Genomic DNA, 56,189 nt, shown 5'->3' on the forward strand with positions numbered 1-56,189 from the left:
CCGCCCGAAGGCGGCTTTGCATTCCGGGTCGAGCCGCGCAAGCGCAGCCGACGATCAGAAGTTGTGCTGGATGCCCAGATCGTAGCCGTTCTTGCTCTCCTGGCCAATCGTCGCGCTGCCACCGATCTTCGCCACGTCGGCAAAGATCTTGGTGCGCTTGGACAGGTTGTAGTGAGCACCGATGCCGGCCTTCTTGAGTTCGCCCAAGCCATCGACGTCGTTGGTGGCGTACATGGCCTTCAAGTCGAAGGCACCAACGGGAACCGTCACACCGACCAGCCAGCCCTTGGCATCCGCGTCGGTGTTGGTCGTGCCGCGGCCATAGCCTGCAGCCAGGGTCATGAAGCCGAAGTTGTAGCGGCCACCGATGTTCCAGACCTTGTCATCCGCGTCGGCGCCGTTTTCATAGCCAACACCCACCCAGATGGGGCCCGCAGCATAGTTGGCTGCCAGCGACACCGGCTTCTTCAGGTCGGCATCCGTCGGGATCGCGTTACCGGCGCCTTCGGCGATGGACGCGCCGAAATTGAAGCCGGCGATCGACAGGTCATAGCGGATCGAATCGGCGACGCGAACGCGCGAAGTCGTCACCGCGGTGGCACCGGAGCTGCGCGAGAAACGCATGCCGATGTCACGACCGGCCGCCACGGTGTCGCCACCGAACGGGTCGATCTGGTTCTGCATCATGATGAACGCGGGGGTGTACTGGCGACCCAGGTTGATCATGCCGAACTGGGTGACCAGACCAACGGTCGAGTAGCCGTTCCAGAAGTTCGGGTTCGCTTGCGTCCCGGTGTCCGGGTTGAAGCGGTGCTCGATACCGAACACGGCCTTCAGCCCGCCGCCCAGGTCTTCGACACCACGGAAGCCCAGACGGCTGCCGGTGTTGTCCATGACTTGCTTGTCTTCGGTAAGAACCGGCTTGCCGATGGCCAAGTCCAGCTTGCCGTAGATGGTGACCGACGATTGGGCCGACGCTGCGCCGGCGAAAGCGCCCAGCACGGCGAGGGCAATCAGAGATTTTTGCATTCAGAGATCTCCTAGGTTTGAACAAGAGGTCCCGATCGAGGGGGAACCCGGTCACCACGACGGGTGGGGCCGATCAGGCCAACCTCCTCAACGGAAGTTGACGCTATTGCACCAGACCCCCCTGGGGGGCGCAAAGAAAACGGACCCCACATCCGCGTTTTGTTGTCGTGCAACAACGAGTTACCCAGACGGTCGCGCACCAACATGGCGCATCGTCTTCGCAGAAGCGACGACGTCGACGCCACCGCAGGTATGCTCCGGCCATGGCTTTCGGGACCTCACTCGACAGGTGGCTGGTCGCTGCCGACAACGCATTGCGCACCGTGGCCGGGGTGGCCCACGCCGCCCGCCTCTCGCCGGCCGCCGACATCGGCCTGGACCTGCCGCCAGACCTCAGGCGCCGGTCTGCGCCGCTGATGCGTGTGAACCACGTTGGCGAAGTCTGCGCGCAGGCTCTCTACGAAGCACAAGCGTTGACGGCGCGTAGCGCCGCAGTTCGCAGCCAGATGCAGCAGGCAGCGCGTGAAGAAACAGACCACTTGGCCTGGACGGCAGAGCGTCTGCGAACACTGGGCGACCGACCCAGCCTGCTGAACCCGCTGTGGTATGCCGGGGCTTTCACGATCGGCTTGGTCGCAGGCCGGGCCGGGGACGCCTGGAGCCTGGGGTTTCTGGTCGAAACCGAGCGGCAGGTCGAAGAGCACCTCGCCGGCCACCTCGACCGGCTACCGGCCGAAGACCACGCTTCCCGCGCGATCGTGGCTCAAATGAAGCAGGACGAAGCGCAACATGCCGAGGCCGCGCTGGCCGCTGGTGGCGCGCCGCTGCCCGCGCCTGTACGCTGGCTGATGCGCGCGGCGTCCAAGGTGATGACCGGCACTGCGCACTACGTCTGAAGAGCGCGTGCCGGGGCGAACATCACGCCGCCTCGCGAACCTCGACGCTGGTGGTGATGCGCGCCGTGTGGCCGATCATCGCGGTGGCAGAGCAGTACTTCTCGTGGGACAGCGCCACAGCGCGCTCGACCGCCGCCAGCGGCAGGCCCTTGCCGCTGACAATGAAGTGCATGTTCAGCGTCGTGAAGACCTTCGGGTCGATGTCAGCGCGTTCGGCGATCAGCTTCACTTGGCAGCCGCTCACCGCATGGCGCCCGCGCTTGAGGATCAGCACCACGTCGTAGGCGGTGCAACCGCCGGCCCCGGCCAGCAGCGTCTCCATCGGCCGCGGCGCAAGGTTGCGGCCGCCGCCGTCTGGGGCGCCATCCATCGTCAGCAGATGGCCGCTGCCGGTCTCGGCCAGCATCGCCATCCCCGCATCCGCTACCCAGTTCACCGTGCATTCCATCGCGTTCGTCCTCGTTGCCGGGCGACGGCGATCGGCGCCCCATCTCGGCGCATTATCTGCATCTGGAGCCGGCTCTCTATGCCAAGGTTATTGCAGTGCAACAAAACCCAGGCTAGACTACTTTGCATGCAGCAAGCGCTTTCACTCGGCGCCGACTGCACCCCTTGTCTCCTCCACCCCTCAACGGTGGATTCAGCCCGGGCCCTCACGGTCCCGGGCTTTTTTCTGGCTCGTCCGCGCGCAGTGCATTCGCACTGGCCTCGCATATCATGCGGCGCTGCAGCACGGCCAGTCCGGCCGCGCTTGCTTTCACAAGCCAACCCAGCCGACGAGGAGAGACGCCCATGGCCGGCGCCGCCCGAAAGCCGCGCGCCACCGCTGCGCGCTCGCCCGCAACACCCGCCGCCAGCGCCGTCGACTACCTGCGTCGAATTCTGACCGCCAAGGTCTACGACGTCGCCAAGGAAACGCCGCTCGACCCGGCGAAGGCCCTGTCGCGCCGGCTGGGCAACAGCGTGCTGCTCAAGCGTGAGGATTGCCAGCCGGTGTTCAGCTTCAAGCTGCGCGGCGCCTACAACAAGATGGCCCGCTTGTCAGTTGAGGCACTGACCCGCGGCGTCATCTGCGCGTCGGCCGGCAACCATGCCCAAGGAGTGGCACTCGGCGCGCACCGGCTGAAATGCCGCGCCGTCATCGTGATGCCGACCACCACGCCGAAGGTCAAGGTCGACGCGGTCGCCGCACTGGGCGGTGAGGTCGTCCTGCATGGCGACAGCTACTCCGACGCCTACCTGCGCGCGCTTGAAATCGAGAAGGCCGAGGGCCTGACCTTCGTCCACCCATTCGACGATCCGGACGTGATCGCCGGCCAGGGCACCATCGCGATGGAGATCCTGCGTCAGCACCAGGGCCCCATCGACGCGGTCTTCGTCGCGATCGGCGGCGGCGGGCTGATTTCCGGCGTCGCGGCCTACATCAAGGCCGTCCGGCCCGAGATCAAGGTGATCGGCGTGCAGACCACCGACTCCGATGCGATGGTCCGCTCGGTCAGGGCCGGCAAGCGGGTTCAACTGGCCGACGTGGGGCTGTTCGCCGATGGCACCGCGGTCAAACTGGTCGGTGAAGAGACGTTCCGCCTGACGCGCGAACTGGTCGACGACTACGTGGTGGTCGACACCGACGCGGTCTGCGCGGCGATGAAGGATGTGTTCCAGGACACCCGCTCGATCGTCGAGCCCTCCGGGGCGCTCGGCGTCGCCGGGCTGAAGCAGTACGTCGAGACCCACAAGCCGAAAGGCAAGACCTTTGTCGCGGTGACCTGCGGCGCCAACATGAACTTCGACCGCCTGCGCTTCGTCGCCGAGCGGGCCGAATTCGGCGAACAACGCGAGGCCCTGTTCGCGGTCACGATCCCTGAAGAGCGTGGCAGCTTCAAGCGATTCTGCGAGCTGATCGGCACGCCCGGCCACCCGCGCTCGGTGACCGAATTCAACTACCGGATCTCCGACGCCCGTGTGGCGCATGTATTCGTCGGCATCTCGATCGCCAAGCGGGACGAGGCCGACAAGATTGAGCGCAACTTCATCCGCCACGGCTTTGCCACCGTCAACCTGACGGACGACGAGCTGGCCAAGGAGCATGTGCGCCACATGGTGGGCGGACGCAGTGAGCTGGCCAGGGACGAACGGCTGTACCGCTTCCAGTTCCCGGAGCGCCCCGGCGCGCTGATGCGTTTCCTGGCCGCGATGCACCCAAGCTGGAACATCAGCCTGTTCCACTACCGCAACCAGGGCGCCGACTACGGTCGCATCCTCGTCGGTATCCAGGTCCCCAAGGCCGACAAGAAGGCCTTCAAGGATTTCCTGGACACGCTCGCCTACCCCTGCGTCGACGAAACCGACAACCCGGTGTACCAACTTTTTCTGCGCTGACGCGGCTTTCGGATGGGCCCAGTGCAGTTGAGCCCCCAACCGTCCTAATATGGCGTAGCGGACAGCGTCGTCCGCCCGGCCCGCAGCGGTTCGCGGACCGATGGCACTGGAGATCTGCCATGTCATGCCGGACGATTGCCAAGATCCTGATCGTTGTACTCGCCTGCCTGGGGTTCGGCGGGTGTGCGCAGACCGCCCATGCGCCACCGGAGCCAGTGGCGCCGCTGTTGCAGGACCAAGCCTTCGGGCCGCCAGTCCAACCGGTCCGCCCGGAACTTGTCTTCGCATTGAGTCCGGCGATGGCACATTACATTGACGAGGAGATCTCTCGCCACATCCGCCGCAGTGGCCTCCGGCAGGGTCTTATCGACGCGCTGTACAACCGCAATATGCTGCAGCTTGACTACGACTCAGCCACCACGCGCACTGCCAGCGAGGCATTCGCGGCCCGTTCCGGCAACTGCCTGTCGCTGGTCATCATGACGGCAGCGCTGGCGCGCCATCTCGAACTCCCCGTCAATTTCCAGTCGGTTGAGGTCGAGGACAGCTGGAGCCGCGGACAGGCGCTGCTGTTGGCGGCGGGTCACGTCAACCTGACGCTCGGTCAGAGGGCAGTGGACAAGATCCGCGGCGTCTATACCGACATGCAGATGGTGGTCGACTTCCTGCCGCCACAGGATCTGCGCGGTCGCCGCGTCACCCCCATCAGCGAAGCACGTGTGCTGGCGATGTACCTGAACAACCGAGCCGCGGAAACGCTGGCCCAGGGCGACCTCAACCAGGCCTACGCCTGGGCGCGTGCTGCGTTGATTCAAGACCCGAGCTTCACCAGCGCCCCCATCACGCTTGGCGTGATCTACCACCGCCGCGGCCTGCTGGCGCCGGCGGAAGCCGCATTCCGACATGCATTGCGCTCCGAACCCCACAACACGCAGGCACTGGCCGACCTGTCGTCGGTGCTGGTCAGCCAGGGACGGACCGCCGAAGCGACCGACGTCAAGCAGACGCTGGCCAAGCTGGAGGCTTACCCACCCTTCCACTTCTTCGAGCTGGGCAAGGCGGCCGTGCAACGCGGCGACCATGAGGCCGGTCGGGTCTGGCTGCAGCGCGAACTGTCACGCGACCCCGACTACCACGAAGTGCATTTCTGGTTGGCCGTGGCCTACGGCGGACTGGGCGACGCGAAGGCCGCCCGCAAGCACCTGACGCGAGCATTGGCCAACAGCACGACGCGCGGCGAACACGACCTGTACGCCGCCAAGCTGGATCGCCTACAGGCCCGGGCCATCCCGTAGCGCCACGCAGGAAGACCACGATCGGGCCCATCACCCAAAGAGGTGGGGCCGGTCAGCGCTGCTGACCGGCCCGACACTCATTCCCTGAGCACATTTTCGTCACGGTGATGTCACGGCTCGACCCTCCGCCGAGCCGCTTTGCACACACCTGGGCTTGATCTATCCCATAGAACGGATTGCCGACGCCAAACCCGACATCGTCGAACAAAAAAAGTTTCGGTGCGAATCAGTCACGGCATCCGCCGTGCCTGCATTGCCGCCGGCACCGCTGCCGGCTAGAGTCGCCTGCTGGTGCGGCACCGCCGCGGCCGTCCCACCCAGCATGACCCATGACATCACGCTGCTGCTTCGCGATGCCGCTGACGGAAACCGTCAGGCGGCTGACCAAGTGGTCTCCCTGCTCTACGCGGATCTGCAGCGCCTCGCACGCAGCCGGTTGCGCCGGGCCGGCGAGGTCACGATGCTCGACACGACATCGCTGGTGCATGAGTCCTACCTGCGCCTGCTGCGTGGCGAAAGCCCCGAATTCGCCGACCGGCGTCACTTCTTGGCCTATGCCGCCCAGGTGATGCGAAGCATCGTGGTCGACCTGCTGCGTTCGCGTCAGGCCGACCGCCGCGGCGGTGGCGCCTGGCACGTGACGCTGAACACCGAAATCGGCGACTCGGCCGTCCGCCACGAGGACGAGGTCCTGCGCGTGCATGAAGCACTGGACGAACTCGCCGGCAGCGATGCGCGCGTGGCCCAGGTCGTACAGATGCGCTACTTCGGCGGCCTGTCGGAGGCCGAGATCGCCGACTGCCTGGGGGTCACCGAACGAACCGTACAGCGCGACTGGCAAAAGGCGCGGCTGTTCCTGTCGCTGGCGCTCAAATAGCCCATGGCCGAGCCGGACCTCAGCGCCCCAACGCCGGCCGAACCTCGCAAGATCGACAAATCGCGCTGGCCTGCACTCAGCCCGCACCTGGACGAACTGCTCGAGCTGGGCCCGGCCGAGCGAGCTGCGCGCCTGGCCGCGTTGCGCATGGCTGACCCGACACTGGCTGACGACCTGCAGGCCCTGCTCGCCAGCCTGGACACGCTGGATCGCAACGCTTTTCTCGAAACGCCGGCCCTGCTGCCCCCGGCCTCACTGGGCGGCGAAACCGTTGGCGCCTACACGATCGAGCGCGAACTGGGCCAGGGCGGCATGGGCAGCGTCTGGCTTGCACGGCGCACCGACGGCCGCTTCGAAGGCCAGGTCGCCATCAAGTTCCTGCATGCCGGCCTCGTGCCGCGCGCAGATGCTGAACGCTTCGCGCGCGAAGGCCGCATCCTGGCGCGCCTGGCGCATCCGCACATCGCGCGCCTGATCGACGCCGGCGTGCACAGCCCCGGTGCGGCCGGCCGCCGCGCTGGCGGTGCCCAGCCGTACCTGGTGCTTGAGTACGTCGACGGGCTGTCGATCGATCAACATTGCGCACACCATGGTCTGGGTCTGACGGCGAGGCTGATGCTTTTTCTCGACGTGCTGGCCGCCGTCGCTCATGCCCACACCCGCCTGATCCTGCACCGTGACATCAAGCCCAGCAACATCCTGGTCACCGCCGCGGGCGAGGTGAAGCTGCTGGATTTCGGCATTGCCAAGCTGATGCGTGATGCGCAAGGTGGGCCCACGACCGGTGCTCCCGTCGCGGCAACCGAGTTGACCCAGCGTGCGGGTCGCGCCTTCACGGTGCAATACGCCGCGCCGGAACAACTGCAGAACGGGGAGGTCACCACCGCCAGCGACGTCTATTCGCTCGGCGTCCTGCTTTACGTGCTGCTCGGCGGCACCCATCCGACGACCACCGCCACCGCCACGGCGGTCGACCAGATGCGTGCCACGTTGGAGCAGCAGCCCCGGCGTCTGTCTGACACGGTGATGCGTCGCGGCGGGCCGGACGCAGCGCGCCAGGCCCGCGCGCTGCGCGGCGACCTCGACACCATCGTTGCCAAGGCGCTGAAGAAGTCGCCGGGCGAACGCTACCCGAACGCGCAAGCCCTGGCCGACGACTTGCGCCGCCACCTGGCCCACGAGCCGATTGCCGCCCGACGCGACACCGCTGCCTACGTGCTGGCCAAGTTCGTGCAGCGTCACCGCGCCGGCGTCGCCGCCGGCGGCATCGTGCTGTTGGCCATCGTCGCCGGCGCCGGCATCGCACTGCACGAGGCACGAGAGGCGCGCCGCCAGCAGGTACAGGCCGAAGGCTTGATCGAGTTCATGCTCGGCGACTTGCGCAAGAAGCTGCAGCCGGTGGGGCGGCTGGATGCGCTGGACGCCGTTGGCGGCCGCGCCCTGGACTACTACGCAGCACAAGACGCCGGCCGGCTGGATGCCGAATCGCTGGGCCGCCGAGCCCGGGCATTGCATCTGATCGGCGAGATCGCCGACGAACGGGGCGACCTCGACGAAGCCAGCCGGGTGTTCCGGCAAGCTGCCGAAAGCACGGCCGCGTTGATGCAGCGCCATCCCGGCGACGGCCAACGCCTGTTCGACCATTCGCAAAGCTTGTACTGGGTCGGCTTCGTCGCGCGCCAGCGGCGACAAGTGGATGAGGCGGAGCACGCCTTTCGCGGCTACCTGGACTTGGCCGAGCGGCTGGTCCGGCTCGACCCGGCACGGCTGGACTGGCGCATCGAGCAGGCCTATGCGAACCAGAACCTGGGCGTGCTGCAGCTGGAGCGGGCACGCCCGGCGCAGGCCCTGAAAGCCTTCACCGCGGCACGCGACACCTTTCGCGCCGCCGTGCCGCAGCGGGCCGATCTGGTGTTCGACCAGGCCAACAGCCAAGGCTGGGTGGCCAAGGCGCAGGAAGCCCAAGGCGAATTGGTCGCCGCGCTGGCTGCACAGCAGGCCAAGCTGGCCACGCTGCAGGCCCTGCCTCACGCCGACACCGACCGTCGCGCCCAACGCCTGATGGCCAACGCGATGCACGAGCAGGGCCGCCTGCACCTCGCGCTGGGCCACGCCACCCAGGCCGCCGCAGCGGCGCAAGAAGCACTGAGTCGCTTCGAAGCGCTGTTGGCCGTCGACCCAAACAACATGGACTGGCAGAGCCAGGCGACGCTGGCCCGCCTGGCTCTGGCGGAGGCCGCATGGGCCCACGGCGATCGCACCGTCGCTGCCCAGGCGCTGCGCCGTGCCGAGGCCGACAACGTGCGCCTGCTCGCCAACACGCAAACCCGGGCAACTTGGCGACTCGCGCAGCAAGGGCAGGCCTTGCGGCTGCGCCTGGCCTTCGGCGAACGCTGGCCCAGCCAGCGTGCCGCGCTGGACGCCTACTTGGCGCAAGTGCGGCAGGCCGAGGCGCACGGCTTGCTACTCGACACCGACCTGAGTCTGCTCGCGGCTGCCACCGAAGTCGCCTGGGGAGACGTCTTGCTGGCTGAGAACGGCGCCGCGGCTGCCCGAACGCCGTGGCAATCAGCGGTCGATCGGCTGCGCGCCGCGGCCGACAGCGGCCATGCTCCCGCTGCCACCTTGTTGGCCCAGGCCCTGTGGCGCCTTGGCAAGCACACCGAGGCTCACGCGCTCGCCGCACGTGTGGCCAGTTCGGCGTATCGGCACCCCGATCTTGCTGATTTGCAAAGACGGCTGGCGAGCGGCGAGGGCGCCGCCAGCGACAAACTCCAATGAGGACTCCATGCCCATCGTCAACGTCAGTGTCAGCTCCACCGGCATGATCAGCTGCAGCCCAGACCCGGTCCCCGTCAGCGGGGCCAATGCGACGATCACGTTCAACCTTCACACATCGGGCTATGCCTTTCCCAGCAATGCGGCCATCGTGGTCAGCAACCCCGGGTCGCAGTTTCCCAACCCGTCCACGACCGCATCGTCGATCCTGGTCACGCTGTTCGATGTCAATAGCGACAGCAACAGCTACAAATACACCGTCACCCTGGTCGACACCTCGGACAACTCCCAGCTGAGCCTCGACCCGACGATCGAAAACGGCCGTTGATGGTTGAGGGGGTCACCCGTTTTGCGGTGCCCCCCAGCGCCCCGCCGGCGCGCCCTCGGCAAGCCGCGCCGGCGGCGCCGACTGACCGCTCACGCGGATCATTTGTTGAACAGACGATATTCCGCCTGGTAGCGGTACAGCTGGGTGGACAGCTCGCTGTAGGCTCGCATCGAGAGCTTGTGTTCGCCCATCGTCACCTTGGTCGACGACTGGTGACTCATCACCTTGAAGCCGGACGTGGCCGTCAGCCTGTCGTTGGCCGGGCAAGAAACCATCGCGTCATCGACATAGAAACACAGCGCCGGCGAGTTGGCGCCGACCTGCTTGATCTGCGCTTCGAGCGAGGCCGACACAGTGCAGCCGGCCGTGATGCCACAGGTGATCGTCACCTGGTCGCCGACGACCTGAAAGACGGACGCCGGCAGCAACGCCCCCGACATCGTGCCGCTGTCGATGAAGGTCTTTGTCAGCTTCAGCGGGCCAGCCGTCGCCGCCTGGGCCGAAGCAGACAGCACTGCGACCGCCGCAGCCGCCCATCTCAAGGCCGTTCGATGATTGAATGTCAACATGAGTCTCCCTCCAAGGTGATGAATAGGCACGAGATATCCGCCGCCGCTCAAGCCGCCAGCGTGATCGGCCAATTTTTCCAGCTTATGCAGCCATGGTCCACCTTGGGAAATACTCGTTTCAATGGCAAGCAACCAAGGCAGTGCAGAGAGCATGAGCAGCAAGATGGAACACGCCGCCACGCAGATCATCCAGGTTCGAGCGGTCGCCCACGACAGCGCCGAAGCGATCCTGCTCCAGGAACAGCTGTCGGCACACTTGCTGGCCCGCTATGGCAGCGACGGCAAGGCCGGCTTTGCCGACTTTCCCGCCGACGGTTCGGTCTTTGCCGTCGCCTATGACCCGCAGGGCCTGGCGCTTGGTTGCGGCGCTTTGCGTCCGATCGCTGGTGACGCCGGCAGCGGCGAAGTCAAGCGTATGCACGCCAGCCAGCCCGGGCGGGGCATCGGCAAGGCGGTGCTGGGCTTCCTGGAGCAGCAAGCGCGGCAGCTGGGTTACCGGCGGCTTCGCCTGTCCACCCGCTGGGCCAATGAAGGGGCGATCGCCTTTTACCGTGCCCAAGGCTTTGCTACCAGCGCCCCCTACGGCAGCTACGTCACCCGCCCCGAATGCGCCTGCATGCTCAAGCTGCTCGACTGACTCAGCCGCACTGCCCGACGTAGCCGCAGGCGGTGCAGAAGTCGCAGCCGTCCTTGTGGATCAAGGTGGCATTGCCGCATTCCGGGCAGGGCCGGCCAGCGATCACCGGAGCGGTGGTGGCAGTGTGGGTCTTGGGCGCAGGCGACTCCAAGATGCCCATCGCATGCAAGGGGAAGCCTTCTTCATCCAGCACACCCAGCATCGCGTAGCGATGGATGATCAGCCGCGCGACATAGGCCACCGTGCTCGGCCAGACCTGCTGCCTTCGCTGGCCGGGCACCGGCGCCATGAAATGCCCCAGCGGCTCGCCGACGTTCAGCAGCTTGCGCAGCTTCATGCCGATCCACGCCGGGTCGATCACCCGCATGTCGAGCGACAACAGGCGCGCCAGCCCGTCAAAGGCCTTCGGATAGTTGCCTGAGAAACCGAGCGCGCAAGGCCGAGTGACAAAACCGTTGGACGACACCCGCGGGTCGCTCGTCGCCAGGGCCACTTCCTTCAACGTCAGGGTGAACGACTCGCCAGTGGCGGGGTTGTCGACATCGACCGCCCAGGCCAGCGTGCCGGAGGTGCTGGTGCGCGGCTCGTCGCGGCTGAACATCGCGTCCAGCACCGGCGTCGGGCCGCCGTCAGCGAAGGCGCCCAGCTGTTCGCAACGCCAGCGGATCACGCTCGCCGTGGCCGCCACGACGCCCGGGAACAGCCGCTTCTCGCCGTTCGGCGGGAAAGGCATCTCGAACGATCGCTCTTCGGCCACCGTCGCCAATGCGTCGAGCTTCAGCTTCAGCCACTGCGGGTCATTCGCCCGCATGTCCATCGACAAGGTCTTGGCCAATGCGCCCAGGCCACGCGGCTGCTCGGCGCCGTTGACCCAGACCTCGAACGGCAGCGTGGTGCCGAACAGGCCGGTGCCCGGCCCGGCTTCGGCTGGTAGTTCGCCGACGAAGAGCGAGAAGTCGCCGTGAGGATGCTGGATCAGGTAGCTCCAGGCGGGGTTGCCCGCCTTCAGCTCGGGCCGTCCGGGCCAGCGCAGCGAGGTCAGCACCGGCGCCGGCAGCTTGTCCAGCGTCAGGCGCTGGTTGGCATGGTCGGTTGACAACGGCGGCGGCGCGACCACGGCAGCGGGCGCATCGACGCTCAGCACCGAACCCAGCACCGCATTGGGCCGGTAGGTCGCCAAGCCCTTCAAGCCCGAGCGCCACGCCGTCAGGTACAGGCCCTGGAAATCCTCGTACGGATAGTCGGCCGGCACATTGACCGTCTTGCTGATCGAGGTGTCGATGCAGGGCGCCACCGCCGCCACCATCAGCGCGTGCGCCTCGGCGCTCATTTCCAGCGCGGTGACGAAAGCGTCGGTCAGCGGCACATCGTTGCCCTTCAGGTGGCGGTACAGGCGCCAGGCGTGGTCTTCGACCGCGTACTCCTTGAAGCCGCCATCCGGCATGCGCTTCTTGCGTGTGTAGGTCCATGAGAACGGCGGCTCGATGCCGTTGCTCGCGTTGTCGGCAAAGGCCAGGCTGATGGTGCCGGTGGGCGCGATCGACAGCAGGTGCGAGTTGCGCAGGCCCGCGGTGCGCACACGCTCCTTCACTGCCGCGGGCAGCCGCGACGCGAAATTGCCGCCGGACAGATACAGGTCGGCGTTGAACAGTGCAAACGCCCCGCGCTCGACCGCCAGGTCGGCGCTGGCCAGGTAGGCCGCGTCGCGCATCGCCTCGCTGATCCGGCGCGCCATCTCGCGCGCCTCGGCGGTGTCGTAGCGCAGGCCCAGCATGATCAGCGCGTCGCCCAGCCCGGTGAAACCCAGCCCGATGCGGCGCTTGTTGCGCGCTTCCTCGGCCTGCTGCGGCAGCGGCCAGACGGTCACGTCCAGCACGTTGTCGAGCATGCGCACCGCGACCTTCACCACCTCGGCAAACCCGGCGTCGTCGAAATCCGCGCCCGGCTCGAACGGCGCGTTGACGAAGTGCGTCAGGTCGATCGAGCCGAGACAGCAGCAGCCGTAGGACGGCAGCGGCTGTTCACCGCAGGGGTTGGTCGCCGCGATCGATTCGCAGTAGCCGAGGTTGTTGTCGTTGTTGATGCGGTCCAGGAACAGCACGCCCGGCTCGGCGTGGTCGTAGGTCGACCGCATGATCTTGTCCCACAGCCGCGCAGCCGGCAGGCGTCTGTAAACCCACAGGCCATCGGCCCGGCGATGCACCCCGGCCGACTTCTGCACCGCCCCGGGCTCGGCGCGGTGCACCAGCTCGACGTCGTCGCCAGCCAGTACCGCCTTCATGAATTCGTCGGTCACGCCAACCGAGATGTTGAAGTTGCGCAGGTCACCTTCGTCCTTGGCCTGGATGAAGGTTTCGATGTCCGGGTGGTCGCAGCGCAGCACCGCCATCTGCGCGCCGCGGCGCGAGCCGGCCGATTCGACCGTCTCGCAGGAACGGTCGAACACCCGCATGTAGCTGACCGGCCCCGAGGCGCTGGACTGCGTCGAGCCGACCCAGGCGCCTTGCGGGCGGATGCGAGAAAAGTCATAACCGACACCACCGCCGCGGCGCATCGTCTCGGCCGCTTCAGTCAGTGCGGTGTAGATGCCCGGGAAGCCTTCTTCGACCTGGGCGATCGAGTCACCCACCGGCTGCACGAAACAGTTGATCAGCGTGGCCGTCAACTCGGTGCCCGCTGCCGAATTGATGCGCCCGGCCGGCACGAAGCCGCGGCGCTGCGCGTCAATGAAGCGCTGCTCCCACAGTGCCCGCTGCTCGGGGGCCTCGACCATCGCCAGCGCCCGCGCGACGCGCTGGCGCACGTCGTCGACGGTCTTCTCCTGGCCCTTGGCGTATTTTTCGGCGAGCACCTCGGCGCTGATCGGCTGGGCCGGCAGCTCCGTGCGTTGGGCCAGTCGGGTGGATGAGGCGGTGGAGCGGCGGACGGAACTCATGGGTACGGCATTCAGCGCAAGAGGCTGTAAATATCAACAGTAGCGATGATGCCCCAAGCGCGCGTCCGCCGCTCGGCCGAAACCCGCGCATCCCCATGGACTTTGACGGCCGCCAAACTCTGCGCAATGCCCTTGCAGGCCCTGTGTGATTGGCAATCGCGCGGACGGGCACAATCGCGGCCTGTTTTTCTTTGCCGCGGGCCGCGCACCGGCCAGGCTCACCTTTGCGCGCCATGACCGCCAACGACACCCCGACGCCCGATTCCGCAGTCCCGGCTGCCGAGCCTGCATCCATCGCGGCGCCGACGCCCGAGCCGCCCTTCGAAGCCCCCACGCCGGTGCTCCCCGAGCCAGTCACAGCGCCCGCAGGCGAAGCCGCCGAGCCCACGGCCGGGCAACCGGCGGCAGAGACCGCCCCGATGTCGCCGGCCGCCTGTGCCGAGCGTCTGAAGGCCCTCTTTCCGGCGCTGTTCACGGGCCCGGCCAAACCAATCAAGTTGCGCATCCAGGCCGACATCCAGGCCCGGGCGCCGGGTGTGTTCAGCAAGGCCGCCTTGTCGGGCTTTCTGCGCCGCTACACCGGCGGCACCGGCTACCTGATCGCGCTGACCCGCGCGCCGCACCGCGTCGACCTGGACGGCCAGCCGGCCGGCGAGATCGCCGCCGAGCATCGTCAGGCCGCAGCCGACGAACTGGCGCGTCGGCGCCAGGTGCACGAGGGTCGCCGCCAGGCCGAAGAGGACCAGCGCCGCGAACGGGCCCAGCTGCTGCGCGCCTTTCAGACCACCACGTTGACCAAGGACAATTTCTGCGCACTGAAGGGCATGACGCCGCAGGCGCTGGACGCGCTGCTGGCCCAGGCCCGGCAGGAAGCCGAGGAATACGCCCGCGAACGCCCGCCCCAGCAGCGTCCGGGCGGCCGGCCCGATCAACGAGGCGGCCCGCGCCCCGACCACCACCCCGGCGGCGGCGGGCATGACCGGCCCGGCCCGCGCGGCGATCGCCGTGACAATGGACCGAGAGGCCAGAACGCGGCGCGGCCGAATGCCGGCCAGCCCAACGGCCAGAACCGCGGGCCCCAGGGTGGCACCGGTGAAACCCGTGGCGATGCCCAACCGCGTGGTGAACGCGGTCCCCGGCCCCCCCGGCCGGCACGCTGAAGCCGTTCGTCGTTTGTCGCGCCGGGCCCCTGGCGCCTTCCTATTGACTTACGTCGCCGAACCGCAGGGTTTCGAGCGTGCGGGAACACCGTTCGTCTGCTGCGCGCGCAGTTCGTCGCGCCGGGCCGGCGGCTGATCGCATCGGCATGGCGGCTTGACGGGGCCCTGCCTACAGTGCACTCCATCGACAACGCCACCACCCACTGGAGCCGCACATGACCACCGCCCCCCGCCTCGTTGCCCACCAAACCGCCGCCCGCCGCGTCGCCGCAGGCCTGGCCCTGGTGTTGACGCTGGGCCTGATGGCTGGCCTGGATCAGGTGGCCGACCGCCAGTACGACAACGCGCTGATGGCGCAGGCCGACGAGGTCCCGACGCAGGTGGTGGTGATCACCGCCAAACGTTTGAGCGCCTGACGCGAAAGGCGCGTCGAATCCAGATTCACCGGTTTCCGTTCCACTCCTCTTGGGCCCTTCGCGGGCCCTCTTTTTTGGCTTAAACATAACTTATTATTAGCACTGACATCGACAACGGCGCAGCCCGCGTTGCGGGACCGTGAGGCTGGATGCCCACGGTGACAACCCACCCCCTCGGTCACGGCCGATCGGCGCTGCGTGCAGTTCGTGCAGCCGCAGTGGCGGCTGGTCGCAAGGCGCTCGCGATGCCAACCTGCGCTGTCTACAGTGCACCCAACGCAACACCGATGCCGCCGCCCACAGCCACACCCAGGAGCCAGCCATGACCACCCGCCCGACCGCCGACTACCCCGCCACCGAAACCCGCACGCGCGCCACGGCCTTTGGCCTCGCCGCGTTGGTCACGCTGAGCTTGTTGGCCGGCATGGACGGCGTGGCCGACCAGCAGTACGAAGCGGCCTACGTGGCACAGATTTCGACCAGTTCCGTGCAAGTCGCCGCACTTCCGGCCCTGACGCAAAAGGCGGTTTGAACAACCCCTGGCAGATTGCCGTCCGCAGGTCTACAGTTTCATCAGCGCTGTCGCAAACCCGCGGCAACGCGCTCGCGAAGGAGCCCATCATGCCCACGCTGAAGCAACGCCTTGCCGACGCCCACCCCGTCTTGCGCGCCGTGGCCCTGGGTCTGGCCGCAGTGGTCACGCTGGGTGCCATCGGAGGGTTGGCCCACCTGGCCGACGAGCACTACTCGGAGGCCGTGGTCGCGCAAGACCTGGCCAAACCGGCTGACAACTATGTGCTGGTGACTGCACCACCCCTGCGTTGAGTGCGCCGTTGCACGCTCGCTGAACCCGAATGTGCAAACAGTCGCTCAAGCAAGAAGGGCCCCTTGGTGGGCCCTTTTGTATTTCGACCGTGCCTCTGTTCACGCCAGGGCCACCAGGGCGCCCCGGGGCATCCCGCAGGCGGCGGCTTGTTCAAGCTGGCTTTCAGCTTCGCGATCCTAGTCTGCGTCACCTCAGCAGTACCCGCCCGTCCAGGGCACCGCCGCCATGACGCCACGCCGCCTCCTCGTTTGCCACGCCGGCCTTGCCGCCGTGCTGGCCTTGTTCACCGCCGCGGCCAGCGCCGCGCCTTTGCGTGTCGGATTCATCTGCCCGCTCAGTGGCGGATCGGGCGACTTCGGCAACAGCGCACGGCTCGGCGCCGAGCTGGCGGTGAAAGAAATCAACGAGGTTGGCGGCTACATGGGCCGCCTGCTGGAGCTGGTCGCCCGTGACGACAAAGCCACGCCCGACGAAGGCCGGCGTGCCGCCGAGGACCTGGTGCTGAACGAAAAAGTCGCGTTCACCGTGGGTTTCTGCAACACCGGTGTCGCCTTGAAGTCGCTCGATGTGTTCCAGGCCCATCAGCATGTGCTGATGGTGCCGGTGGCCACCGGCTCGGCGGTGACGGCCGCCTATCCGGCGGCGGAAAGCTATGTGTTCCGGCTTTCGCCACGCGACACGCTGCAGGCCGATTTCCTGGTGCGCGAAGTCGCGCAGCGGCGTGGGCTCAAGCGCATCGCCCTGTTCGCCGACCGCACGGCCTACGGCGAAGGCGGGTTGAACGATCTGAGGCGCTTTCTTGCCGCGCTGGGCCTGCAGCCGGTGCAGGTCAGCCGCTTCGACCTGGGCGTCGGTTCGTTGGAGTCCGAGGTCAAGGCCGCGCAGGCTGCCGGCGCCGAAGCGATCATTGCCTACAGTGTCGGCCCGGAGCTGGCGACGCTGGCCCGCGCGCGCCAGGCAGCCCGCTTCGGCGGCCCGCTGCTGGGACCGTGGCCGATGTCGTTCAAGACGGTGTGGGACAAGTCCGGCGGCGCGGCCGAGGGCGCAATGATGGTCCAGTCGATCGTGCCCGACCTGTCGAACGAGCGCCGCATGTCGTTCATCGCCCGCCTGAAACGCCACGCCGGCGACGCACCGGTCGCCTCGCTGATGGCCGCCGCGCAGACCTACGACGCCGTGCACCTGATGCTGCGCGCGGTGTTCCAGAGCCGGGGCGACACGCGTGGCCCGGCTCTGAAGGCAGCGCTGGAGCACCTGGAGCAGCCCTACGCCGGGGTCGTGACCACCCACGACCGACCATTCAGCATGCAGGACCACGACGCCTTCACGATGAACATGATCTGGCTCGCCGTCTGGCGCAACGGCGCGCTGCAGTTCGTCTATGCCGACGATGCGAAGCGGGCCAGCGTGATCCGGCGCAAGGACGGCCGATAACGCCGGCCCACGCAGCGGTACGGCGCGGCCAGCGCGCGGCCGCTCCGGCGCGGCCGCACCCGCTCGGCGGGTGGCGCTGGTACCCCAACGCCAGGTGCCCCATCTACCCGCGTCCGACGAATGGCATGCCGGTGGCCAAGATCGTCGTGAACAGCACGTTGGCCGACAGCGGCAGCGACGCCATGTGCACCACCGTGTCGGCGACGTGCCGCACATCCATGCGCGCCTCGCTGCGGACGCTGCCATCGGCCTGCGCCATGCCACGGGCCATCGCAGTGGTCATGTCGGTCGCGGCGTTGCCGATGTCGATCTGGCCGACCGCGATGTCGAAGGCCCGGCCATCGAGCGCACAGGACTTGGTCAGCCCGCTCATCGCGTGCTTGGTCGCCGTGTAGGCCACCGAATTCGGCCGCGGTGTGTGGGCCGAGATCGAGCCGTTGTTGATGATGCGGCCGCCGCGCGGATCTTGCGCCTTCATCAGACGGAACGCCTCACGGGTGCAGAGGAAGGCACCCGTGAGGTTGGTGTCGACGGCGCTGCGCCAAGCGTCGACTGGCAGCTCGTCGATCGGCACGCCAGCGGTGAAGATGCCGGCGTTGTTGAACAGCAGGTCGAGCCGACCGTGACGTTGACGGATCTGATCGAACAGCCCCGCCACGGCATCGGCATCGGTCACGTCGGTGGTCGCGGCCCAGGCACGGTCAGCGGCCACGCCTGACTCGGCGATCGCCGAGACCAGCGTATCGGCGCGGCGGCCGCTGAACACCACCGTCCAGCCCGCCTGCAGCAATGCCAGCGCACAGGCCTTGCCAATGCCGCTGCCGGCACCGGTGACCAGGGCGATGCGTGCGGGCGGTGTGATGGTGAGGGTGCTGGACATGGGTGGGAGCTCCGGGTCGCGAATTCAGGGGCGGCCAGTCTGCCATGGCGGCCACCACTCGCGCCGCCGCCCGACAACTCGCGCCGGCTCGCACCCGTTCGTCGCAGCGCGCTCGCCCGGCAGGAGACTTCAGCCGAGCATCCGCCCCATCCAACCGCCCGACGAAAGGCCCGCCATGACCACCCGCCCCACGCTGTCATCCTTGCATTTGCTGCCAGCCATGCTGCTCGTCATGACGCTGGCCGCGCCCGCCACCGCCGCCACCCTGACGATCGAGGTCCAGCAGGTCGCCACGCCGGGCGAACTGATGGTCGCCGTCTTCGACCAGGCCGGCCAGTGGCTGAAGCAACCGCTGCGCGGCCTGCGCCAGGCCGCAGCGGCTGGAACGATGACGGTGCAGGTGCCCGACCTGCCCGACGGCGACTATGCCGTCTCGCTGTTCGTCGACCGCAACGCCAACGGCAAGCTCGACAGCAACGCGATAGGCATGCCCACCGAGCCTTATGCCTTCTCGAACGACGCCGCCGGCAACTTCGGCCCGCCGAGCTTCGACAAGGCCAAGCTCAGCGTCAAGGGCGACACCCGCGCCGTGATCCACCTGCCTTGAGGGGCTTGACCATGCAACGACGCCATTTCCTCAGCGCTGGCGCTGCCGCGCTGGTCACCCCGCTCGCACTGCCGGCCTACGCGGCGGGCCCCGCCTGGCAACGCCCGGCCAGCTTCGGCGACCACGCGGCGCTGCAGACGATGCGCGGCCTGCAAGGCCAGGACCTGGCTTGCGACAGCGCGAGCATCGAGGGCCAACTGCCCGAGGGCTTGCGCGGCACGCTGTACCGCAACGGCCCGGCGTTGTTCGAGCGCGCCGGCCAGCGCTACCAGCACTGGTTCGATGGCGACGGCCTGGTGCAGGCCTGGCGCTTCGACGGTACCGGCAGCGTGTCGCACCGCGGCCGCTTCGTGCGCACGGCCAAGTTCCAGGCCGAACAGGCGGCTGGCGAGTTCCTGCTGCCGGCTTTCGGCACGGCGATCAGGGCCAAGCGGCCGATGCGCGGGCCGGACGACATCAACGTCGCCAACACCAGCGTATTGCCCCTGCCCGACCGCCTGCTCGCGCTGTGGGAGGGCGGCTCGGCCTATGCGCTGGACCGTGACACGCTCGCCACGCGCGGGCCGGTCCGCTGGTCCGACGAGTTGGCCGGCATGCCGTTCTCGGCCCACCCGAAAATCGAGCCCGACGGCACGGTTTGGAACTTCGGCACCGGCATGGGCAAGATGGTGCTGTACCACCTGTCGGCCACCGGCGAGTTGAAGCGCCACGCGGTGTTCGACATGCCCCCCTGTGCGATGGTGCACGACTTCGTCGTCACGCAGCGCTATCTTGCCTTCCTGCTGCCGCCGCTGACGCTGGACATGGACGCGGTGCGCGCCGGTGGCAGCTTCGCCGGCGCGATGCGCTGGCAGGCGCCGGGCCAGGCCCGATCGACCCGCGTGCTGGTGATCGACAAGGCTGATTTCGAGCGCCGTCGCGTCTTCGAGACGCCGGCCGAGATGGTCTTCCACTTCGCCAACGCCTGGGACGACGGCGATCTGCTGACGCTGGACTACGTGCGCACCCCCGAGGCGCCGGTCGGCGAACAGCGGCTGCGCAGCATCGTGCACGGCGACTTCCGCGGCAGCCCGAGCTCGCAACCGGCCCTGTTGCGGCTGAACCTGCGCAACGGGCAGCACCGGTCGGAGCTGGGCCGCGATGCGCTCGAGTTTCCACGTGTCGACCCGCGCGTCGTCGGCCAGCGCCACCGCGTCGTCTTCTACCCGGCCGCCCTGGGCCGCGACAGCGCACAGCGCTTTGGTCACGACTCGGTGCTGCGGCTGGACCGCGACAGCGGCCGGCGCGACGCCTTCACCTTCGGCCCCGACGCGGTCATCGAAGAGCATGTGTTCGTGCCCAAGCCCGGCGGCACCCGCGAAGGCGAGGGCTGGCTGGTCGGCGCCGGCCACGACCTGCGCTGGCGGGCCAGCTTCGCCAGCGTGTTCGATGCCGAGCACCTGAGCGACGGGCCGCTGGCAGTGGCGCGGCTGCCGTACGCCGTGCCACACGCCTTCCACGGCGCTTTCGCGGCGGCCTGAGTCCATCACAGGCCCGGGGCCCTCTCCCGTTTCGGCCTGAGCCTCCACCCCGTTCGGCCTGAGCCTGTCGAAGGCCCGCCCCAGTCAGCTCAGCCGCAGGGCGTGGTGGCGCAGATGGTCGTCGACAAAGGTCGCGATGAAGTAGTACCCGTGGTCGTAGCCGGCATGGCGGCGCAGCGTCAGCGGCTGGCCGATCGCGGCGCAGGCGGCCTGCAAGGCTTCGGGGTGCAGCTGGTCGGTGAGGAATCTGTCGTCCAGGCCCTGGTCGACCAGGATGCCGGCCGGGTACGGCGCGCCGGCCTGGCGCCCCATCAGCACGCTGGCGTCATGGTCGCTCCAGCATGATTCGTCGGCGCCGAGGTACCCGGCAAACGCCTTGCGGCCCCAGGGGCAGTTCATCGGTGCACAGATCGGCGCGATGGCCGACAGGCTTCGAAAGAAGCCCGGGTGGCGCAGCGCCAGCGTCAGCGCGCCGTGGCCGCCCATCGAGTGACCGAACAAGCCCAGGCGCTCGCCGTCGACAGCGAACTGTTCCACCACACCAGGCAACAGTTCGTCGGTCAGGTAACTTTCCATGCGCCAATGGGTGGCCCACGGCGACTCTGTGGCATCGAGGTAGAAGCCGGCGCCGACGCCGAAGTCCCACGCCTCGGCCTCGCCAGGTATGTTTGCACCACGCGGGCTGGTGTCCGGCATCAGCAGCGCCAGGCCCAGCTCGGCGGCCAGGCGCTGCGCACCGGCCTTCATCGTGAAAGTCTCTTCGGTGCAGGTCAGGCCGGCCAGGAAGGTCAGCAGCGGCACGAGCCGACCCGCCACTGCTTGCGGCGGCAAATACACCGCAAAGCGCATCGGCAACCCGATCACGCGCGATGCGTGGCGGTAGAAGCGCTGCACGCCGCCAAACGAGCCGTGCTCGCTCAGCTGCTCGAGCCTGTCGAGGGGCATCCTAGAACTCCACCACCGTGCGGATCGACTCGCCGCGTTCCATCAGCTCGAAGCCTTCGTTGATGCGCTCCAGCGGCAGCTTGTGGGTGATCAATTCGTCGATCTTCAGCTTGCCGTCCATGTACCAGTCGACGATCTTCGGCACGTCGGTGCGGCCCCGCGCGCCGCCGAAGGCCGAGCCTTCCCAGTGGCGGCCGGTGACCAGCTGGAACGGCCGGGTCGAGATCTCGGCCCCTGCCGCCGCGACGCCGATGATGATCGAGCGCCCCCACCCCTTGTGCGTGCACTCCAGTGCCTGGCGCATCACCTGAGTGTTGCCGATGCATTCAAAGCTGTAATCGGCGCCGCCGTCGGTCAGCTGCACGATCGCGTCGACGATGTTCGGCACGTCTGTCGGGTTGATGAAGTGCGTCATGCCGAACTTCCGCGCCATCGCCTCGCGCGCCGGGTTGATGTCGATGCCGATGATCTTGTCGGCACCGACCATCTTGGCGCCCTGGACTACGTTCAGCCCGATGCCTCCCAAGCCGAAAACGACGACGTTGGCCCCCGCTTCGACCTTGGCGGTGAACAACACCGCCCCGACGCCGGTGGTGACGCCGCAGCCGATGTAGCAAACCTTGTCGAACGGCGCATCGGGCCGGATCTTGGCCAGCGCGATGCCGGGCACGACGATGTGGTTGGCGAAGGTCGACGTGCCCATGTAGTGCAGGATCGGCTCGCCATTCAGCGAGAAGCGGCTCGAGCCGTCGGGCATCAGGCCCTTGCCTTGGGTTGCGCGGATCGCCTGGCACAGGTTGGTCTTGCGCGACAGGCAGAACTTGCACTGCCGGCACTCGGGCGTGTAGAGGGGGATCACATGGTCGCCCGGCTTTAGCCAGGTCACGCCCGCGCCGACCTCCAGCACCACACCAGCCCCTTCGTGGCCGAGGATGGCCGGGAACAGGCCTTCGGGGTCGGCGCCGCTCAGTGTGTAGTGGTCGGTGTGGCAGATGCCGGTGGCCTTGATCTCGACCAGCACCTCGCCATCGCGCGGGCCTTGCAGGTCGACTTCTTCGATCGTCAGCGGGGCACCGGCCTTCCAGGCCACGGCAGCACGGGTCTTCATCAGCGGCTCCTCTCTCTTGTTGGATTCGGTTGGGGTCATTCGACCGGCGCATTCTCGGCCGAAGGCCGCCCCACGAACGGCCGGGCGTCGACAATGCCCCATGCCGTTCGCCTCCCTTGGTCTTTCCGCTTCGCTGCAGCAGGCGCTGTTCTCGCTGGATCACCCCCAGCCGACTCCCGTGCAGGCGGCGGCCATTCCACCGATGCTGGCCGGGCGCGATCTGCTGGTGCAGGCGCGCACCGGATCGGGCAAGACCGTCGCCTTCGCGCTGCCGCTGCTGCAGCAATGGCAGAACGGCACGCCCCGCACACCGCGCCCGGTCGAGGGCCTGGTGCTGGTGCCAACGCGCGAGCTGGCATTGCAGGTCGGCGAAACGCTGCGAGAGCTGGCCCATGAATTGCCAGGCCTGGTCAAGATCGCGGTCGTCTTCGGCGGTGTGTCGATCAACCCGCAGATGATGGGCCTGCGAGGTGGCGCCGACATCGTCGTCGCCACGCCTGGCCGGCTCCTCGATCTGGTGCGGCAGAACGCGCTGAAGCTCAACACCGTGCGCACGCTGGTGCTCGACGAAGCCGACCGCCTGCTGGCGCTGGGCTTTGCCGACGAGCTGGCCGAGGTGCTGGCGCTGCTGCCGAAGAAACGCCAGACGGTGCTGTGCTCGGCCACTCTGTCGCCGGCGGTCAAGGCGCTCGCGGCCACTTGGCTGCACGAGCCGCAGGACATCCGTGTCGCCGCGATGGTCAGCGCACGGCCGGACATCCACCAACGCGCCATCATCGTCGACGAAGCGCGCCGAACGGCGCTGCTGAAGCAGATCGTGCAAACGTCGGGCGACGACCGTGTGCTGGTCTTCGTCGCGACCCAGTACGCGACCGAGCACGTGGCCGACAAGCTGCGCCGCGGCGGCATCCGCGCCGAAGCCTTCCACGGCGATCTGAGCCAGGGCGCGCGCGTGCGCGTGCTGGACGACTTCAAGGCCCGCCGCACCCAGGTGCTGGTGGCCACCGACATGGCGGCCCGCGGCCTGCACATCGACGCGCTGCCGGTGGTCGTCAACTACGACCTGCCGCGCGCGGCCGACGACTACATCCACCGCATCGGCCGCACCGGTCGCGCCGGCGGCCAGGGCGATGCAATCAGCTTCATCACCCCCACGGCGGAAGCGCACTTCCGACTGATCGAAAAGCGCCAGGGCCAGCGCGTGCCCCGTGAAACCCTGGTCGGCTTCGAGCCCACCGCCCCCGTCACACCGCCCGAGCAAGGCGCCGGCACCGGGCTCGACCCGAACGGCGGCGTCAAAGGCCACCGCAAGAGCAAGAAAGACAAGCTGCGCGAGGCCGCAGCAAAGGCCGCGCCCGGCCCTCGCAAGCCTTCGAAAAGCGCCTGACAACGTCATCGTCAAGACCCATGTTGCGGCCAGCCTGCAAATGGCCCTGGAAGCGGCACAAAGCCCTTGGTGATGTCACACGCCAAAGGTAATGTGGTGACGAGACATTCGCTCGAGAAAGGCTTGGCTCCTTGTCGAACGCGAAGCAGGTTGCCCCTTGGAAGAGATCGGTCAGGCGGGTCTTCACCACGCTGCTGGTCCTGGCCACGCTCGGCCTGGCCGGGTTCGTGGTCGACGAGGTCCAGACCTCGCGCCAGCAGGCCGACTGGCTGAGCGAGCGGGCACGCCAACTCAGCTTCGAGGTGCAGCCCGGCCCCAGCCCGGCCATCCGCTTCGCCGGCAACGGCCCTTACGACCAGCGCCTGGGCTACCACCAGCTGCCGCAGCTGGTCGAGCGCCTGGACAAGCAGGGTTTCTCCGTCACGGCGCAAGCACGCATGTCGCCGGCGCTGTTGGCGCTGCGCGACGAAGGCCTGTTCGCCACCTACCGCGAGAAGGCCCAGGCCGGCCTCGTCGTGCGCGACTGCCGCGGCGAGCCGCTGTTCGAGGCGAGCTACCCCGAACGCATCTACGCCCGTTTCGACGCGGTGCCGCCGCTGCTCATCAAGGCCCTGCTTTTCATCGAGAACCGCGACCTGCTCGACCCACCGGCCACGCGCAACCCCGCCGTCGAGTGGGACCGCTTCGGCAAGGTGGTTTTCGACCAGCTGGTGCGCCGCGTCGACGAATCGCACAACGCCGCCGGCGGCAGCACGTTGGCGACGCAGATCGAGAAATACCGCCACTCGCCGCAGGGCCGCACCGAATCGGCGCGCGACAAGCTGCGCCAGATGGCGTCGGCCTCGCTGCGTGCCTACCTCGATGGCCAGGACACGACGGCGCATCGGCGCACGATCGTGCTCGACTACCTGAACACGGTGCCGCTGTCGGCCCAGACCGGCTTCGGCGAGGTGAACGGGCTGGGCGACGGCCTGTGGGCCTGGTTCGGGCGCGACTTTGCCGAAGTGAACCGGTTGCTGGCCACACCGATCGCCGACGGCCTGCCCGGTGCGCCCCGCCGCGAGGCGCTGGCCTTCAAGCAGGCCTTGTTGCCGCTGCAGGCGCTGGCTTTCAAGCAGGCCCTGGCGCTGATGGTGGCCCAACGGCGGCCATCGTTCTACCTCGACATCGACCAGGAGCCGACGCTGCGCGAGCTGACCAACAGCCACCTTCGCCTGCTCGCCGATGCCGGCGTCATCTCGCCGACGCTGCGCGACGCCGCGCTGCCGTTGCCTTTGCAACTGCTGGCGCGCCTCGAAGCCGAGCCGCCGGTGTCCTTCGTCGAACGCAAGGCGGCCAACGCGGTGCGCGGCAAACTGCAACAGCTGCTGGGCCTGTCGCGCGCCTACGACCTGGACCGGCTCGACCTGGCCGTGAACAGCAGCCTGGCCGGCGACGCGCAACACGCGGCCGGCACGCTGCTGCGCAGCCTGAGCGATCCCGACGCGGCCAAAGCGGCCGGTTTGTACGGTTTTCGCCTGCTGAACGAGGGCGACGACACCAGCAAGCTCGTCTTCAGCTTCACCTTGTTCGAGCGCAGCGAAGGCGCCAACCTGCTGCGCGTGCAGACCGACAACCTCGACCAGCCCTTCGACCTCAACGAGGGTGCACGGCTGGATCTCGGCTCCACCGCCAAGCTGCGCACGCTGATCACCTACCTCGAGCAGGTGGCCGAGCTGCATGAGCGCTGGAGCGACCTGGACGCCCAGCAGCTGGCCGCGCTGGATCTTGCCGAGCAGGACCCGATCGGTCGCTGGGCGCGCGAGCACCTCGCCGCGCAATCCGCCGATGGCGGCGACCGCGGCCTGGCGACCATGCTGGAGGCCGCCTTGCAACGCAGCTACTCGGCCAGCCCGGACGAAGGCTTCTTCACCGGCGGCGGCTTGCACCACTTCGACAACTTCGAGCCCGAAGACGACAGCCGTACGCTGACCGTGCGCGAAGCCCTCACACGCTCGGTCAACCTGGTGTTCATCCGCCTGATGCGCGACGTGGTGCGCCGGGTGATGGCCGACAAGGAAGACATGAACGCGGCGCTGCTGGGCGACGCCGATGACCCGGCGCGCCAGGCCTACCTGGCGCGCTTCGCCGACAAGGAAGGGCGCAGCTTCATCGTCCGCTTTTACCGCCAGTTCGCCGGCAAGACCCCGGAGGAGGTCGAGGACGCGTTGTTGAGGGGCGTTCGGCGCACCCCGTCCCGGCTGGCCAGCGTCTTCTACGGGCTGCAGCCGCAGGCCGGTGAAAGCGACCTCGCGCGCTTTCTTGCGCGCCACCTGCCCGATCCACCCGATGCGGCGAAGTTGCACGAGAAGTACCGCACCGGACGCTGGTCGCTTGCCGACCGGGCCTACCTGGCTGGCGTGCATCCGCTGGCCATGTGGGTCGCCGGCCACCTGCGCCAGCACCCCGGGGCGACGCTGACGCAGACCCTTGAAGCCAGCAGTGCGCAGCGCCAGGAAGCCTATGGCTGGCTGTTCAAGACCCGCCACAAGAGTGCGCAGGACTCGCGCATCCGCAACCAGCTGGAACAGGAGGCTTTCGCCGAAGTCCACCGCGCCTGGAAACGCCTGGGCTACCCGTTCGAAGCGCTGACCCCGTCGTATGCGACGGCGCTGGGCGCTTCCGGCGACCGCCCGGGCGCGCTGGCCGAGTTGATGGGGATCATCGTCAACCGGGGCATGGCCTTGCCGCAGTCGCGCATCCACACGCTGCGCTTTGCCGCGGCCACGCCCTATGAAACGCACCTGGCCTACCACCCCCCGGCCGGCGAGCGCGTGATGAAGGCCGAGGTGGCTGACGTGGTCCGCAAGTCGCTGATCGGCGTGGTCGAGGAAGGCACCGCCAAGCGGCTGAAGGGGGTGCTGACCTTGCGCGACGGCCGCGTGGTGCCGATCGGCGGCAAGACCGGCACCGGCGACCACCGCTTCGATATCCATGGCCCCGGCGGCAAGTTGATCTCGTCACGCGTCGTCAACCGCTCGGCGACGCTGGCCTTCCTGATCGGCGACCGCTACTTCGGCACGCTGATGGCCTATGTGCACGAACCCGACGCAGCGAACTACAAGTTCACCAGCGCGCTGCCGTCGCAGCTGCTGAAGGCCCTGCTGCCCACGCTGCTGCCGCTGGTCGAAGGCTCGGCCTGCGTCGCGCCTCCGCCGGTAGTCACGGCCTCGAACAACGACTGATCAACATCAGCCTCGCCCTTAACCAAGTGGCGTGCGCGGATCCGGCTTTGCCGGTCCGCTGCGCGAGCCCCCTTGCGGGGCTTCGCTTGGACGTGATCAGTCCTGAGGACTGATCACGCCTGGCGAAGGGCCGAGCCTCTGGCTCGGCGCGGCCTGCAAGGCAGGCCCCTGGCAGGGGGCCGTGGGGGCCACATTCACCGCGCAGTATTTGAACTCCGGGATCTTGCCGAACGGGTCCAGCGCGGGGTTGGTCAGCAGGTTGGCGGCGGCTTCGGCGAACGCGAACGGGATGAAGACCGCGCCGATCGGCGTGCCATCGTCGCGCCGGGCCTGCAGCTTGACGCTGCCACGGCGTGACGCCACCTGCAGCCAGTCGCCGGGTGCCAGGCCTAGGCGCTGCAGGTCCTGCCCGTGCAGGCTGGCGGTGGGCGCGGGCTCCAGCGCGTCGAGCACCTCGGTTCGCCGCGTCATGCTGCCGGTGTGCCAGTGCTCCAGCTGGCGGCCGGTGATCAGCACGAAGGGGTAGTCGGCATCGGGCTGCTCGTTGGCCGGCACGATCTGGGTGGGCACCAGGTGCACGCGGCCATCGTCGGTCGCGAAGTGGTCGTGGAAGACGATCGGCTGGCCCGGGTCGTCTTCGCTCAGGCACGGGTAGGTCACGCTGTGCTCGCGCTCCAGCCGCTCCCAGCTGACACCGGCGATCACACCGTGCATCGCCTGGCGCATTTCCTCATAGACCGCGGCGACGCCGCTCTCGGGACCGTCGTATGCCCAGGGCAGGCCCATGCGGGCGGCGATCTGCTGGATGATCCACAGGTCGGGCTTTGCGTTCCCCGGCAGGTCGAGCGCGCGGCGGCCCATCTGCACCATGCGGTCGGTGTTTGTCACCGTGCCGGTCTTCTCGGGCCAGGCGCTGGCCGGCAGCACCACGTCGGCCAGCCACGCGGTCTCGGTGAGGAACAAGTCCTGCACGACCAGGTGGTCGAGGTTGGCTAGACCGGCGCGCGCATGGGCGAGGTCCGGGTCGCTCATGGCCGGGTTCTCGCCCATCACATACATGCCGCGGATCTTCCTCGGGTCGTCCTGCGCCTTCAGCGCATGGTGCAGGATCTCGACCACCGTCAGGCCGGGCCGGTCGTCGAGCGTCACGCCCCAGAAGTCCTCGAACCACGCGTGCGCCTCGGCGTTGCTGACGCGCTGGTAGTTCGGGAACATCATCGGGATCAGCCCCGCGTCGCTCGCGCCCTGCACGTTGTTCTGGCCACGCAAGGGGTGCAGACCGCTGCCGGGCTTGCCGATCTGGCCGGTGATGCTGGCCAGCGCGATCAGGCAGCGTGCGTTGTCGGTGCCATGCACGTGCTGGCTGATGCCCATGCCCCACAGGATCATCGAGGCCGGGCTGGTCGCATAGGCGCGCGCGACCTCGCGGATCGTCTCGGCCGGGATGCCGCAGATCGGCGCCATCAGCTCCGGCGAGAAGACCGCGACGCTGGCCTTGAGTTCTTCGAAGCGGTTGACGCGCTCGGCGATGAAAACCGGGTCGGTCAGGCCCTCTTCGATGATCGTGTGCAGCATCGCGTTCAGCAGCGCAACATCGGTGTCGGGCCTGAACTGCAGCGTGCGCCAGGCATGGCGGGCCAGGTCGGTGCGGCGCGGGTCGGCCAGCACGATCTTCGTGCCGCGCTGGGCGGCGTTCTTCATCCAGGTCGCGCCGACGGGGTGGTTCTGCGCCGGGTTCGCACCGATGATCAGGATCAGCCCGGCGTGCTGCACATCGTTGACGGGGTTGCTGACCGCGCCCGAGCCCACGCCTTCGAGAAGCGCCGCCACGCTGCTGGCATGGCACAGCCGCGTGCAGTGGTCGACGTTGTTGCTGCCGAACCCCGTGCGCACCAGCTTCTGGAACAGGTAGGCCTCTTCGTTGCTGCCCTTGGCCGAGCCGAAGCCGGCCAGCGCCGCCGGGCCGTGCTGCTCTTTCAGACGCTTCAAACCACTGGCCGCCAGGTCCAACGCTTCGTCCCAGGTCGCTTCGCGGAACACCTCACGCCAGTCGCGCTTGGGTTGCTCCGGGTGGTTCTGCGCCGAGGCGTCCTTGGGCACACCGGGCCGACGGATCAGCGGCGTCGTCAGGCGCTGCGGGTGGCTCACGTAGTCGAAGCCGAAGCGGCCCTTCACGCACAGCCGGCCTGCGTTGGCCGGGCCATCGCGGCCCTGCACCGCAATGATGCGGTTGTCCTTGACCTGGTAGGTCATCAGGCAGCCGACACCGCAGTAAGGACAGACCGATTCGACCTCCTTGTCGACCCGCTGGTCGCCGATCAGCGACTTGGCGCTCAATGCGCCGGTCGGACAGGCCTGCACACACTCGCCGCAGGCCACACACGAGCTGTCGCCCATCGGGTCGCCCAGGTCGAACACCACCTGCACCCGGGCGCCGCGACCACGCATGCCGATCACGTCGTTGACCTGAACCTCGCGGCAGGCGCGCACGCAGCGGGTGCACTGGATACAGGCATCGAGGTTGACCGCCATCGCCGGGTGGCTCACGTCGGCCGCCGGTTGCTCGCGGCGCAGCGCGGCAAGCGCCGGTCGTGCGCTCACGCCAAGGGTCTCGGCCCATTGGCTCAGTTCACCGTGCGGGCGCTGCGCGTCGCCATCGTTCCATTGGTAGCCGGCCTCGGGCATGTCGGCCAGCAGCAGCTCCAGCACCATCTGCTGACTCTTCAGCGCGCGTTCGCTTCGGGTGTCGACCACCATGCCCGGTGTCACCGAGCGGCAGCACGACGGCGCCAGCACGCGCTCGCCCTGCACCTCGACGACGCAGGCGCGGCAGTTGCCGTCGGCGCGCAGGCCGTCGGTGTAGCAAAGCCGCGGGATCGCGACGCCGGCGCGCTCGGCGGCCTTCAGGATCGTTTCACCCTCGCGTGCTTCGCAAGGCTGGCCGTTCAGCGTGAAGTTCACCGCGCTCATCCCTGCACCTCGTGGGCAAAGTAGCGCTGCACGCAGCTGATCACGTTCGGCGCCGCCTGGCCGAGGCCGCAGATCGACGCGTCGACCATCACCGCCGACAGGTCGTCGAGCGTGCCGTGGTCCCATGCAGCCGCTTGCATCAGTTGCGCTGCCTTCTCGGTGCCGACGCGGCACGGCGTGCACTGGCCGCAGCTCTCGTCGGCGAAGAAGCGCATCGCGTTCAACGCCGCGTCGCGGGCCTTGTCGTGCCGGCTCAGCACGATCACGGCGGCGGAGCCGATGAAGCAGCCGTGCGGTTGCAGGGTGTCGAAGTCCAGCGGCACATCGGCCAGCGACGCCGGCAGGATGCCGCCGGATGCGCCGCCGGGCAGGTAGGCGTAAAGCTCGTGCCCGTCGGCCATGCCGCCGCAGTATTCGTCGATCAGTTCACGCAGCGTGATGCCGGCCGGTGCCAGCTTGACCCCCGGCCGATTGACGCGGCCGCTGACGCTGAACGAACGCAGCCCCTGCCGACCACGGCGGCCGAATGCGGTGAACCATTGCGGCCCGCGCTCGACGATGTCGCGCACCCAGTACAGCGTCTCGAAGTTGTGCTCCAGCGTCGGGCGGCCGAACAGGCCCTTCTCGGCGATGTACGGTGGGCGCAAGCGCGGCTCGCCGCGCTTGCCCTCGATGCTTTCGATCATCGCCGACTCTTCGCCGCAGATGTAGGCGCCGGCACCGCGCCGCAGCTCGATGCGCGGCAGCGGGCACGGCGGCTCGGCCTGCAGCAGCGTCAACTCGCGCTCCAGCAGCGCACGGCAGCCGGCGTATTCGTCGCGCAGGTACAGCACCACCGCTTCGGTGCCCACCACCTGCGCCGCGATCAGCACACCTTCGAGGAGGCGGTGCGGGTCGCGCTCAAGGTAGGTGCGGTCCTTGAACGTGCCGGGTTCACCTTCGTCGATGTTGACGGCCATCCAGCGCGGTGCGTCGTAACCGCGCACGATGCGCCATTTGCGCCCCGCCGGGAAGCCCGCGCCGCCCAGGCCGCGCAGGCCCGAGTGCTCCAGCGCAGCCAGCACCTCGTCGGCCGAGCGCTCACTGTTGACGATCTCGGCCGCCAGTTGGTAACCGCCGGCTGCGCGGTAGGCGGCGTAGCCGACGCAGGTCGGGGCGATCGCCGCGGCGCCCTCACCCACCTCGCCCAGCGCGTGCTCGACCGGGTCGAAACGGCCGTGCGAGTTGGCGGGCAACGGATGATGGTGCTCGCCGACCGCCAGGCAGCGCCGCACCTCGTCGGCCGTCGCGCGCGGCACCGGGCGCTGGCCCAGCACCGCGACCGGTGCCTGCTCGCAGCGGCCCACGCAGGGCGCGTGGGTCAGTCGCACGCCGGCATCGAGCGCGCCGTGCAACGTCTGCATCAACCCGGCCGCGCCCGCCATCGCGCAGGCCAGGCCATCGCACACGCGCAGCGTCACCGCCGGCGCCTCGGCCCCATCGGGCAGGATCTGGAAGTGGTGGTAGAAGCTCGCGACCTCGACCACCTCGGCCATCGACAAACCCATCTCGGCAGCCAGCGCAACCAGCATGCCTTCGAACAACGCGCCTTGCGCGTCGTTGAGCCGGTGCAGGTGCTCGATCAGCAGTTCGCGGGCGTGCGGGCCGGGGCCGACCAGTGCGCGGACGGCTTCGCACGCCGCATCATCGGGTTGGCGACCCTTCAGTTGGTGACGGACGCGGCGACTGCCACGGATGGTGTCGACAGGAATGCGGGTTTCGGAATTCGACATGCGGCGCACACAGAATGACGATGGCGCGCGCCCACTGCGCGCCGATCGGCCCAGTATGCGTCAAGCCGTGGCAGGCGCGGTGACAACTGCGGACGACCGCGCCCGGGGGGCCAGCCCGAACCAGGGGCGCAGCGGCCCCAGGCGCGCGACCACCAGATACCCCGCCACGCTGACGACCGCGGTGCCGGCGATCAGCAGCGGCGCCTCGACAGCCGGCGCCAGACCCCACGACCGCATCCCCCAGGCAAGCAAGATGATCACGGTCTGGTGCAACAGGTAGACCGGGAACACGGCCTCGACCACCGTCGTGCGCCAGCGATGGTCGCGGTTCCAGTGACGGAACGCAAAACCCAGCGCAGCGACAATGGCCGACCACTGCAACGCCGCGTAGCCGACGCGCTGCAGCTGGCGCAACCACTCGGGCGGCTCCGTGCCGCTGTAGCGGGTGAAGTAGCTGGCGATCGCCGCCCACAGCAGCAATGCCAGGCCCAGCATCACCCAACGCCAGCGCGCGAACAACACCCAGCCCCCGCCCCAGCGGGCCAGCACCGCGCCGGCCAGGAACACCGTCAGGTACAGCGCATGGTTGTAGAAATCGTCGACCAGGGCGTGCGTCGACGGAAAGCGCTCAACCAGCAGCATGCGCCACAGCGCCAACAACGCAACCGGCATGAGCCACAGGCCCCAGGCGTTCTTCAGGTAGCGCTCGGCCTGTGCGGCCAGCCTGTCCAGCGCCGCCGGCCAGGCCCTGAGCAGTGCCCACATCGCCAGGCTGTAGACCCACAGGTAGGCGACGAACCACATGTGGTTCCAGGTCGGCAGCTTCAGGCAATCATCGCCGCGGCAGAACCCGGGGTAGGCCTGCAGGTACAGCTGCATGAAATCCAGGTAGCTGCCGGCATAAGCCACCTTCGACACCACCTCCAGGTAGGCCTGCGGCGGCACGACGATGAACATGCCCACCAGCAGCGGCAGCAGCAGTCGCTTCGAACGCTCGCGCACGAAGGGCCGCGCTGCGCTGCCGCCGGGCCGAGCCCGCATCATCATCGCGGTGGCCGCGCCGGAAATCAGGAACAGCAGCGCCAGTCGCCACGGCGAGCTGAGCATCATCAGCGGCTCGATGGTGTCGCCGGCACGTGGGCTCTTGATGTGCCAGTCCCAGCTCACGTAGTACATGCCCACGTGGTAGAGGATCAGCAGGCCGAAGACAGCAGCACGCAGCCAGTCGAGAAAGTACAGGCGCTCGGGGTGGGGGGTCGATGTCATGTCGCCAAGCCTAGGCAGCCGACCACGCCGGCGCCAGCGCATTGGGGCGAATCGCCGGCCGGCCGGGGCGGACCGGGAAGCTCAACCGCCGGCTTGGGCCAGCCGCTGCATCAGCGCCGCGCGGTAGGCTCGGCTGCAGGCCAGCTCGGTGCCGTTGCGCAGGCGCAGCAGCGCATCACCTTTGTCGTTCGGTCGCACCTCGGCCACCTGGGCCCAAGCCACGGCAGCGCTGCGGTGCACGCGGATGAAGCCGTCGCCCAGGTCGGCCAGCAGGCCGGCCAAGGTGCGGCGCAGCAGCCACTCGCGGCCCAACGCGTGCAAGGTGACGTAGTTGTCCGCCGCCTCGAGCCAATGGATATCGACCACGCGCAGCACCTGCACGCCCTGGCGCGTGGGTACCAGCAATTGCGTCACGGCCACGGGTCCACGCGGGGCAGTGCGCCGCTGCACCCGCTCCAACGCTCGCGCCAACCGCTCGGGCGCGACCGGCTTCAACAAGTAGTCGACTGCATTGGCATCGAAAGCCTGCAGCGCGAAAGCATCGAAGGCGGTCACGAAGATCACCGCCGGCCCGTCGTCGGGCAGCGAGGCGGCCACCGCCAGGCCGTCCAGTTCCGGCATCTGCACGTCCAGCAGCAACACATCGGGCTGCAGACGCTCGACCAGCGCCAGCGCCTGCTCACCGTCGACCGCCTCGCCAACCACCTCCGCGCCGTCGACGGTGGCCAGCAGCCGGCACAGGCGGGCGCGCGCGGGGGCCTCGTCGTCGACGATCAGCAGGCGCATGGCAACCACAGCTCGGCGCGGGCGCCGCCACCGCCAACCGGGCTCAACGACAGCCCGGCTGCGTCGCCGTGCAGGCCGGCCAGGCGCTGGCGCAGGTTGCCCAGCCCGACGCCGACCACCGGCGCCTGGGGCAAGGCGCCGCCGTCGTTTTGTACCGCCAGCCGCAACTGCCCGGCGCCAGCCTGTGCGCTGACACTGATCGCGGTCGGCGCCCGGCGTTTCTCGACCGCGTGCTTGAAGGCGTTTTCCAGCAGCACCTGCAACGCCAGGGTCGGCACCCGGCAGCGCAAGGCCGCTTCGTCGATCTGCCAGGCGATCCGTGCCCGGTCGCCGAAACGCTCGAGCATGATCTCGGCATAGGCACGCACCAGCGCCAGCTCGTCAGCCAGTGACTGCTCGGGGCGCTGCGCCGCGTCGGTCGCGGCACGCAACAACGCGGCCAAGCGGCCCAGCAAGGCATCGGCGCGGTCGGGGTCGCTGTGGATCAGCGCCGAGATCGTGTTCAGTGCGTTGAACAGGAAGTGCGGCTGCAGCTGCTGCGTCAACTGGGCCAGCTTGGCCTGCTGCGTCAGGCCGCTCAAACGCTCGGCCCGCAAGCGCTCGACATGCCAGGCACGGTAGGAGCGGGCGCCGAACTGCACGCCGGCGAACAGGCCGAAATAGATCACGAACTTCGGCAGCTCGTACAGCATCGCCTCGCCCCACGGTTCGTGCGAATAGGGTTGGCCGGCGAGGCCGAACACGATCGCGCGCAGACTGAAGTTGAGGACGACGAACAAGGGCCCGACCAGCGGCAGCCACACCACCAGGCGCGCGAACCACTGCAACGGATGCGCCAGCCAGCGATCCAGCTGGCGCGCGCGCCACCACTGCAACAACAGCAACGCGCTGGCGGTCAACATCGACGTGCCCTCGTTGACGACCGGGCGCCAGGCCGCGGTGCCGCCGCTGCGCCAGTGGTCTTGCGCGCTGACCCAGGCCATCAGGACCCAGAACACCAGCCAGGCGAACACCAGCCCGACGACCACCCGACGCCGGGCCTCGTGGCCCATGTGCGGCTCGAGTGCATCGGTGTCGAATTCGGGAACGGCGGCCATTGCAATGCGCATGATGCCGCAGCACCGGCCGCACAATCGGGCCGATGGACGAGATCGACACGGTCGTGATCGGCGCCGGCGTCGTCGGGCTCGCGGTGGCACGCGCGCTGGCGCTGGCCGGGCGTGAGGTGGTGATCCTCGAAAGCGAAACCGCCTTCGGCACCGCCACCAGCGCACGCAACAGCGAGGTCATCCACGCCGGCCTGTACTACCCCACTGGTTCGTTGCGCGCGCAGCTGTGCGTGCGCGGCAAGCAACTGCTCTACGACTACTGTGCCAGCCACGGCGTGGGCCACAGGCGCTGCGGCAAGCTGGTGGTGGCCTGCAGCAGTGACGAGCTACCGCGACTGGATGCGGTGCTCGCGCAGGCCCACGCCAACGGCGTGCACGACCTGCAGCGGCTGTCGGCGGCCGAGGCGCAGGCGCTGGAGCCGGCGCTCGCCTGCCGCGGCGCGCTGCTGTCGCCATCGACCGGCATCGTCGACAGCCATGGCCTGATGCTGGCGCTGCTGGGCGATGCCGAGGGCGCCGGCGCGATGCTGGCGCTGCAATCACCCGCGCTGCGCGGACAGGTGGTCGCAGGTGGCGTGCTGCTGGAGGTCGGCGGGGACAGCGCGACCCGCCTGATGGCGCACCGCGTCGTCAACGCTGCAGGCCTGCAGGCCTGCCAGGTCGCCCGCGCGATCGAGGGGCTGGACGCCCGCCACGTGCCGACGCCCCACTATGCGCGGGGGGCCTACTTCACGCTCGGCGGCCGTGCACCGTTCTCGCACCTGGTCTACCCGGTGCCGGGTGAAAGCAGTCACCTGGGTGTGCACCTGACGCTGGACCTGGGGGGACAGGCCCGCTTCGGGCCAAGTTTTCGATGGGTCGAGCCTGGCACCCAGGCCCGGCCCGAGTTCGACTACCGCGTCGGCCCGGCCGATGGCGCCGGCTTCGATGCCGAGGTGCGCCGCTACTGGCCCGGCCTGCCGGCCGACGCGCTGCAACCGGGCTATGCCGGCGTGCGCCCCAAGATCAGCGGCCCGGGCGAACCGGCGGCGGATTTCCGCATCGATGGCCCTGCGGTGCACGGCGTGGCCGGTCTGGTCAACCTGTTCGGCATCGAGTCACCGGGCCTCACCGCAGCACTGGCGATTGCCGAGGCCGTGCAGCGCGCACTGGGCTGAGCGGCGCGGCCGCCGGCGTGTCAGTGCGAAGCCGCCGATGCGGCCTGCGACGCCGCGGCAGGCTCGTCGATGCCATGTTTCTCGCCGCTGATGTCCACATCGCCCCCTTTGGACAGCATGTACATGGCCAGGGCGGCAAACAGGACGAAGGCAGCGATGATCTTCCACATGGTCGGGTCCTTGGTATGGATGGCGGCACGATAGAGGTGCAGGCTGACACCAGACGTACGGCCGAGGATCGGCATAGGGGGCATCCATTGTGGGAGGCACCCCTGCCGCACCACCCGGCATGCGGGTCCGCACCGGGCGGTTCGAGAGTTTGAGGTCCGGAGATTCTGCTTGTAGCCTGGCCGGCCCCGCTACCCGGCTACTACGACCTCTGCTGACTTCTCGCTCCGGCCTGGCACCGTCGGGCTTTCACCCACGAGGCGAGATCTCCCCGGGGAAGAACGCACTCCTTCACTGCACAACCGCCGCATCTACGCCACCTCGCCTTGATCACGGGAGCTTCGCGGTTCATGGCCCGCTCGCCCCGCTTGGCAGCGCCTTCTATCCGGTTCTTGTTCATCGACTCGCAGCTTCGCTCCACGCTTCCTCCCCACACTCGGTCGCCCTCGTGCAGTTGCGCTTCGCTTCGTTCGCTGTGATCAACTTACGGCGGGACCTGCACCCGCAAGAGTGCGTCTGTGCCGGGCGCACCATGAAAAAAGGGCGGCCATCCGGCCGCCCTTGGTTGCTGTTGCTGGCGCCTTTGTCGACGCCTCGCCGTGACCGCGGGGCCCTTCGGGATCGGGCCTGCCGGGTCCGGCCAGTGGTGTCCCTCCACAGCCAGCCTGCACGAAATCTGGTCTTCCCGCGAAGGCCGGCCCCGGTTCACCGGGCACCGGCCTGACGGTCCCCTCAGTCCCGGGCGTAGATGTCCACGTCCTTGGTTTCCTTGACGAACAGCATGCCGATGACGAAGGTCATCAGGGCCACGATGATCGGGTACCACAGGCCGTTGTACATGTTGCCCGTCTGCGCCACGATGGCCAGCGCGGTCGCCGGCAGGAAGCCGCCGAACCAGCCATTGCCGATGTGGTACGGCAGGCTCATCGAGGTGTAGCGGATACGGGTCGGGAACAGCTCGACCAGCATCGCGGCGATCGGGCCGTAGACCATCGTCACGTAGATCACCAGCAGCGACAGGATCAGCACGATCTTGACCTTGTCGATCTTCGCCGGGTCGGCCTTCTCGGGGTAACCGGCGGCCTTCAGCGCGTCGCCGACGGCCTTCTTGAACTCGCCATCCTTCTTCTTCGCTTCCTCGGCCGGCAGGCCGGTGGAGGCGTAGCTCTCGATCACCGTTTCGCCGATGTTGATCTTGGCGGGGCCGACGCCAGCCACGTTCTCGTAGCTCACCGAGCGGCCCGACAGCACCTGCTTGGCGATGTCGCACGAGCTGGTGAACTTGGCCGTGCCGGTCGGGTTGAACTGGAACGAGCATTCCTTCGGATCAGCCGTCACCACCACCTTGTTCGCGGCCTGGGCCTTGGCGAGGTCAGGGTTGGCGGCCTCGGTCAGCGCCTTGAACAGCGGGAAGTAGGTCAACGCCGCGATCAGGCAGCCGGCCATGATGATCGGCTTGCGGCCGATCTTGTCGGACAACGCGCCGAACACGATGAAGAACGGCGTGCCGATCACCAGCGACGCGGCGATCAGGATGTTGGCGGTGGCGCCGTCAACCTTCAGTGCGCCGGTCAGGAAGAACAGCGCATAGAACTGGCCCGTGTACCAGACCACGGCCTGGCCGGCGGTCAGGCCGAGCAGCGCCAGGATCACGATCTTCAGGTTCTTCCACTGGCCGAACGATTCGGTCAGCGGCGCCTTCGAGGTCCGGCCCTCTTCCTTCATCTTCTTGAAGGCGGGCGATTCGTTCATGCTCAAACGAATCCATACGCTGATCGCGAGCAGGAAGATCGACACCAGGAACGGAATGCGCCAGCCCCAGTCGGCAAAGTCCTTCTCGCCGAGCGTCGTGCGCACGCCAAGGATCACGACCAGCGACAGGAACAGGCCCACGGTGGCCGTGGTCTGGATCCATGAGGTGTAGGCACCGCGCCGACCATGCGGGGAGTGCTCGGCCACGTACGTGGCTGCACCGCCGTACTCACCGCCGAGCGCCAGGCCCTGCAGCATGCGCAAACCGATCAGGATGATCGGGGCAGCCACGCCAATCGACGAGTAAGTGGGCAACACGCCGACGATGAAGGTCGACAAGCCCATGATCAAGATCGTCACCAGGAAGGTGTATTTGCGGCCGATCATGTCGCCCAGGCGGCCGAACACGATCGCGCCGAACGGCCGCACGACGAAGCCGGCCGCAAAGGCCAGCAACGAGAAGATCGTGCGCGAGGCAGGGTCCAGGGCTGAGAAGAACTGGTTGCCGATGATGACGGCCAGCGTGCCGTACAGATAGAAGTCGTACCACTCGAACACCGTGCCGAGGGAAGAGGCGAAGATGACCTTCCTCTCTTCCTTCGTCATCGGCGCTGTTGCCACTGCAGTTGCCATGGATGTCTCCTGAGAGATCGCTGCGCCGCCACCTCGGTGGCGCATGGCGCGACTATCGAAGCCGCCTCTGACCTCGTTCTGACAGCTGGCTGATGCGAAACTGACAAACTCAGGCCTAACCCTGAGGTTTGATTGCGCAATGTGAGATTGCAACCGCAACCGCGGGTAACACCCGATGCTGCGTCAAGCCTCCAGCAGCGTGTCAGGCGGCTTGTGTGGCCAGCAAGTCGTCGCGCAGCATCGGCAATGCGTCCAGGCCCCAGTAGAGACGGCCGAGCGCTTCGAACGTCGGCACGCCGAACACGCCGCGGGCGACGGCGGCATCGGTCAATGCACGCAACTCGGCTTTGACCTCGAGGCCGTCGGGGTCGCGCTCGGGCGCCAGGCTGGCCCGCAATGTGGCCAACCGGGCGGGCTCGTTCGGGTCGGCGCCCTCGGCCTGCCAAACGTGACGCATCAGCGCCTCGACGATGCGCCGGTTCGGCATCCGCCCGGCCGGGCCGCACGCCAGCGACAGGCGCAGCAGTGTCAGTGGATTGAACGGGTGAGGCACGGGGATTCGCATCGTGCTCAGGCCCAGTTTCCTGGCCAACCAATCGATCTGGCGGAAGGTCCACTCACGCTTCGGCTCGATCTCGGCCGGGCCCTTGTGGCCATGGGCCTTGAGCAGGCCGGCGAACAGCACCGGCCGGTATTCAACGACGTAGCTGCAGCCAACGAGCGCTTCGGGCCAATGTTCGAACGCCAGGTAGGCGTACGGCGAGATGACATCGAAGTGAAAGACGATGGGGGTCATGCTCAGCAGCCCTTCTTCAGCTGCGCCGGCCCCGCGGCCTGCCGCCGCGCCGGCAGCAGTTGCCAGACGCGGCGTTTGCCGTCGTCGGCCATCTTGCTCCAGGCGATGATCTCGTCGATCGTGCGAAAGCAGCCCTCGCACCAGCCAGTGGTGGCGCTCATGCGGCACACGCTGGTGCAGGGCGACGGAACGCCAGCCCCTGGCCCGACGGCTGCGCCTGGCGATTCCCCGAGGGGGTCCGGGCCGGCCCGGCCCGACGGCACGTCTTCGTTCATCCTTGTTGCACCACGTCGGCAACCGGCGCGCCGGTCAGCCGCTCCAGGTCGGCCGGCGCCAGGCGGAACACGCCATTCGGGTGGCCGGCCGCAGCCCAGACCTCGTCGAAGCGGAAGAGCTCGCGGTCGATCAGCGTCACCGGCGGCGTGGCATGGCCCACCGGCGCGACGCCGCCAATCGAGTAGCCGGTCTTGGCCTTGACGAACTCGGCGTCGGCGCGCCCGACCGGGCCGACCAGTGCCGCCACCTTTTTCTCGTCCACCCGCTTGTCGCCCGATGCGACGACGAGCACGGCCGCGTCGTCGGTCTTGCGGCGGAAGATCACGCTCTTGGCAATCTGCCCGGTGGCCAGGCCGAGCGCCTCGGCCGCCTCCTGGCAGGTGCGCGCCGGCACGTCCAGCCAGCGCGGGGGGTGGGGATGGCCCAGGTCGGCCAGCAGGCGCGTGACCTGCACAAAGGCTTCGTGGGTCGCGGAGTCGGTCGAAGAAGAGTCAGCTGCCATGGCACCGATTGTCACCGCGCCACAATGCCCTCATGAATGCCTCCGAGAGCACTGGCGCCAGCACACCCGACCCGATTGCCGCGACCCGAGACTGGCTGGACAAGGCCGTCATCGGGCTGAACCTGTGCCCCTTCGCCAAGAGCGTGCAGGCCAAAGGCCAGGTGCGCTACGTGCTGAGCCCGGCGACCACGACCGACGCGCTGCTGGCCGAGCTGGAACACGAACTGCAACACCTGGCGATGGTCGATCCTGAGCAGACCGACACCACGCTGATCATTCACCCCCAGGTGCTGCACGATTTCCTGGACTTCAACGATTTCCTCGGCATCGCCGACGATCTGCTGGAGCGGTTGGGCCTCGAAGGCACGCTGCAGATCGCCAGCTTCCACCCGCAGTTCCAATTCGCCGGCACCGACGCCGACGACATCTCGAACTACACCAATCGCTCGCCCTGCCCCACGCTGCACCTGCTGCGCGAAGCCAGCATCGACCGCGCCGTCGAAGCCTTCCCCGACGCCGAGGCGATCTACGAGCGCAACATCGAAACGATGGAGCGCCTGGGGCACGAGGGGTGGGAAGCGTTGTTCCCGCCTCGCTTCCCGCCTTGAGCGGTGGGTCGGACCCGGCCCGCTAGGGCACGCACAGCGATGCGGCAGCGCCCGTCCACGTCGGCGGGCGGACGAGCCGCTTCGGCGGCCGTTCCTCGTCCTCCGGCGGGTCGCACTCGAACCGGCCAACCACCTGGCCGTCGGCCAGGCGAACCCGCGTGTACCAGGTCGGCGACCAGCCATGGGGCATCGTCTGCTCATAGACGACGTAGCGGTTGTCCGGGCTGAAGCGCCACTCGAAAATCGATGGCCCGGCCTCGCGGCGAATCAGCAGGACCACCCGTTCGCCGTCGTGGACGACCAGGGACAGCGGCAAGGGATAGGAAGTGCAGCAGTTGCCGAACGTCGCCGTCCAGCCCACGTAGCGGCCATCGGAAGAGACTGCGGCCGACCGGAACCCGGCTTGCTCGGCATCGGTCAGCGGCGCCCGGAAAGACCTTCCGTCCGACAAGCGGATGGTCAAGTTCTCGACGACGTCAGAGCTATCCACGGACACGATCTTGGCCGCAGCCACCTGCACAGCGACCACCGCGACCACACCCAAGAGCCATCGCTTCATGCCAGCGACTCTAACGCGACGACGGTGTTGACTCCATCCCTAGCCCATCCCTGGCCGCCTGTCGGCATCGGCTGTGCCCGCGATCGACGGGATGGCGGGATCCGACGCATGGAAACATCATCGATTCGCCGCACTCCTACAATCGCGGCCCTTGCCGCCAACCAGCCATCTGCCGTGTCCGACCGCCTGCGCGTGCTGCCGCAATACCTGCTGCCCAAGCAGGCCCTGACATCGCTGATGGGCGCCCTGGCGCGCCGCGAGGCGGGTGGATTGACGATCTCGGTGATCCGCTGGTTCGTCGGCCACTACGGCGTCAACATGGCCGAAGCGGCCGAGCCGGACATCGCGGCCTACAAGAGCTTCAACGCGTTCTTCACCCGGCCGTTGAAGCCCGGCGCCCGGCCGATCGCCAACGCCCCGCTGGTCTGCCCGGTCGATGGGGCAATCAGCCAGTTCGGCCCGATAGACGGCGACCAGATCTTCCAGGCCAAGGGCCACCTCTATTCCACCGCCGCGCTGGTCGGCGGCGACCAGGCGCTGGCTGCGCATTTCCACGGCGGCTCGTTCGCCACGCTGTACCTGAGCCCGCGCGACTACCACCGCATCCACATGCCGTGCGACGGCCGGCTGCTGCGCATGGTCCATGTGCCGGGGGCGCTGTTCTCGGTCAACCCGACCACCGCCCGCGGCGTGCCGGGGGTGTTCGCCCGCAACGAGCGGGTGGTTTGCCTGTTCGACAGCGCGTTCGGCCCCTTCCTGCTGGTGCTGGTGGGTGCCACGATCGTCGGCAGCATGGCCACCGTGTGGCACGGCGTGGTGAACCCGCCGCGGCCCGGCCACCTGCGCGAATGGGCGTACCACAACGAGAACATCGCGCTGCGCCAGGGCGAAGAGATGGGGCGCTTCCTGCTCGGCTCGACGGTGGTGATGCTGTTCCCGCGCCGCGCAGATGGCCAGCCGCTGCGCTTCAACCCGGGGTGGGCGCCGGGCGGCGCCGTCCGCCTGGGCGAGGCAATGGCGGGATGAACATGCGGGGCCTGCTGCCGGTACGCCGCTGCCGCCGGCACGACAGCCCTGCAACGCGTTGGCTGCTCGCCGGCATCACCGCGCTGCTGTGCGGCGGCGCCACGAGCGCCCAAGCCTGGATGCTCGATGGCGAGGTTTCGCTGGCCAGCGACCTGACCGAGCGCGGCGTGTCGCTCTGGCCGCGCGAGATGGCCGCCCAAGGCTTGCTCGCCCTGTCGGACGGCGTCCATTGGTCGGCCACGCTGGCCTTGAGCGCGCCCCTCGGGCACGCCCGCGACTACCTGGCCGTGGCCCGCGGCAGCGCCTACTGGAACGCGAACGAGAACTGGCAGCTTCAGGCGCGGCTCGGCATCTATGGCTACCCAGGCGGCGGCTACTACCGTTTCTACGATCGGACCGAGTTCGGCGTCGGTGCCAGCTACCGTGACATCTGGTCGCTGGACCTGTCAGCCGCGCAGCTGAGCGAGGACGACAAACACCTGTACCCGGCTATCGACCTGGGGCTGCGCTGGCCGCTGACCGAGCAACTGGCACTGGCCGCTGGCGTGGGGCGGGCCGAGCTGTTCTGGTGGCCGGACCTCTGGTACACCTATGCCGACGTGGGCCTGATCTGGCAAGCAGGCCCGTGGCGGGCGGCGCTGCGTTACCTGGGTGCCAGCGACAGTGCGCGCATGTACCTGCAGCGCGCCGCCGAACCGCACGCTACCGCCAGCGTCAGCTGGCTGTTCTGAGGCCCGGCCCTGGGGACCGCCCGCTGTCGCTTGAAAATGGCGCCGCCGCCATTTTTTCCGACGCGGCAACCTTTCGGCGCGCTCCCCGCACTCACCGGCATGCTGAACCGCCGCCGATGAACTCCAGCCCCGCCCTCGACGACGACGCCACCGAGCGTTCGCTGCTGCGCCGCATGGCCGACGGCGACCGTGCGGCGCTGGCCGAGATGTACCGGCCCTATCACCGCCGGCTGTCGCGCTTCCTGTCCAGGCTCACGCGGCGCCCCGACGTCATCGACGAGGTGATCAACGACTGCTTCTGGATCGTCTGGCAAAAGGCCGGCTCTTTTCGCGGCGACTCGCGCGTGTCGACCTGGATCTTCGGCATCGCCTACCGCTGCGCGCTGAAGGCCTTGCGCCGGCATGGCGACGATGACGCCAGCGACCCGACCGCACATGAGTTGGCCGATCCCAGCGCCGACCCCCAGGCCGAGCACGAGCTGCGCGATTGGCTGGGCAAGGCGATGGCGCGCCTGCCGACCGACCAGCGGCTGGTGCTCGAATTGGCCTATGGTGGCGGCCACTCGCTGGAAGACATCGCAGCCATCATGCAATGCCCCGTGGGCACCGTGAAGGCGCGCATGTTCCACGCCCGTGTCAAGCTGCGAAACCTGCTGCCTGACCTGGCCGGCCAACGAAGTTCGAAAGCAGTACCGTGAACGACGACCAACCCGACCTGCGCGATCCGCGCCCCGATCACCTGCGTGCCTGGGAGGCGCTGCCCTGGGTTGTCAACGGCCGCGCCACGCCCGAGCAGGCGCGCTGGGTGGCCGACCATGTGGCGGGCTGCGAAGACTGTCGCGCCGAACTGGCCTGGCAACAGCGCCTGCACGACGCGCTCGGCACGCCGCCTGCCGAAACGGCCACCGACGCCGCCACCGAGGCCGGCCTGCAACGGCTGCTGGCGCGGCTCGACGACATGGCCGACGAGCCACAGCCGACACCGGCGGTCGCAGCATCGTCGCGCACCTCGCACCGGGTAACCTGGGCGCTGGCCGCCGCGGTGGTGGTGCAGGCCGTCGGCCTGGGCGTGATGAGCCTGCAATTGAGAACGGCTGGCGACGGTGTCGCGTACCAAACCCTCTCCGAAGGGCCGGGGCCGGCTGCATCGACCGCGGCCTGGCGCGTCTTGCCCGAGGCCACCATGACCCTGGCGCAGTGGCAGGCCCTGCTGCAGACGCTGGAGCTGCAGGTCGTCAACGGCCCCAACGCCAGCGGCGCCTACGCGTTGGCACCGCTGCCCGGCACGACGGCCCAGCCGCGCGAGACCGCGCTGGCGCGGCTGCGCGCCTCGCCGGGCATCCGTCTGGCCGAGCCGATCGGGCCGGCCCCATGAAGCTGCCGCGGGCCGCCTGCGCCGCTGCGCTGGCCGCCTGGTTGTCCCTTGGCATGCTGGGCGGCTGCGCCACCCCGGGCGGGGCCGGTGCGGCGGCCACCGACACCGCCGCGGCGATGCGTGACGACAGCGAGCGCTACATCGTGCTGGCGGTCGACAACCCGCTGGCCGCCCCCGCTGGCCGGGCCGGCAGCAGCCTGGGGGGCTATGGGCCCTCGCCGCGCTACCTGCTCGGCGGGCGTGCGGCTGCCACGTTGGCGGCGCTGGCGCGCGAGCATGGCCTGAAGGAGGCGGCCGGCTGGCCGATCGTCGCACTGGGTTGGCACTGCGTGGTCTTCGAGTTGCCGAGCGGCCGTTCACGCACCGAGCTGCTGGCGACGCTGGCCGCCGACCCGCGCGTGCGACTGGCGCAGCCGCTGCAGGACTTCGACACCCATGCCGCCACCGGGCGCGCCGCCGCGTCGGCGGCATCTGCCGCGGCATCGGCGGCTTCTGCCACCGGGCACGTGCCCTACAACGACCCGTACGTGAACCTGCAACGCGGCTTCGTCGACACCGGCGCCGCACAGGCGCACCGCTTCAGCACCGGCGCCGGCGTGCGCGTCGCGGTGGTCGACACCGGCGCCGCGCTGAACCACCCCGACCTGCTCGGTCGTGTCGTCGCCACGCGCGACCTGGTCGGCGAACCGGCCGAGCGCTTCGAATCCGACCGCCATGGCACCGAGGTGGCCGGCGTGATCGCCGCGGTCGGCAACAACCGCGAAGGCATCGTCGGCATCGCGCCGCAGGCCGGCCTGGAGATCTTCAAGGCCTGCTGGGCCCGCCAGGCGAATACTGCACCGGCAGCCACCCCACCCGGCACTGCCGCCCCGCGGCCAGACACCAGCGCCCGCTGCAACTCGTTCACGCTGGCCAAGGCGCTTGCCAGCGTGCTGGAGTCGGACGCGCGCATCGTCAACCTGAGCCTCGGTGGCCCGAGCGACCCGTTGCTCGACAAGCTGCTGGCCGAGCTGCTGCGCCAGGGCCGCGTCGTCGTCGGCGCCTTACCGCCGGACGGACGCCGCGGCGGCTTCCCGACCGGCACCGCCGGCGTGCTGGCGGCCGGTGTCGCCGGAGAGCTGGCCCCCGCCATGGCGGATGTGGTGGCGGCGCCCGGCCGTGATGTGCTGACCTTGCAGCCCGGCACCGGCTACGACTATGCGAGCGGCTCGTCGATCGCCGCGGCGCACGTCAGCGGCGTAGCCGCGCTGCTGCTGTCAGCCGACCCGCGGCTGGACCGCTCCGCGCTGTGCGCGCTGATCCACGGCGCCAGTGCCGCCTCGCCGCTGAACGCGAGCGCCGCGCTGGAAGCACTGCGCTCGCGCCAAGCCCCCGCCAAACGCATGCTGTAGGTTGCGCCCGCCGACGTTGCGCCCACCTCAGGCGCAGTTGGCGGTCACGACGTGCATGTGGGCCGAGACGGTGGTCGAGTTCACCGCCACGTTTTGCCCGGCCTTCAGCGAAGCCAGCTGCGCGGCAGTGAGAGTGACCGTGTGGTCGTGCCCGGCGCTGCCCTGGATGCTGTAGGTCTTGTCGGTCAGTGAATTCAGGTCCGCCGCGGGGATCGTCAGCACATGCCCGTGGTTGCCCGCAATCGCCGTGCCGCTCGCCCCGCAGGACTGCGGCGGACCGTTGTCGTCGTCATCGGACCCGCCACCACATCCCTGCAGCCACAGCGCCACCGTGCCGCCGCCGACCGCTCCCAGGAAACGCTTGCGCGTGATGTTCATTGCCTGCTCCTCGAAGCCCGCGTTGCGCCCCGCCGTGCGAATCACGGCAGTGACTCGTCGGTAGGTACCAACCCGCGCGCCTGAGGTTGCCTGGCACGCCGCCGTGCTGCCGCGGCCCCAGGGTCAGGCCGCGCCGAAGAAGCGCTCGACGAGGGCGAAATGGGCCGGCACGTTCAGGGCCGGCGCGTGCCCACAGCCGGCGATCTCGATCACCTCGGCCTTCGGGCCACGCTCACGCATCGCCCGCGCGACCTCGGGTTCGAGCAGGTCGCTGGATTCGCCGCGCAGACACAGCACCGGGATGTCCAGCGCATCCCAGGCTGGCCACTGGTCGTAGTCGGTCGGGTGAACGATGAACTGCTGCACCATCGCCGGGTCGTAGTGCGGCGTCACGCGGCCGTCGGGCAGGCGCCGGGCCGAGGTCTCGGTCAGGCGCAGCCACTGCGCATCGGTCAGGAATCCATAGGGCGCGTAGACGGTTCGAAAGTAGCCTTTCAGTTCGGCCAGCGTGGCGAACGCCGGCGGGTTGCCGGCATAACCGCGGATGCGGTCGACTGCCGGGGGCGCCAGGCGCGGGCCGATGTCGTTCAGCAGCAACCGGCGGATGCGGCCCCGCAGCGCCCCGGCGGCGGCACGCAAGCCGATCGCCCCGCCCATCGACGTCCCCAGCCAATCGAAACGCTCGACGCCCAATTGGTCGACCAGCGACACCGCCAGCGCCGTGTAAAAGCGCAGGCAGTATTCGTGCGCCGGTACGGGGCTCCATTCGCTCAGGCCGCGGCCGATCGTGTCCGGGCAGATCACGCGGTAGCCGCAGCCGACCAGGTGCGCGGCGATGTCGTCCATGTCACGCCCGGTGCGGGCCAGCCCATGCCAGGCGATGACCACCGGCCCGTTGGCCGCGCCCCACTCGTTGAAGTGGATCTCGCGGCCCTCGCAGACCAGGTAGCGCGATTCGAAATCCGTCATCGCCGGCCCTCCCAATGGGCGCTTAGTCGGGGATCGACAGCGTGTTGCCGCTGAAGCCGATCACGTCACCCGCCGCCGGGCTCGCCTGGATCGGCGGCACGTTGGCGGCCGCCAGCGGCGGCGCCGCACCGGTGACACCGCCGCGCGGCACCGTGCGCACGACCTGGCTGGGCGGCAATGGCGTGCCGCTCGTCAAGTGGGCCCACATCGCATCCATCGCCCGATTGAAGTACACGTGCAGCGGGATGAAGCGGGTGTCGTAGCCGAGCAGCAGGCCCAGCGCGATGAACGAGTCGAAATGCTGCGCGTTGGTGACCTCGATGTAGCGGGTGTTGCGCGCCTTGTAGCCGCCGGCCTGATTCTTCGCGAAGTAGGCACGCGACGCATGGTTGATCGGCAACAACGCATCGTTGCGGCCGGCGACGATCAGCGTCGGCTTGCTGTGCAGGTGGGCGCCCAGCTGTGCCTCCTTGATGCCGGCGCGCACGCGGTCCGACTGGGCCTTCATGTCGCCCGTCAACTTGGTGCCGGTCACTGCGTCGCGGCCGGTCACCAGCGAGCGCTGGCACAGCGCGCCATCGAGCGCGAAGTCGGCGGCGCCGGTGCTGGGCGAGGTGGCCAGGAAGTCCAGCTTGGCTCCGCCGACCGAGTCGTTGTAGACGACGTTGATGCCGCTCGTCGGTGGCACGCCGTTGCCGGTCGAGAACAGGCCGGCCTGTGCGGCGGGGACCTGCGCGATCACGTTGCCGCTGGCGTCGGTGTTGGCGAAGCTGAAGCCGCAGAGGTTGTCGAGCACGCTGAAGCGACCCGCGGCGTTGCTGTAGGTCACCGCGATCGCGTTGGTCGCGAAGCGGAAGTGCGACTGCTGCAGGAAGTTGCTGTCGGCCTGCCAGCCGTAAGCCTGCATCTTCGCCAGCGCGTCGTCGGCCTGCTGCTCCAGCGTGGCACCGGAGACCAGCCCCTTGGCGGCCAGCGCGGCACAGCGGTTCTGTGCCGAGGTGGTGTAGGCCGCGGGCCAGAAGGCGGCGTGCAATGACAGCCCGGCCTGGGCCGACAGCAGCGCACAAGGCTGGTAGACGTTGGCGAAGGTGAAGTAGTCGGCCAGCGGCTTGCCGATCGTCGCGACGGTGTTCGCACCCTGGCGGATCACCAGGTTCTTGGTGAAGCGGGGCTGCACGTTCGGCTCGGTGACCGCGACCCCGTCGATCAGGTCTTCGGTGTCGGCCTCGGCCGCGGCCAGCGCGGCGCCGCCCCCGTTGGAGACGCTGCTCGCAATCACCAGCGTGTTCTTCACGTTCAGCGTGGCCCGGTGGCCACCGTGGTGGTCGGGTTTGCCGAAGCGCTCGTTCAGCACGTAGAACGCGAAACGCACCGCGTCCAGCGTGTTCTTGCCCCAGTCCTTCTCGGGGTTCTGCTGCGAGTGGGCGTGCTTGTAGGCCACGCGGTTCGGTGTCGCCGCGTTGAAGGCGGCGCGCTCGTCGTCGCTGACCGCGGCGACGAACAGCGGTTCGTACTGGTCGGTGCTGGCGTCGAACACCGTGCCGTCGCGCGCGGTCACCGCGTTGCTCATCAGGTCGTGGAAGCCGTTGCCGTTGCCCTTGTCGGCGTAGGCCACCGCACAGCCGTGCTTCAGCCCCCAATCGCCCGAGGTGCCGATCGCACCGTAGATGCCGCGCGAGCCCGACGACGTGGCGGTCACGATGCAGGCCTTGTCGGGGGTGAAGCTGTCGGGCACCTGCACCATCAGCGTCACGTTCTGCCGGCCGCTGCCGTCATCGGCCCAGACGATGTACTCGCGCCCGGCGATCTTGCCCTCGCCAAGCGTGTCATTGCCGTTCACGTCGATGTTCGGCCCGTAGAACACGGTGAAGCCGCCGGCGATCGTCGAGTCGACCAGTGCGCGGTAATTGGTGTGGATCGCATTGCGGCGCAGCTCGGCCGGCGTCGGGTGCAGTGGGTCGACAAAGGCTGGCGCCGCACCGAGCAGGCCCGTCTTGCCGAGGCCGGCGGTCAGCAGGTCGTCGGTGATGCCGTCGTAGGCGGTCTCTGCGATCGGGCCGCGCAGCACCGGTGGCCGTGTGTTGGGCGGAGCGGCGAAAGCGGCCGAACCGCAGGCCAGCGTGGCAGCGGCGGCCAGCAAAGTGGTACTCAACTTCAAGACATCTCTCCTCGGGTCGTTGTTGATGAAAGGCCCCCAGGACCGGGTCTTCGCCCCGGCCCGCCCCCCAAGGGGGTCAAGGAACTCGGGAGCGACCCTTCGTTCCTTGGGAATTGCCCGATGCACGCAGACGACCCACCACGCCGCTCGGGAAGTAATAGACACACAGCACGAAACCCAGCCCCAGCCACAACAGCCAGCGGTCGGGCGAGACAAGGGATGACAGGACAGGCACGCCGGTGGCCCAGCCGCCCTCGCCGCCCAGCAGCTTCAGCGCGTCTTGCAGGTAGTTCTGCGCGAAGACGAACAGCACGGTGCCGATGACCGCGCCATAGAGCGTGCCCATGCCGCCGATCACGACGATCAGCAGCACGTCGAGCATCACTTCGAAGCTCAGCGTGGTCTCGGGGCCGGTGTAGCGCAGCCACAGCGCCAGCAAAGCCCCGGCCAGCGTGGCGAACAGCGCCGAGATCACGTTGCTCAGGGTGCGGTAGACGACGGTGCGGTAGCCGATCGCCTCGGCCCGGAAGTCGTTCTCGCGGATCGCCTGCAGCACCCGGCCGAACGGCGAGTTGACGATGCGCAGCAGCGCCAGGAACGACAGCACCACGACGGCGAACAGCAGGTAGTACGCGATGACCTTGCCATCGATCATCAGGCGCATCACCGGCTCGTCGAACGGCTCGAACGACGGCGACAACCACAGCGGCGTCTTGAAACTCAGGCCGTCCTCGCCGCCGGTCAATTCACTCAGCTGCGAAGCGAGCGTCTGGAACGCCGCGGCGACGGCGAGCGTGATCATCGCGTAGAAGATCGCTTTGACACGCAGGCTGAACAGGCCGATCAGCAGGCTCAGGGCCAGCGACAACATGAGCGCCAGCGTCAGGCCAGCGAGCACCGCGCCCCAGGCGACGCCTTCTTCGCCGGCGCCCCGCGTGCAGCCAATGGCCACGCCGTAGGCGCCGATGCCGAAGAACATCGTGTGGGCGAAGCTGACGATGCCGGTGTAGCCCAGCAGCAGGTCGTAGCTGGCCACGAGCAGCACGAACACCAGCATCTTCGCCGCCACGTTGAGCGACTTGGCGCCAGGGAAGATGAACGGCTCGATCGCCAGCAGCACGAACACCAGCACCAGCGCGATATTCAAGGCGCGGCTGCGCGGCAGGTCGTGCGAGAGGATTCGGCGGATCATCGGTTCGTCACCGGATACAGGCCCCGCGGCCGCCACAGCAGCACCGCGACCATCAGCCCGATGTTGGAGAACAGCGCCACCTTCGGCGCCAGGAAGCCGGTGTAGTTGGCCAGCAGGCCCACCAGCAGCGCGCCGACGAAGCAGCCCAGCGTCGAGCCGAGCCCACCGATGATGATGACGATGAAGATCAGCGTGTTGACCTGAGCGCCGATCTGCGGCACCACGCTTTGCTGGTACAGCCCCCACATCACGCCGCCCAGCCCGGCCAGCGCCGAGCCGGCGACGAACACGCCGACGAACAGGCGCTTGATGCGGTAGCCCAGCGACTCGACCATCTCGCGGTCCTGCACCCCGGCGCGCACCAGCAGGCCCAGCTTGGTGCGGGTCAGCAGCCACAACAGCGCCACAAACACCGCCAGGCCGATGCCGACGGCGAACAGGCGGTAGATCTCGATCGCCGCCTCACCGAGCAGCACCGAGCCCTGCAGGCTCGCGGGCAGCGGCAGCGGGATCTGCGCCGGCCCCCAGATGACCTTGATCAGCTCTTCGCCGACGATCATGCCGCCCATCGTGATCAGGATCTGCTTCAGGTGCTGGCCATAGACCGGCCTCACGATCACGCGCTCGAAGGCCCAGCCGAGCGCGCCGGCCACGGCCATCGCCGCCAGCATCGCCGCGAACACCGCCGCCAGGTTCTGCAAGGCGCTGGCGCTGCCGGTCCAGTCCGCCATGCCCGCCATCACGCTGGTGGCGACGAAGGCGCCGGTCGCGATGAACACGCCGTGGCCGAAGTTCAGCACGTCCATCAGGCCGAAGACCAGCGTCAGGCCCGAAGCGATGATGAAGACGATCAGCCCCATCGCCAGCCCGGCGACGGTGAGCGTCAGCCAGGTGGCGGGCGAGCCGACCAGCGGCAGGCCCAGCGCCGCGATCGCCAGCAACAGCGCGAGGGGGCGCCAGTCGAACTGTGCTTTCGGGATGGCGGCCCCGGCTCCGGCCGGCGATTGCACGGCTGAATCAGCGTTCACGGCAGCCCCCATGCGACCAATGGATGACAACAACGCCACATCTGCGCTGCTTTTCCGCCCTTGCCCGGCGTCCTGATTTGCCGAAGATCAAGGTACCCAGACAAGCCTGGTCGACAGGCAGCGGGGAGGAGGCCAACGGCCGCGAACGACCGCGACCGTTCCACCATCGTTTGTTTTCCGCCGTCCGCAGACGGCGCCTCCCTTGGAGATCACCATGTCGCATTTCGGTCGCCGGCGCCTGTCGCATCAGTTGTTGTTGCCCTTGTTGCTGGTTGGCGCGGTGGTGATTGCCAGTGTGGTGGCGCTGGCACTGCGCACCCGTAGCGAATCGGTCGAGCAGGCCGGCCTGACCACCGGGCGCGCGGTCGCCAACCAGGTGGTCACGCTGCGCAGCTTCTACACCGCCGAGATCGCGTCGCGGGCCAAGAAGGCCGGCATGCAGCTCGGCTTCGACTTCCGCGACGCGGACAACACGCTGCCGTTGCCGGCCACCTTGGTGAAGGCGCTCGGCGAGAGCGTGGCCAAGGAATACCCTGGCACCGACGTGCGGCTGATGTCGCGCTACCCGTTCCCGAACCGCGCCGGCACTGCCCAGAAGCTGGACGAATTCCAGACCGGCGCGTTGGCCGCGCTCGAAAAGGACCCGCAAACGCCGCAGCACCGGGTGGAAGAGATCAATGGCCGCCTGTCGGTGCGCTACGCGGTGGCCGACGTGATGAAGGAGGGTTGCGTGGCGTGCCACAACAGCAACCCGCAATCGCCGAAACACGATTGGAAGGTCGGCGACGTGCGTGGCATTGTCGAAGTCGTCGTGCCGGTGGACCAGGTCGAGCAAAGCATCAGCCGCAGCAGCCTGACGCTGGTTCTGCTGGTGCTGGGCAGCTTCGGCTTGCTGGGCGCGCTGTTGTATGCATTGACCCAACGCGTCGTGAGCCGTCCGCTGTTCGAAGCCGCACAGCGGATGGAGCGCGTGGCCTCTGGCGACCTGAACGATCCACCCGCTCACCGTCGGGTTGACGAAGTGGGCAGCCTGTTCGACTCGCTGCGGGCGATGACCGCCAAGCTGCGCGACACCGTCGGCCAGGTGCGCCAGAGCGCCGAGTCGATCGAGGTCGCCAGCGGCGAAGTGGCCGCGGGCAACCAGGACCTGAGCTCGCGCACCGAACTGGCCGCGGCCAACCTGCAGCAGACCGCCGGTTCGATGAGCCAGCTCACCGGCACCGTGCAGCACACCGCCGATTCGGCGAAGACGGCCAACCAGCTGGCGCAATCGGCCACCGAGGTGGCCGAGCGTGGCGGCGCGGTGGTGAACCAGGTCGTCACGACGATGGACGAGATCAACGCCAGCTCGAAGAAGATCGCCGACATCATCGGCGTGATCGACGGCATCGCCTTCCAGACCAACATCCTGGCGCTGAACGCGGCCGTCGAGGCGGCCCGTGCCGGCGAACAAGGCCGCGGCTTCGCGGTCGTGGCGGGCGAGGTGCGCAGCCTGGCCCAGCGCAGCGCCGAGGCGGCGCGCGAGATCAAGGGCTTGATCGGCACCAGCGTCGAACGGGTCGAGACCGGCTCGCGCCTGGTGCAGGACGCCGGCACGACGATGGGCGACATCGTCGCGTCGGTCAAGCGTGTCAGCGACATCATCGGCGAGATCTCCGCCGCGGCGTCGGAGCAGCGCGGCGGCATCGGCCAGGTCGGCACCGCCGTGAACCAGCTCGACCAGATGACGCAGCAGAACGCCGCGCTGGTCGAACAAGGTGCCGCCGCCGCAGAAAGCCTGAAGGAACAGGCGCAGACGCTGACGCGGCTGGTCGCGACGTTCCGGCTGCAAGACGACCAGCGCGTTCATTGAACCAAGGCGGCGCTCACTGATGCGCCCCCAGTGACAAGCCGAGCAGGCGCTGTTGCAGCGCCTCGTCATCGGCCAGCTCAGCCATCGATCCGGCGTGCACCACACGGCCGTCGTCCATCACAGCGACACGGTCGCCCAGCGCCTTGGCCATCATGAAGTTCTGCTCGACCAGCAAGATGGTGGTCTTCTGACGCTTCAGCTCGGTGAAGGCGCTGACCAGGTTGTGGATGATCGCCGGCGCGAGACCTTTGCTGGGCTCGTCGATCAGCAGCAGCGCCCGCGGCTCGATGATCGCGCGCGCCACCGCCAGCATCTGCTTTTGCCCACCGCTCAGCTTGCCGGCCGGGTAGAGCCAGAACTTGTGCAACGCCGGAAACAGGCTGAAGAGCCAGTCGAGCCGCGCCCGGTCCAGCTCCTGCTCGCGACGCGCCGAACGCGCGGCCAGCAGCAGGTTTTCTTTCACCGTCAGATCGGCAAAGATGCCCATGCTCTCGGGCACATAGGCGATGCCGAGCCGCGCGATGTCGGGCGTCTGCACACGACTGTCCGGCCCACCGATCGGCTGACCCCTGAAATGCACGCTGCCCCGGCTGGCAGCCCACAGGCCCATGATCGTGCGCAGCGTCGTCGTCTTGCCGGCACCATTGCGGCCCAGCAGCATCGTCACCTGGCCCTCGGGCACGACCAGGTCGACACCATGCAGGATGTGGTACGCGCCGATGTGCGTGTGCACACCGGCCAGCTCCAGCAGGGGTTTGTCACTCATGCTGGGAGCTTCCCCTCGCGGAGGGGAAGGGCCGGGTTAGGGAGCTCATGCAGAGGCCTCCAGGCCTACTTCGGCGGCAACGCCGCCGAGGTAGGCTTGTTGGACGATGTCGCTGGCGATCACCGTCGCCGGGTCGCCATCGGCCACCAGCGCGCCGTTGTGCAGCACGATGATCCTGTCGGCCAGCTCGCGCACCACGTCCATCTTGTGCTCGACCAGCAAGATCGTGCAGTCCTTTCGCGCCTTCAGGGCACGGATCAGGTCCAGCACCACCGGCACCTCGTCGACGCTCATGCCGGCCGTCGGCTCGTCGAACATGTAGACGCGCGGCTCGAGCGCCATCAACAAGGCCACCTCGAGCTTGCGCTGGTCACCATGCGGCAGACTGGCGGCAGTGGCATCGTGCCGGTCCAGCAGCCGCACTGTGGCCAGGATCTCGCGCGACTCCTCGATCCAGTCCTTGCGGTCAAGCCACACCTGCCACAGGTTCAGGCCGCCACCATGGCGGGCCTGCACCGCCAGGCGAACGTTCTCCAGCACGCTCAACTGCGGAAAGAGCTGCGTCAGCTGAAACGCCCGGCCCAGGCCACGGCGCGTGCGCAGCGGCGCAGGCAGGCGCGTGATGTCCATGCCATCGAGCAGCACCTGGCCCTCGCTGGCCGGCAGCTGACCCGAGATCAGGTTGAAGTAGGTCGTCTTGCCGGCACCGTTGGGGCCGACGATCGCCGTCAGCGTGCCCGGCGCGAACGCGCAGGACACATGGTCGACCGCCACGTGGCCGCCGAAGCGGATGGTCAGGTTGCGTGTTTCGAGCATGCAGTCAGTGCAACTTCATGGGCAGGTTCCCAAGACGTAGTAGTTCGGCCCGGTCTGCTTCAGCGTCGTGATGACGAAAACGTTCCAGAAGCCCATGTTCTGGTTCGAGCCGTTGGCCAGTGCATAGCCACCGCTCTGGTGGGCGCGGCCGGCAGTCGTGTGGGCGTAGTTGCTCGCCGTGTAGCACACCGGCGCGCTGCCCGTCGTCGTGCCGCTGGCGGCGTTGGACATCGCGCCCTGCGCACCATTGGCATCGACCGCCGCCACCGTCCATGAATAGGTCGTGGCCGGCGCGAGGCCGGTGTCGACATGGCTCGTGGCAGTGACTGGCGAACCGTTGACTTGCGAGCCGCCGCGGAACACGCGGTAGCTGGCCGCGCCGCTCACCGCGTTCCACGCGATCGTCATCGTCGTGTCGCTGGGGTTCGATGTGCCCACGCCTGTCGGCGCCGGCAACGAGCCGCCGCCACCGGAGCCGGACGACACCTGGTCGACCATCGCCTTGATCGCCGCCATCTGCGTGCCGGCCTTCTGCGCGAAGTTGTTGCCGTACCAGCCGATCCAGTCCCAGCAGCCGTTCGGGTTGGGCACCGAGCCACTCGCGGTCGTGGGCCGGCTCACGTTGTCCACCCTGGCCTGCGGGAACAGCACGATCAGGTTGTTGGTGTCGGCCCAGCGCGTGTAGCCGGTGTTCTTGATGAACTTGTCGCCGATGGTCTCGTGGTTCTGCTTGCAGCCGTGCAGCGCCACGTGCAGCCTGCAGGTGGTGCCCGCAGCGCAATTGGCCGGCACGTACAGCCAACCCGAAGCCGCCATGCCGGGGTTGCCGTTGGTGAACGCCGCCTGGTCGAACTCGATGTAGTTGGCCGCGGCCGGCGCGTTGTTGCGCGGGTTCAGCGTGCCGTAGAACTGCGTCAGCGCGG

The 56,189-nt window shown here is 68.4% G+C and carries 50 protein-coding genes (1 of these 50 running past the window's edge); 24 read left to right on the forward strand and 26 right to left on the reverse strand.

What is annotated here, in order from left to right; translation table 11 throughout:
• Positions 1 to 54: 54 nt before the first annotated feature.
• Positions 55 to 1,029 (reverse strand): porin, encoded by a 975-nt coding sequence (locus VFY73_RS23475; protein WP_329723373.1) that lies wholly within the window; start codon positions 1,027 to 1,029, stop codon positions 55 to 57.
• Positions 1,030 to 1,292: 263 nt separating this feature from the next.
• Here VFY73_RS23475 and coq7 point away from each other — a divergent pair, with 263 nt between their 5' ends.
• A complete protein-coding gene (gene coq7 / locus VFY73_RS23480) occupies positions 1,293 to 1,925 on the forward strand; it encodes a 2-polyprenyl-3-methyl-6-methoxy-1,4-benzoquinone monooxygenase (protein ID WP_329723375.1) in 633 nt (210 codons plus the stop codon).
• Between the two features lie 22 nt (positions 1,926 to 1,947).
• On the opposite strand, the gene VFY73_RS23485 is transcribed toward coq7, so the two are convergent.
• Positions 1,948 to 2,373, reverse strand: coding sequence for an OsmC family protein (locus VFY73_RS23485; RefSeq protein ID WP_329723377.1), 426 nt, complete (start codon positions 2,371 to 2,373; stop codon positions 1,948 to 1,950).
• Positions 2,374 to 2,717: 344 nt separating this feature from the next.
• On the opposite strand from VFY73_RS23485, the gene ilvA reads away from it, so the two are divergent.
• The 5 genes from ilvA to VFY73_RS23510 all read left to right on the forward strand — a co-directional run bounded on the left by ilvA (position 2,718) and on the right by VFY73_RS23510 (position 9,582).
• A complete protein-coding gene (ilvA, locus tag VFY73_RS23490; RefSeq protein WP_329723379.1) occupies positions 2,718 to 4,304 on the forward strand; it encodes a threonine ammonia-lyase, biosynthetic in 1,587 nt (528 codons plus the stop codon).
• A 299-nt stretch (positions 4,305 to 4,603) separates the two neighbouring features.
• Positions 4,604 to 5,599, forward strand: a complete 996-nt coding sequence (locus VFY73_RS23495) for a tetratricopeptide repeat protein (RefSeq protein ID WP_329723381.1) — start codon at positions 4,604 to 4,606, stop codon at positions 5,597 to 5,599.
• A 322-nt stretch (positions 5,600 to 5,921) separates the two neighbouring features.
• On the forward strand, positions 5,922 to 6,476 hold the full coding sequence (locus tag VFY73_RS23500) for an ECF-type sigma factor (RefSeq protein ID WP_329723383.1): 555 nt from the start codon (positions 5,922 to 5,924) through the stop codon (positions 6,474 to 6,476).
• Positions 6,477 to 6,479: 3 nt separating this feature from the next.
• The gene (locus VFY73_RS23505; protein ID WP_329723384.1) at positions 6,480 to 9,257 is read left to right on the forward strand and encodes a protein kinase domain-containing protein; all 2,778 of its coding nucleotides are present in this window, start codon (positions 6,480 to 6,482) and stop codon (positions 9,255 to 9,257) included.
• Positions 9,258 to 9,264: 7 nt separating this feature from the next.
• Positions 9,265 to 9,582, forward strand: a complete 318-nt coding sequence (locus VFY73_RS23510; RefSeq protein ID WP_329723387.1) for a hypothetical protein — start codon at positions 9,265 to 9,267, stop codon at positions 9,580 to 9,582.
• Between the two features lie 98 nt (positions 9,583 to 9,680).
• On the opposite strand, the gene VFY73_RS23515 is transcribed toward VFY73_RS23510, so the two are convergent.
• A complete protein-coding gene (locus tag VFY73_RS23515; RefSeq protein WP_329723388.1) occupies positions 9,681 to 10,304 on the reverse strand; it encodes a hypothetical protein in 624 nt (207 codons plus the stop codon).
• Here VFY73_RS23515 and VFY73_RS23520 point away from each other — a divergent pair.
• Positions 10,303 to 10,788 carry a GNAT family N-acetyltransferase gene (locus VFY73_RS23520; protein ID WP_329723390.1) on the forward strand — a complete coding sequence of 162 codons (486 nt, stop codon included), beginning with the start codon at positions 10,303 to 10,305 and terminating at the stop codon, positions 10,786 to 10,788. The genes VFY73_RS23515 and VFY73_RS23520 overlap by 2 nt on opposite strands.
• A 1-nt stretch (position 10,789) precedes the next feature.
• On the opposite strand, the gene VFY73_RS23525 is transcribed toward VFY73_RS23520, so the two are convergent.
• The gene (locus tag VFY73_RS23525) at positions 10,790 to 13,723 is read right to left on the reverse strand and encodes an adenosylcobalamin-dependent ribonucleoside-diphosphate reductase (protein ID WP_329723392.1); all 2,934 of its coding nucleotides are present in this window, start codon (positions 13,721 to 13,723) and stop codon (positions 10,790 to 10,792) included.
• A gap of 233 nt (positions 13,724 to 13,956) precedes the next feature.
• Between VFY73_RS23525 and VFY73_RS23530 the strand changes: the two genes are divergently transcribed.
• From VFY73_RS23530 to VFY73_RS23550, 5 genes are all read left to right on the forward strand, one after another.
• On the forward strand, positions 13,957 to 14,883 hold the full coding sequence (locus VFY73_RS23530; RefSeq protein WP_329723394.1) for a ProQ/FINO family protein: 927 nt from the start codon (positions 13,957 to 13,959) through the stop codon (positions 14,881 to 14,883).
• Positions 14,884 to 15,098: 215 nt separating this feature from the next.
• Entirely contained in the window at positions 15,099 to 15,299 is a 201-nt protein-coding gene (locus VFY73_RS23535) for a hypothetical protein (protein ID WP_329723396.1), read from the forward strand.
• 322 nt (positions 15,300 to 15,621) lie between these two features.
• Positions 15,622 to 15,831, forward strand: coding sequence for a hypothetical protein (locus tag VFY73_RS23540; RefSeq protein ID WP_329723398.1), 210 nt, complete (start codon positions 15,622 to 15,624; stop codon positions 15,829 to 15,831).
• 89 nt (positions 15,832 to 15,920) lie between these two features.
• Positions 15,921 to 16,124: a hypothetical protein gene (locus VFY73_RS23545; protein WP_329723400.1), complete on the forward strand. Its 204-nt coding sequence runs from the start codon at positions 15,921 to 15,923 to the stop codon at positions 16,122 to 16,124.
• A gap of 226 nt (positions 16,125 to 16,350) precedes the next feature.
• A complete protein-coding gene (locus VFY73_RS23550) occupies positions 16,351 to 17,559 on the forward strand; it encodes an ABC transporter substrate-binding protein (RefSeq protein WP_329723402.1) in 1,209 nt (402 codons plus the stop codon).
• Between the two features lie 103 nt (positions 17,560 to 17,662).
• Here the strand turns inward: VFY73_RS23550 and VFY73_RS23555 are convergent, their stop codons facing one another.
• On the reverse strand, positions 17,663 to 18,439 hold the full coding sequence (locus VFY73_RS23555) for an SDR family oxidoreductase (RefSeq protein WP_329723404.1): 777 nt from the start codon (positions 18,437 to 18,439) through the stop codon (positions 17,663 to 17,665).
• A gap of 175 nt (positions 18,440 to 18,614) precedes the next feature.
• On the opposite strand from VFY73_RS23555, the gene VFY73_RS23560 reads away from it, so the two are divergent.
• Complete coding sequence (locus tag VFY73_RS23560; RefSeq protein WP_329723406.1) at positions 18,615 to 19,046, forward strand: DUF2141 domain-containing protein; 432 nt, start codon at positions 18,615 to 18,617, stop codon at positions 19,044 to 19,046.
• Between the two features lie 11 nt (positions 19,047 to 19,057).
• Positions 19,058 to 20,566, forward strand: a complete 1,509-nt coding sequence (locus tag VFY73_RS23565; RefSeq protein WP_329723408.1) for a carotenoid oxygenase family protein — start codon at positions 19,058 to 19,060, stop codon at positions 20,564 to 20,566.
• An 84-nt stretch (positions 20,567 to 20,650) separates the two neighbouring features.
• On the opposite strand, the gene fghA is transcribed toward VFY73_RS23565, so the two are convergent.
• Both fghA and VFY73_RS23575 read right to left on the reverse strand, forming a co-directional pair.
• Positions 20,651 to 21,511 carry an S-formylglutathione hydrolase gene (gene fghA / locus VFY73_RS23570; protein ID WP_329723410.1) on the reverse strand — a complete coding sequence of 287 codons (861 nt, stop codon included), beginning with the start codon at positions 21,509 to 21,511 and terminating at the stop codon, positions 20,651 to 20,653.
• A 1-nt stretch (position 21,512) separates the two neighbouring features.
• Entirely contained in the window at positions 21,513 to 22,619 is a 1,107-nt protein-coding gene (locus VFY73_RS23575; protein WP_329723412.1) for an S-(hydroxymethyl)glutathione dehydrogenase/class III alcohol dehydrogenase, read from the reverse strand.
• Between the two features lie 100 nt (positions 22,620 to 22,719).
• Between VFY73_RS23575 and VFY73_RS23580 the strand changes: the two genes are divergently transcribed.
• Entirely contained in the window at positions 22,720 to 24,006 is a 1,287-nt protein-coding gene (locus VFY73_RS23580) for a DEAD/DEAH box helicase (RefSeq protein WP_329723414.1), read from the forward strand.
• A gap of 131 nt (positions 24,007 to 24,137) precedes the next feature.
• Entirely contained in the window at positions 24,138 to 27,230 is a 3,093-nt protein-coding gene (locus VFY73_RS23585) for a transglycosylase domain-containing protein (RefSeq protein ID WP_329723416.1), read from the forward strand.
• Between the two features lie 96 nt (positions 27,231 to 27,326).
• Here VFY73_RS23585 and fdhF read toward each other — a convergent pair whose 3' ends face one another.
• From fdhF to VFY73_RS23610, 5 genes are all read right to left on the reverse strand, one after another.
• Positions 27,327 to 30,200, reverse strand: a complete 2,874-nt coding sequence (gene fdhF / locus VFY73_RS23590; RefSeq protein WP_329723418.1) for a formate dehydrogenase subunit alpha — start codon at positions 30,198 to 30,200, stop codon at positions 27,327 to 27,329.
• Positions 30,197 to 31,972 carry an NADH-ubiquinone oxidoreductase-F iron-sulfur binding region domain-containing protein gene (locus VFY73_RS23595; protein WP_329723420.1) on the reverse strand — a complete coding sequence of 592 codons (1,776 nt, stop codon included), beginning with the start codon at positions 31,970 to 31,972 and terminating at the stop codon, positions 30,197 to 30,199. The genes fdhF and VFY73_RS23595 overlap by 4 nt, the downstream gene beginning before the upstream one ends.
• A gap of 60 nt (positions 31,973 to 32,032) precedes the next feature.
• A complete protein-coding gene (locus tag VFY73_RS23600) occupies positions 32,033 to 33,238 on the reverse strand; it encodes an acyltransferase (RefSeq protein WP_329723422.1) in 1,206 nt (401 codons plus the stop codon).
• A gap of 81 nt (positions 33,239 to 33,319) precedes the next feature.
• Positions 33,320 to 34,024 (reverse strand): LytTR family DNA-binding domain-containing protein, encoded by a 705-nt coding sequence (locus VFY73_RS23605; RefSeq protein ID WP_329723424.1) that lies wholly within the window; start codon positions 34,022 to 34,024, stop codon positions 33,320 to 33,322.
• A complete protein-coding gene (locus VFY73_RS23610; RefSeq protein WP_329723426.1) occupies positions 34,012 to 35,121 on the reverse strand; it encodes a sensor histidine kinase in 1,110 nt (369 codons plus the stop codon). The genes VFY73_RS23605 and VFY73_RS23610 overlap by 13 nt, the downstream gene beginning before the upstream one ends.
• A gap of 44 nt (positions 35,122 to 35,165) precedes the next feature.
• Between VFY73_RS23610 and VFY73_RS23615 the strand changes: the two genes are divergently transcribed.
• Positions 35,166 to 36,290 (forward strand): NAD(P)/FAD-dependent oxidoreductase, encoded by a 1,125-nt coding sequence (locus VFY73_RS23615; protein ID WP_329723428.1) that lies wholly within the window; start codon positions 35,166 to 35,168, stop codon positions 36,288 to 36,290.
• Between the two features lie 20 nt (positions 36,291 to 36,310).
• Here the strand turns inward: VFY73_RS23615 and VFY73_RS23620 are convergent, their stop codons facing one another.
• The 5 genes from VFY73_RS23620 to VFY73_RS23640 all read right to left on the reverse strand — a co-directional run bounded on the left by VFY73_RS23620 (position 36,311) and on the right by VFY73_RS23640 (position 40,417).
• A complete protein-coding gene (locus VFY73_RS23620) occupies positions 36,311 to 36,535 on the reverse strand; it encodes a hypothetical protein (protein ID WP_329723430.1) in 225 nt (74 codons plus the stop codon).
• A gap of 655 nt (positions 36,536 to 37,190) precedes the next feature.
• Positions 37,191 to 38,843 carry an MFS transporter gene (locus VFY73_RS23625; protein WP_329723432.1) on the reverse strand — a complete coding sequence of 551 codons (1,653 nt, stop codon included), beginning with the start codon at positions 38,841 to 38,843 and terminating at the stop codon, positions 37,191 to 37,193.
• A 202-nt stretch (positions 38,844 to 39,045) separates the two neighbouring features.
• Positions 39,046 to 39,639, reverse strand: a complete 594-nt coding sequence (locus VFY73_RS23630) for a 2-hydroxychromene-2-carboxylate isomerase (RefSeq protein ID WP_329723434.1) — start codon at positions 39,637 to 39,639, stop codon at positions 39,046 to 39,048.
• A 2-nt stretch (positions 39,640 to 39,641) separates the two neighbouring features.
• A complete protein-coding gene (locus VFY73_RS30465) occupies positions 39,642 to 39,914 on the reverse strand; it encodes a DUF1289 domain-containing protein (protein WP_414654517.1) in 273 nt (90 codons plus the stop codon).
• Entirely contained in the window at positions 39,911 to 40,417 is a 507-nt protein-coding gene (locus VFY73_RS23640) for a YbaK/EbsC family protein (protein ID WP_329723438.1), read from the reverse strand. The genes VFY73_RS30465 and VFY73_RS23640 overlap by 4 nt, the downstream gene beginning before the upstream one ends.
• 32 nt (positions 40,418 to 40,449) lie before the next feature.
• On the opposite strand from VFY73_RS23640, the gene VFY73_RS23645 reads away from it, so the two are divergent.
• Entirely contained in the window at positions 40,450 to 41,025 is a 576-nt protein-coding gene (locus tag VFY73_RS23645) for a DUF1415 domain-containing protein (protein ID WP_329723440.1), read from the forward strand.
• A 22-nt stretch (positions 41,026 to 41,047) separates the two neighbouring features.
• Here the strand turns inward: VFY73_RS23645 and VFY73_RS23650 are convergent, their stop codons facing one another.
• The gene (locus VFY73_RS23650) at positions 41,048 to 41,584 is read right to left on the reverse strand and encodes a hypothetical protein (protein WP_329723442.1); all 537 of its coding nucleotides are present in this window, start codon (positions 41,582 to 41,584) and stop codon (positions 41,048 to 41,050) included.
• A 174-nt stretch (positions 41,585 to 41,758) separates the two neighbouring features.
• Here VFY73_RS23650 and asd point away from each other — a divergent pair, with 174 nt between their 5' ends.
• The 5 genes from asd to VFY73_RS23675 all read left to right on the forward strand — a co-directional run bounded on the left by asd (position 41,759) and on the right by VFY73_RS23675 (position 46,107).
• Positions 41,759 to 42,610, forward strand: coding sequence for an archaetidylserine decarboxylase (gene asd, locus VFY73_RS23655; RefSeq protein ID WP_329723444.1), 852 nt, complete (start codon positions 41,759 to 41,761; stop codon positions 42,608 to 42,610).
• Positions 42,611 to 42,612: 2 nt separating this feature from the next.
• Complete coding sequence (locus VFY73_RS23660) at positions 42,613 to 43,341, forward strand: hypothetical protein (protein WP_329723446.1); 729 nt, start codon at positions 42,613 to 42,615, stop codon at positions 43,339 to 43,341.
• 116 nt (positions 43,342 to 43,457) lie between these two features.
• Complete coding sequence (locus tag VFY73_RS23665) at positions 43,458 to 44,039, forward strand: RNA polymerase sigma factor (RefSeq protein WP_329723447.1); 582 nt, start codon at positions 43,458 to 43,460, stop codon at positions 44,037 to 44,039.
• On the forward strand, positions 44,036 to 44,716 hold the full coding sequence (locus tag VFY73_RS23670) for a zf-HC2 domain-containing protein (protein WP_329723449.1): 681 nt from the start codon (positions 44,036 to 44,038) through the stop codon (positions 44,714 to 44,716). Before VFY73_RS23665 ends, VFY73_RS23670 begins: the two co-directional genes overlap by 4 nt.
• Complete coding sequence (locus VFY73_RS23675; RefSeq protein WP_329723451.1) at positions 44,713 to 46,107, forward strand: S8 family serine peptidase; 1,395 nt, start codon at positions 44,713 to 44,715, stop codon at positions 46,105 to 46,107. Before VFY73_RS23670 ends, VFY73_RS23675 begins: the two co-directional genes overlap by 4 nt.
• Before the next feature lie 27 nt (positions 46,108 to 46,134).
• On the opposite strand, the gene VFY73_RS23680 is transcribed toward VFY73_RS23675, so the two are convergent.
• The 5 genes from VFY73_RS23680 to VFY73_RS23700 form a co-directional block, all read right to left on the reverse strand.
• The gene (locus VFY73_RS23680; protein WP_329723452.1) at positions 46,135 to 46,485 is read right to left on the reverse strand and encodes a hypothetical protein; all 351 of its coding nucleotides are present in this window, start codon (positions 46,483 to 46,485) and stop codon (positions 46,135 to 46,137) included.
• Positions 46,486 to 46,608: 123 nt separating this feature from the next.
• Entirely contained in the window at positions 46,609 to 47,454 is an 846-nt protein-coding gene (locus VFY73_RS23685; protein WP_329723454.1) for an alpha/beta hydrolase, read from the reverse strand.
• Positions 47,455 to 47,476: 22 nt separating this feature from the next.
• Positions 47,477 to 49,612, reverse strand: coding sequence for a D-(-)-3-hydroxybutyrate oligomer hydrolase (locus VFY73_RS23690; RefSeq protein WP_329723456.1), 2,136 nt, complete (start codon positions 49,610 to 49,612; stop codon positions 47,477 to 47,479).
• Between the two features lie 76 nt (positions 49,613 to 49,688).
• Entirely contained in the window at positions 49,689 to 50,804 is a 1,116-nt protein-coding gene (locus VFY73_RS23695; protein WP_329723458.1) for a branched-chain amino acid ABC transporter permease, read from the reverse strand.
• The gene (locus tag VFY73_RS23700) at positions 50,801 to 51,784 is read right to left on the reverse strand and encodes a branched-chain amino acid ABC transporter permease (protein WP_329723649.1); all 984 of its coding nucleotides are present in this window, start codon (positions 51,782 to 51,784) and stop codon (positions 50,801 to 50,803) included. The genes VFY73_RS23695 and VFY73_RS23700 overlap by 4 nt, the downstream gene beginning before the upstream one ends.
• 262 nt (positions 51,785 to 52,046) lie before the next feature.
• Between VFY73_RS23700 and VFY73_RS23705 the strand changes: the two genes are divergently transcribed.
• A complete protein-coding gene (locus tag VFY73_RS23705; RefSeq protein ID WP_329723460.1) occupies positions 52,047 to 53,684 on the forward strand; it encodes a methyl-accepting chemotaxis protein in 1,638 nt (545 codons plus the stop codon).
• A gap of 13 nt (positions 53,685 to 53,697) precedes the next feature.
• Here VFY73_RS23705 and VFY73_RS23710 read toward each other — a convergent pair whose 3' ends face one another.
• The 3 genes in view from VFY73_RS23710 to VFY73_RS23720 are tightly spaced (at most 45 nt apart) and all read right to left on the reverse strand, a layout consistent with a single transcriptional unit that may run on beyond the window.
• Positions 53,698 to 54,450 (reverse strand): ABC transporter ATP-binding protein, encoded by a 753-nt coding sequence (locus VFY73_RS23710; RefSeq protein ID WP_329723462.1) that lies wholly within the window; start codon positions 54,448 to 54,450, stop codon positions 53,698 to 53,700.
• Between the two features lie 45 nt (positions 54,451 to 54,495).
• Positions 54,496 to 55,266, reverse strand: a complete 771-nt coding sequence (locus VFY73_RS23715) for an ABC transporter ATP-binding protein (RefSeq protein ID WP_329723464.1) — start codon at positions 55,264 to 55,266, stop codon at positions 54,496 to 54,498.
• Positions 55,267 to 55,281: 15 nt separating this feature from the next.
• Positions 55,282 to 56,189, reverse strand: partial view of a fibronectin type III domain-containing protein gene (locus VFY73_RS23720; RefSeq protein ID WP_329723466.1) — the 3' portion only. 583 nt of this gene lie beyond the right edge of the window; only the last 908 of its 1,491 coding nucleotides appear in the window; its start codon lies beyond the right edge, outside the window; the stop codon is at positions 55,282 to 55,284.

The sequence above is a fragment of the Ideonella sp. genome, from assembly GCF_036277275.1.
GTDB lineage: Bacteria > Pseudomonadota > Gammaproteobacteria > Burkholderiales > Burkholderiaceae_C > Ideonella.

Excerpts from the sequence above, each read along its gene's own strand:
- VFY73_RS23560 (WP_329723406.1), top strand. The coding sequence starts at position 18,615 with ATGACCACCCGCCCCACGCTGTCATCCTTGCATTTGCTGCCAGCCATG.
- VFY73_RS23555 (WP_329723404.1), bottom strand. The coding sequence starts at position 18,439 with ATGTCCAGCACCCTCACCATCACACCGCCCGCACGCATCGCCCTGGTC.
- VFY73_RS23620 (WP_329723430.1), bottom strand. The coding sequence starts at position 36,535 with ATGCCGATCCTCGGCCGTACGTCTGGTGTCAGCCTGCACCTCTATCGT.
- VFY73_RS23550 (WP_329723402.1), top strand. The coding sequence starts at position 16,351 with ATGACGCCACGCCGCCTCCTCGTTTGCCACGCCGGCCTTGCCGCCGTG.
- VFY73_RS23540 (WP_329723398.1), top strand. The coding sequence starts at position 15,622 with ATGACCACCCGCCCGACCGCCGACTACCCCGCCACCGAAACCCGCACG.
- VFY73_RS23500 (WP_329723383.1), top strand. The coding sequence starts at position 5,922 with ATGACCCATGACATCACGCTGCTGCTTCGCGATGCCGCTGACGGAAAC.
- VFY73_RS23645 (WP_329723440.1), top strand. The coding sequence starts at position 40,450 with ATGAATGCCTCCGAGAGCACTGGCGCCAGCACACCCGACCCGATTGCC.
- VFY73_RS23595 (WP_329723420.1), bottom strand. The coding sequence starts at position 31,972 with ATGTCGAATTCCGAAACCCGCATTCCTGTCGACACCATCCGTGGCAGT.
- VFY73_RS23615 (WP_329723428.1), top strand. The coding sequence starts at position 35,166 with ATGGACGAGATCGACACGGTCGTGATCGGCGCCGGCGTCGTCGGGCTC.
- VFY73_RS23680 (WP_329723452.1), bottom strand. The coding sequence starts at position 46,485 with ATGAACATCACGCGCAAGCGTTTCCTGGGAGCGGTCGGCGGCGGCACG.
- VFY73_RS23520 (WP_329723390.1), top strand. The coding sequence starts at position 10,303 with ATGAGCAGCAAGATGGAACACGCCGCCACGCAGATCATCCAGGTTCGA.
- VFY73_RS23510 (WP_329723387.1), top strand. The coding sequence starts at position 9,265 with ATGCCCATCGTCAACGTCAGTGTCAGCTCCACCGGCATGATCAGCTGC.
- VFY73_RS23705 (WP_329723460.1), top strand. The coding sequence starts at position 52,047 with ATGTCGCATTTCGGTCGCCGGCGCCTGTCGCATCAGTTGTTGTTGCCC.
- VFY73_RS23715 (WP_329723464.1), bottom strand. The coding sequence starts at position 55,266 with ATGCTCGAAACACGCAACCTGACCATCCGCTTCGGCGGCCACGTGGCG.
- VFY73_RS23650 (WP_329723442.1), bottom strand. The coding sequence starts at position 41,584 with ATGAAGCGATGGCTCTTGGGTGTGGTCGCGGTGGTCGCTGTGCAGGTG.
- coq7 (WP_329723375.1), top strand. The coding sequence starts at position 1,293 with ATGGCTTTCGGGACCTCACTCGACAGGTGGCTGGTCGCTGCCGACAAC.
- fghA (WP_329723410.1), bottom strand. The coding sequence starts at position 21,511 with ATGCCCCTCGACAGGCTCGAGCAGCTGAGCGAGCACGGCTCGTTTGGC.
- fdhF (WP_329723418.1), bottom strand. The coding sequence starts at position 30,200 with ATGAGCGCGGTGAACTTCACGCTGAACGGCCAGCCTTGCGAAGCACGC.
- VFY73_RS23485 (WP_329723377.1), bottom strand. The coding sequence starts at position 2,373 with ATGGAATGCACGGTGAACTGGGTAGCGGATGCGGGGATGGCGATGCTG.
- VFY73_RS23660 (WP_329723446.1), top strand. The coding sequence starts at position 42,613 with ATGCGGGGCCTGCTGCCGGTACGCCGCTGCCGCCGGCACGACAGCCCT.
- VFY73_RS23475 (WP_329723373.1), bottom strand. The coding sequence starts at position 1,029 with ATGCAAAAATCTCTGATTGCCCTCGCCGTGCTGGGCGCTTTCGCCGGC.
- VFY73_RS30465 (WP_414654517.1), bottom strand. The coding sequence starts at position 39,914 with ATGAACGAAGACGTGCCGTCGGGCCGGGCCGGCCCGGACCCCCTCGGG.
- VFY73_RS23685 (WP_329723454.1), bottom strand. The coding sequence starts at position 47,454 with ATGACGGATTTCGAATCGCGCTACCTGGTCTGCGAGGGCCGCGAGATC.
- VFY73_RS23525 (WP_329723392.1), bottom strand. The coding sequence starts at position 13,723 with ATGAGTTCCGTCCGCCGCTCCACCGCCTCATCCACCCGACTGGCCCAA.
- VFY73_RS23565 (WP_329723408.1), top strand. The coding sequence starts at position 19,058 with ATGCAACGACGCCATTTCCTCAGCGCTGGCGCTGCCGCGCTGGTCACC.
- VFY73_RS23600 (WP_329723422.1), bottom strand. The coding sequence starts at position 33,238 with ATGACATCGACCCCCCACCCCGAGCGCCTGTACTTTCTCGACTGGCTG.
- VFY73_RS23580 (WP_329723414.1), top strand. The coding sequence starts at position 22,720 with ATGCCGTTCGCCTCCCTTGGTCTTTCCGCTTCGCTGCAGCAGGCGCTG.
- VFY73_RS23495 (WP_329723381.1), top strand. The coding sequence starts at position 4,604 with ATGGCACATTACATTGACGAGGAGATCTCTCGCCACATCCGCCGCAGT.
- VFY73_RS23530 (WP_329723394.1), top strand. The coding sequence starts at position 13,957 with ATGACCGCCAACGACACCCCGACGCCCGATTCCGCAGTCCCGGCTGCC.
- VFY73_RS23675 (WP_329723451.1), top strand. The coding sequence starts at position 44,713 with ATGAAGCTGCCGCGGGCCGCCTGCGCCGCTGCGCTGGCCGCCTGGTTG.
- VFY73_RS23695 (WP_329723458.1), bottom strand. The coding sequence starts at position 50,804 with ATGATCCGCCGAATCCTCTCGCACGACCTGCCGCGCAGCCGCGCCTTG.
- VFY73_RS23535 (WP_329723396.1), top strand. The coding sequence starts at position 15,099 with ATGACCACCGCCCCCCGCCTCGTTGCCCACCAAACCGCCGCCCGCCGC.
- VFY73_RS23665 (WP_329723447.1), top strand. The coding sequence starts at position 43,458 with ATGAACTCCAGCCCCGCCCTCGACGACGACGCCACCGAGCGTTCGCTG.
- VFY73_RS23610 (WP_329723426.1), bottom strand. The coding sequence starts at position 35,121 with ATGGCCGCCGTTCCCGAATTCGACACCGATGCACTCGAGCCGCACATG.
- ilvA (WP_329723379.1), top strand. The coding sequence starts at position 2,718 with ATGGCCGGCGCCGCCCGAAAGCCGCGCGCCACCGCTGCGCGCTCGCCC.
- VFY73_RS23625 (WP_329723432.1), bottom strand. The coding sequence starts at position 38,843 with ATGGCAACTGCAGTGGCAACAGCGCCGATGACGAAGGAAGAGAGGAAG.
- VFY73_RS23630 (WP_329723434.1), bottom strand. The coding sequence starts at position 39,639 with ATGACCCCCATCGTCTTTCACTTCGATGTCATCTCGCCGTACGCCTAC.
- VFY73_RS23710 (WP_329723462.1), bottom strand. The coding sequence starts at position 54,450 with ATGAGTGACAAACCCCTGCTGGAGCTGGCCGGTGTGCACACGCACATC.
- VFY73_RS23640 (WP_329723438.1), bottom strand. The coding sequence starts at position 40,417 with ATGGCAGCTGACTCTTCTTCGACCGACTCCGCGACCCACGAAGCCTTT.
- VFY73_RS23605 (WP_329723424.1), bottom strand. The coding sequence starts at position 34,024 with ATGCGCCTGCTGATCGTCGACGACGAGGCCCCCGCGCGCGCCCGCCTG.
- VFY73_RS23515 (WP_329723388.1), bottom strand. The coding sequence starts at position 10,304 with ATGCTCTCTGCACTGCCTTGGTTGCTTGCCATTGAAACGAGTATTTCC.
- VFY73_RS23505 (WP_329723384.1), top strand. The coding sequence starts at position 6,480 with ATGGCCGAGCCGGACCTCAGCGCCCCAACGCCGGCCGAACCTCGCAAG.
- VFY73_RS23545 (WP_329723400.1), top strand. The coding sequence starts at position 15,921 with ATGCCCACGCTGAAGCAACGCCTTGCCGACGCCCACCCCGTCTTGCGC.
- VFY73_RS23575 (WP_329723412.1), bottom strand. The coding sequence starts at position 22,619 with ATGAAGACCCGTGCTGCCGTGGCCTGGAAGGCCGGTGCCCCGCTGACG.